At 65.3% G+C, this 56,038-nt stretch carries 52 protein-coding genes and 1 pseudogene (1 of these 53 cut by a window edge); 24 read left to right on the forward strand and 29 right to left on the reverse strand.

The features are described 5' to 3' along the window. The first annotated feature begins 72 nt into the window (after positions 1-72). Positions 73-1,185 (forward strand): ATP phosphoribosyltransferase regulatory subunit, encoded by a 1,113-nt coding sequence (locus FG95_RS09365; protein ID WP_037555484.1) that lies wholly within the window; start codon positions 73-75, stop codon positions 1,183-1,185. Here FG95_RS09365 and FG95_RS09370 read toward each other — a convergent pair. After that, positions 1,182-1,559 carry a DOPA 4,5-dioxygenase family protein gene (locus FG95_RS09370; RefSeq protein ID WP_037555485.1) on the reverse strand — a complete coding sequence of 126 codons (378 nt, stop codon included), beginning with the start codon at positions 1,557-1,559 and terminating at the stop codon, positions 1,182-1,184. The two genes, FG95_RS09365 and FG95_RS09370, sit on opposite strands and share 4 nt — an antisense overlap. 21 nt (positions 1,560-1,580) lie before the next feature. Continuing rightward, on the reverse strand, positions 1,581-2,525 hold the full coding sequence (locus tag FG95_RS09375) for an alpha/beta hydrolase (RefSeq protein ID WP_037555486.1): 945 nt from the start codon (positions 2,523-2,525) through the stop codon (positions 1,581-1,583). A 136-nt stretch (positions 2,526-2,661) separates the two neighbouring features. Here FG95_RS09375 and FG95_RS09380 point away from each other — a divergent pair, with 136 nt between their 5' ends. The 3 genes from FG95_RS09380 to FG95_RS09390 all read left to right on the forward strand — a co-directional run bounded on the left by FG95_RS09380 (position 2,662) and on the right by FG95_RS09390 (position 5,432). Then, on the forward strand, positions 2,662-3,951 hold the full coding sequence (locus tag FG95_RS09380) for an adenylosuccinate synthase (RefSeq protein ID WP_037555487.1): 1,290 nt from the start codon (positions 2,662-2,664) through the stop codon (positions 3,949-3,951). 94 nt (positions 3,952-4,045) lie between these two features. Next, on the forward strand, positions 4,046-4,786 hold the full coding sequence (locus tag FG95_RS09385) for a class I SAM-dependent methyltransferase (protein WP_052182256.1): 741 nt from the start codon (positions 4,046-4,048) through the stop codon (positions 4,784-4,786). 55 nt (positions 4,787-4,841) lie between these two features. Beyond that, a complete protein-coding gene (locus FG95_RS09390) occupies positions 4,842-5,432 on the forward strand; it encodes an NADPH-dependent FMN reductase (RefSeq protein ID WP_037555488.1) in 591 nt (196 codons plus the stop codon). Positions 5,433-5,439: 7 nt separating this feature from the next. Here the strand turns inward: FG95_RS09390 and FG95_RS09395 are convergent, their stop codons facing one another. The 3 genes from FG95_RS09395 to FG95_RS09405 form a co-directional block, all read right to left on the reverse strand. Next, the gene (locus tag FG95_RS09395) at positions 5,440-6,753 is read right to left on the reverse strand and encodes a spinster family MFS transporter (protein ID WP_037555490.1); all 1,314 of its coding nucleotides are present in this window, start codon (positions 6,751-6,753) and stop codon (positions 5,440-5,442) included. Positions 6,754-6,884: 131 nt separating this feature from the next. After that, positions 6,885-7,370 (reverse strand): DUF2721 domain-containing protein, encoded by a 486-nt coding sequence (locus FG95_RS09400; RefSeq protein WP_235211518.1) that lies wholly within the window; start codon positions 7,368-7,370, stop codon positions 6,885-6,887. Beyond that, the gene (locus FG95_RS09405) at positions 7,367-8,581 is read right to left on the reverse strand and encodes an LL-diaminopimelate aminotransferase (RefSeq protein WP_037555491.1); all 1,215 of its coding nucleotides are present in this window, start codon (positions 8,579-8,581) and stop codon (positions 7,367-7,369) included. Before FG95_RS09405 ends, FG95_RS09400 begins: the two co-directional genes overlap by 4 nt. A gap of 126 nt (positions 8,582-8,707) precedes the next feature. Between FG95_RS09405 and FG95_RS09410 the strand changes: the two genes are divergently transcribed. From FG95_RS09410 to clpS, 3 genes are all read left to right on the forward strand, one after another. Then, entirely contained in the window at positions 8,708-10,489 is a 1,782-nt protein-coding gene (locus FG95_RS09410; RefSeq protein ID WP_037555493.1) for a PHA/PHB synthase family protein, read from the forward strand. A 123-nt stretch (positions 10,490-10,612) separates the two neighbouring features. Beyond that, a complete protein-coding gene (locus FG95_RS09415) occupies positions 10,613-11,353 on the forward strand; it encodes a phasin family protein (RefSeq protein WP_052182258.1) in 741 nt (246 codons plus the stop codon). Positions 11,354-11,579: 226 nt separating this feature from the next. Beyond that, entirely contained in the window at positions 11,580-11,933 is a 354-nt protein-coding gene (gene clpS, locus FG95_RS09420) for an ATP-dependent Clp protease adapter ClpS (RefSeq protein WP_037555536.1), read from the forward strand. Here the strand turns inward: clpS and FG95_RS09425 are convergent, their stop codons facing one another. Next, positions 11,934-12,425, reverse strand: coding sequence for a winged helix-turn-helix transcriptional regulator (locus FG95_RS09425; protein ID WP_037555496.1), 492 nt, complete (start codon positions 12,423-12,425; stop codon positions 11,934-11,936). Positions 12,426-12,584: 159 nt separating this feature from the next. Here FG95_RS09425 and FG95_RS21300 point away from each other — a divergent pair. Next, a pseudogene (locus FG95_RS21300) lies at positions 12,585-13,308 on the forward strand (SDR family NAD(P)-dependent oxidoreductase). Beyond that, a complete protein-coding gene (locus FG95_RS09435) occupies positions 13,302-13,916 on the forward strand; it encodes a 2-hydroxychromene-2-carboxylate isomerase (RefSeq protein WP_037555498.1) in 615 nt (204 codons plus the stop codon). Before FG95_RS21300 ends, FG95_RS09435 begins: the two are co-directional and overlap by 7 nt. Here FG95_RS09435 and FG95_RS09440 read toward each other — a convergent pair. Next, on the reverse strand, positions 13,913-14,833 hold the full coding sequence (locus FG95_RS09440) for a DMT family transporter (RefSeq protein ID WP_037555499.1): 921 nt from the start codon (positions 14,831-14,833) through the stop codon (positions 13,913-13,915). The two genes, FG95_RS09435 and FG95_RS09440, sit on opposite strands and share 4 nt — an antisense overlap. 298 nt (positions 14,834-15,131) lie before the next feature. Further along, on the reverse strand, positions 15,132-16,148 hold the full coding sequence (locus FG95_RS19875) for a DUF3011 domain-containing protein (RefSeq protein ID WP_052182259.1): 1,017 nt from the start codon (positions 16,146-16,148) through the stop codon (positions 15,132-15,134). Between the two features lie 217 nt (positions 16,149-16,365). Between FG95_RS19875 and murA the strand changes: the two genes are divergently transcribed. Further along, a complete protein-coding gene (gene murA, locus FG95_RS09455) occupies positions 16,366-17,652 on the forward strand; it encodes a UDP-N-acetylglucosamine 1-carboxyvinyltransferase (protein WP_037555501.1) in 1,287 nt (428 codons plus the stop codon). Here the strand turns inward: murA and FG95_RS09460 are convergent. From FG95_RS09460 to FG95_RS09480, 5 genes are all read right to left on the reverse strand, one after another. Further along, the gene (locus FG95_RS09460; RefSeq protein WP_037555502.1) at positions 17,639-18,904 is read right to left on the reverse strand and encodes an alpha/beta hydrolase family protein; all 1,266 of its coding nucleotides are present in this window, start codon (positions 18,902-18,904) and stop codon (positions 17,639-17,641) included. The two genes, murA and FG95_RS09460, sit on opposite strands and share 14 nt — an antisense overlap. Before the next feature lie 26 nt (positions 18,905-18,930). Then, positions 18,931-19,899: a DMT family transporter gene (locus FG95_RS09465; RefSeq protein WP_037555503.1), complete on the reverse strand. Its 969-nt coding sequence runs from the start codon at positions 19,897-19,899 to the stop codon at positions 18,931-18,933. Next, on the reverse strand, positions 19,896-20,906 hold the full coding sequence (locus FG95_RS09470) for a threonine aldolase family protein (protein ID WP_037555504.1): 1,011 nt from the start codon (positions 20,904-20,906) through the stop codon (positions 19,896-19,898). The genes FG95_RS09465 and FG95_RS09470 overlap by 4 nt, the downstream gene beginning before the upstream one ends. A 66-nt stretch (positions 20,907-20,972) precedes the next feature. Further along, complete coding sequence (locus FG95_RS09475; RefSeq protein WP_037555505.1) at positions 20,973-21,452, reverse strand: hypothetical protein; 480 nt, start codon at positions 21,450-21,452, stop codon at positions 20,973-20,975. A gap of 42 nt (positions 21,453-21,494) precedes the next feature. Continuing rightward, on the reverse strand, positions 21,495-22,712 hold the full coding sequence (locus tag FG95_RS09480) for an argininosuccinate synthase (protein ID WP_037555506.1): 1,218 nt from the start codon (positions 22,710-22,712) through the stop codon (positions 21,495-21,497). A 113-nt stretch (positions 22,713-22,825) separates the two neighbouring features. On the opposite strand from FG95_RS09480, the gene FG95_RS09485 reads away from it, so the two are divergent. After that, complete coding sequence (locus FG95_RS09485; RefSeq protein WP_037555507.1) at positions 22,826-23,263, forward strand: DUF1801 domain-containing protein; 438 nt, start codon at positions 22,826-22,828, stop codon at positions 23,261-23,263. On the opposite strand, the gene FG95_RS09490 is transcribed toward FG95_RS09485, so the two are convergent. The 4 genes from FG95_RS09490 to FG95_RS09505 are packed head-to-tail and all read right to left on the reverse strand — an operon-like array spanning position 23,251 to position 27,894. Continuing rightward, positions 23,251-24,489 (reverse strand): SAM-dependent methyltransferase, encoded by a 1,239-nt coding sequence (locus FG95_RS09490; RefSeq protein ID WP_037555508.1) that lies wholly within the window; start codon positions 24,487-24,489, stop codon positions 23,251-23,253. The two genes, FG95_RS09485 and FG95_RS09490, sit on opposite strands and share 13 nt — an antisense overlap. Before the next feature lie 40 nt (positions 24,490-24,529). Continuing rightward, positions 24,530-25,309 carry a molybdopterin-dependent oxidoreductase gene (locus FG95_RS09495; RefSeq protein WP_081933088.1) on the reverse strand — a complete coding sequence of 260 codons (780 nt, stop codon included), beginning with the start codon at positions 25,307-25,309 and terminating at the stop codon, positions 24,530-24,532. Continuing rightward, on the reverse strand, positions 25,306-26,154 hold the full coding sequence (locus FG95_RS09500) for a cytochrome b/b6 domain-containing protein (protein ID WP_037555509.1): 849 nt from the start codon (positions 26,152-26,154) through the stop codon (positions 25,306-25,308). The genes FG95_RS09495 and FG95_RS09500 overlap by 4 nt, the downstream gene beginning before the upstream one ends. Before the next feature lie 30 nt (positions 26,155-26,184). After that, on the reverse strand, positions 26,185-27,894 hold the full coding sequence (locus tag FG95_RS09505; protein ID WP_037555510.1) for a class I adenylate-forming enzyme family protein: 1,710 nt from the start codon (positions 27,892-27,894) through the stop codon (positions 26,185-26,187). Between the two features lie 77 nt (positions 27,895-27,971). Between FG95_RS09505 and lgt the strand changes: the two genes are divergently transcribed. From lgt to FG95_RS09535, 6 genes are all read left to right on the forward strand, one after another. Continuing rightward, positions 27,972-28,847 (forward strand): prolipoprotein diacylglyceryl transferase, encoded by an 876-nt coding sequence (lgt, locus tag FG95_RS09510; protein ID WP_037555511.1) that lies wholly within the window; start codon positions 27,972-27,974, stop codon positions 28,845-28,847. Positions 28,848-28,899: 52 nt separating this feature from the next. Beyond that, positions 28,900-29,910, forward strand: coding sequence for a class I SAM-dependent methyltransferase (locus FG95_RS09515; protein WP_235211522.1), 1,011 nt, complete (start codon positions 28,900-28,902; stop codon positions 29,908-29,910). Next, positions 29,907-30,425 carry a GNAT family N-acetyltransferase gene (locus tag FG95_RS09520; RefSeq protein ID WP_037555513.1) on the forward strand — a complete coding sequence of 173 codons (519 nt, stop codon included), beginning with the start codon at positions 29,907-29,909 and terminating at the stop codon, positions 30,423-30,425. The genes FG95_RS09515 and FG95_RS09520 overlap by 4 nt, the downstream gene beginning before the upstream one ends. Continuing rightward, on the forward strand, positions 30,422-31,183 hold the full coding sequence (gene pgeF / locus FG95_RS09525) for a peptidoglycan editing factor PgeF (protein ID WP_052182260.1): 762 nt from the start codon (positions 30,422-30,424) through the stop codon (positions 31,181-31,183). The genes FG95_RS09520 and pgeF overlap by 4 nt, the downstream gene beginning before the upstream one ends. A gap of 119 nt (positions 31,184-31,302) precedes the next feature. Beyond that, positions 31,303-32,709, forward strand: a complete 1,407-nt coding sequence (locus tag FG95_RS09530; protein WP_037555514.1) for an SLC13 family permease — start codon at positions 31,303-31,305, stop codon at positions 32,707-32,709. Between the two features lie 67 nt (positions 32,710-32,776). After that, on the forward strand, positions 32,777-34,069 hold the full coding sequence (locus FG95_RS09535; RefSeq protein ID WP_037555515.1) for a cystathionine gamma-synthase family protein: 1,293 nt from the start codon (positions 32,777-32,779) through the stop codon (positions 34,067-34,069). Here FG95_RS09535 and FG95_RS09540 read toward each other — a convergent pair. Then, positions 34,066-34,791 (reverse strand): HAD family hydrolase, encoded by a 726-nt coding sequence (locus tag FG95_RS09540; protein ID WP_052182261.1) that lies wholly within the window; start codon positions 34,789-34,791, stop codon positions 34,066-34,068. The two genes, FG95_RS09535 and FG95_RS09540, sit on opposite strands and share 4 nt — an antisense overlap. Positions 34,792-34,893: 102 nt before the next feature. On the opposite strand from FG95_RS09540, the gene FG95_RS09545 reads away from it, so the two are divergent. From FG95_RS09545 to FG95_RS09570, 6 genes are all read left to right on the forward strand, one after another. Continuing rightward, positions 34,894-36,000 (forward strand): ABC transporter permease, encoded by a 1,107-nt coding sequence (locus tag FG95_RS09545; RefSeq protein WP_037555516.1) that lies wholly within the window; start codon positions 34,894-34,896, stop codon positions 35,998-36,000. After that, a complete protein-coding gene (locus FG95_RS09550; protein ID WP_037555517.1) occupies positions 36,000-36,854 on the forward strand; it encodes an ABC transporter ATP-binding protein in 855 nt (284 codons plus the stop codon). Before FG95_RS09545 ends, FG95_RS09550 begins: the two co-directional genes overlap by 1 nt. A 9-nt stretch (positions 36,855-36,863) precedes the next feature. Next, the gene (locus FG95_RS09555; RefSeq protein ID WP_037555518.1) at positions 36,864-37,805 is read left to right on the forward strand and encodes an MlaD family protein; all 942 of its coding nucleotides are present in this window, start codon (positions 36,864-36,866) and stop codon (positions 37,803-37,805) included. An 8-nt stretch (positions 37,806-37,813) separates the two neighbouring features. Next, positions 37,814-38,413, forward strand: a complete 600-nt coding sequence (locus FG95_RS09560) for an ABC-type transport auxiliary lipoprotein family protein (protein WP_052182262.1) — start codon at positions 37,814-37,816, stop codon at positions 38,411-38,413. Positions 38,414-38,515: 102 nt separating this feature from the next. Beyond that, the gene (locus tag FG95_RS09565; protein ID WP_235211520.1) at positions 38,516-39,430 is read left to right on the forward strand and encodes an alpha/beta fold hydrolase; all 915 of its coding nucleotides are present in this window, start codon (positions 38,516-38,518) and stop codon (positions 39,428-39,430) included. A gap of 136 nt (positions 39,431-39,566) precedes the next feature. After that, a complete protein-coding gene (locus tag FG95_RS09570; protein ID WP_037555519.1) occupies positions 39,567-39,887 on the forward strand; it encodes a DMT family transporter in 321 nt (106 codons plus the stop codon). An 8-nt stretch (positions 39,888-39,895) separates the two neighbouring features. On the opposite strand, the gene pepN is transcribed toward FG95_RS09570, so the two are convergent. After that, positions 39,896-42,496, reverse strand: a complete 2,601-nt coding sequence (gene pepN / locus FG95_RS09575) for an aminopeptidase N (protein ID WP_037555520.1) — start codon at positions 42,494-42,496, stop codon at positions 39,896-39,898. Positions 42,497-42,542: 46 nt separating this feature from the next. Between pepN and FG95_RS09580 the strand changes: the two genes are divergently transcribed. Next, a complete protein-coding gene (locus tag FG95_RS09580) occupies positions 42,543-43,337 on the forward strand; it encodes an epimerase (protein WP_037555522.1) in 795 nt (264 codons plus the stop codon). Positions 43,338-43,442: 105 nt separating this feature from the next. Here FG95_RS09580 and FG95_RS09585 read toward each other — a convergent pair whose 3' ends face one another. From FG95_RS09585 to FG95_RS09630, 10 genes are all read right to left on the reverse strand, one after another. Continuing rightward, positions 43,443-44,708, reverse strand: a complete 1,266-nt coding sequence (locus FG95_RS09585) for a DUF445 domain-containing protein (protein WP_081933092.1) — start codon at positions 44,706-44,708, stop codon at positions 43,443-43,445. Positions 44,709-44,778: 70 nt separating this feature from the next. Continuing rightward, positions 44,779-48,195, reverse strand: coding sequence for an efflux RND transporter permease subunit (locus FG95_RS09590; RefSeq protein ID WP_037555523.1), 3,417 nt, complete (start codon positions 48,193-48,195; stop codon positions 44,779-44,781). Positions 48,196-48,236: 41 nt separating this feature from the next. After that, a complete protein-coding gene (locus FG95_RS09595; protein WP_152567617.1) occupies positions 48,237-49,406 on the reverse strand; it encodes an efflux RND transporter periplasmic adaptor subunit in 1,170 nt (389 codons plus the stop codon). Positions 49,407-49,727: 321 nt separating this feature from the next. After that, positions 49,728-49,997 (reverse strand): GlsB/YeaQ/YmgE family stress response membrane protein, encoded by a 270-nt coding sequence (locus tag FG95_RS09600; RefSeq protein WP_037555525.1) that lies wholly within the window; start codon positions 49,995-49,997, stop codon positions 49,728-49,730. Between the two features lie 114 nt (positions 49,998-50,111). Beyond that, a complete protein-coding gene (locus FG95_RS09605; RefSeq protein ID WP_037555527.1) occupies positions 50,112-50,375 on the reverse strand; it encodes a GlsB/YeaQ/YmgE family stress response membrane protein in 264 nt (87 codons plus the stop codon). 1,121 nt (positions 50,376-51,496) lie between these two features. Beyond that, positions 51,497-52,579: a DUF2853 family protein gene (locus FG95_RS20195; RefSeq protein ID WP_081933090.1), complete on the reverse strand. Its 1,083-nt coding sequence runs from the start codon at positions 52,577-52,579 to the stop codon at positions 51,497-51,499. 118 nt (positions 52,580-52,697) lie between these two features. After that, entirely contained in the window at positions 52,698-53,687 is a 990-nt protein-coding gene (nadA, locus tag FG95_RS09615; protein ID WP_037555528.1) for a quinolinate synthase NadA, read from the reverse strand. Between the two features lie 66 nt (positions 53,688-53,753). Then, complete coding sequence (locus FG95_RS09620) at positions 53,754-54,467, reverse strand: hypothetical protein (protein ID WP_037555551.1); 714 nt, start codon at positions 54,465-54,467, stop codon at positions 53,754-53,756. A 66-nt stretch (positions 54,468-54,533) separates the two neighbouring features. Then, a complete protein-coding gene (locus FG95_RS09625; RefSeq protein ID WP_037555529.1) occupies positions 54,534-55,148 on the reverse strand; it encodes a DUF4230 domain-containing protein in 615 nt (204 codons plus the stop codon). After that, positions 55,145-56,038: the 3' portion of an MBL fold metallo-hydrolase gene (locus tag FG95_RS09630; protein ID WP_037555553.1), read on the reverse strand. The gene runs 27 nt beyond the window's last position; 894 of the gene's 921 nt are visible here — the last part of the coding sequence; its start codon lies beyond the right edge, outside the window; the stop codon is at positions 55,145-55,147. The genes FG95_RS09625 and FG95_RS09630 overlap by 4 nt, the downstream gene beginning before the upstream one ends.

Consider the following 56,038-nt stretch of genomic DNA (forward strand, 5'->3'; position numbering starts at 1 on the left):
CCCGCCCCCCTCCCGCAAGCGGGAGGGGAGAAATATTGAATCCCCTCCTCCACCCGCCTAAGGCCGCATTCGATGACCAAGGCCCCTGCCCTGCTGCCCGAAGGCCTCCGCGATCGCCTGCCCGCGCAGGCCGAGGCCGCCTCGCGCGTCACGCGCGCGCTCGTCGATGCGATGCGCGCGCACGGCTATGGCCGCGTATCGCCGCCGCTCGCGGAGTTTCGCGAAACGCTCGGCGGCGACGATGAGCGCTCAACCCGCGACCTGCTGCGTTTCACCGACCCGGTGTCGCAGCGCACGCTGGCGCTACGCCCCGACATTACGCGGCAGGTTGGCCGCATCGCGACTTCGCTCCTCGCCGGCGCGCCGCGCCCGCTGCGCCTTTGCTACGCGGGACAGGTCGTCAAACTGCGCGCCAGCCAGCTCCGCCCGGCGCGCGAGATGTTGCAGGTCGGCGCCGAGTTGATCGGCAGCGATAGCGTCGCCGCCGCACGCGAGATCGTGACGGTCGCGATCGACGCGCTCGACGCCGCAGGCATCGGCCCCGTCACGATCGATTTCACCCTGCCCGACGTCGTCGACCTGCTCGCGGGCGGGCCGCTTCCCGTCGAAGCCGATATCCAGCAACTGCGCGACGAACTCGACGCCAAGGACGCCGGCGCACTGACGCGGATCGGCGCAACCGCCTATCTGCCGCTGCTCCGCGCGACCGGCCCGTTCGATCAGGCGATTGCCGACCTCCGCGCCTTCGACACCACCGGCGTTCTCACCGCCCGCATCGACGCGCTCGAAGCGATCGCCGCGCCGATCCGCGACCGTGTCACGCTGACGCTCGATCCGACCGAGCGCCACGGTTTCGCCTATCAGAGCTGGTTCGGCTTCCAGATTTTTGTGCCCGGACAGGGCGACGCGGTCGGCCGCGGTGGCGGCTATTCGATTCCCGTCGGCGAGCAGGAAGAATCGGCGGTGGGCTTTTCGCTCTATCCCGATCCGCTGATCGACGCAGGGCTCGGCGCCGAAAACATGGCCGAGCGCCGCATTTTTCTGCCGCTCGGCCACGACCCGGCGCTCGCCGCAAGCCTGCGCGCCGACGACTGGCAGACGGTCGCCGCGCTGTCGGAGAGCGACGACGCCCGCGCGCTCGGCTGCGGTTTCATCCTTGGCCGCGACGGACCCGTGGAAGTTTAAAAGTCCGCCCCGCCGAAGCGCGCCATGCCCTGATTGAACCCCGGCGGGTCGAGCACGGTGACGTCGAGGTCGATCGGCTCGCCGATCCAGTGCGCAAGGCTGGTATGGTCGGCGAGGTCGTCGTCGGTCAGCGGATGGACCAGCGCGCGCAGCCCTGTCGGCTCGATCGCCGCGATAACGGCGTCCTGCGACCGCGCCAGAAAATGCACCTCATATTGCGCGATCGGATGCGGACCGACCGGACGGTCGGTCATCGCTCCCACGAACAGGATCGCCGGGTCGCGCCCGAAATCGTCGTGCAGCGCCGCCGCAGCGGGGCGCTCGGCGGGGTCATAATAGATATGGGCGTGATAGGGGGCGTCTGGGTTTGTCATCTCCCCTCCCTATCGCAGCGATCAGCGCGCGAACAGCCGTTTCAGCCAGACGTCGACCGCTGCGGTGGGCGCATAGGACGGATCGCCCAACCGCCGGTTGATTTCGGCATGCCCCTGCAACCCCTCGCCCGGAAAACTGCCGTGCTCGACGCGGCTGCCCCCGGTTTCAAGAACCGCGCCCAAGGCTTTGGCCTGCCGCACGCCATCGGGACGCTGCACATAGAGCAGCAGGAAGTCCGGCGCATTGGGCGCGGCCGCCTGCTGCGTCGGTGACAGGGCCATTTGCCGCGCGGGATCGGTCCCGAACGCCTGCACATAGGTCTTCTTCATGATCGGCGGACCATCTTTCATCTGCGCCGCCACATCATAGGCCGCCCCGTCGATCGGAATCACGCCCGATATGTCGGCAAAGGACAGGCCCGCGCCCTGCAGATAGCGTTCGTCGGTGCCGACCAGCGCGACGAGATGCGCGCCGGCGCTATGCCCCATCAGCACGATGCGCCGCCGGTCGATGCCGAGCATGTTCGCGCGATCGACCAGTGCCTTCACCGCCGCAGCGACATCGGCCGCCTGCTGCTCGACCGTCGCAGCGGGGACGAGCCGGTAGTCGATCGATGCGAAGGCATAGCCTTGCTGGGGAAAATGCTCGGCCTTGAAACGCCCCGTCGCATTGTCCTTGCTGCCGCGCTTCCACCCACCGCCGTGGACAAAGACGATCAGCGGCGCCGGCCCTTTCGTCCCCTTTGCGCGCCAGATATCGAGCCGTTGAAGGGCGGCGGTCCCATAGGAAATCGTCTCGCTGCCCGGCGCCTTCGGGCCTTCATCGGCGCCCATGCGCTCGGCAAGGCGTGCATCGATCCGGTCGCGCAGCCGTTCGCGGGCATCGGCGAAGGGGCCAGGCACCGAGACACTCGCAACCGCAAATGCGGCAACCGTTATATACCCGATCCATTTTTGCTTGTTCATCGTCGCTCTCCGCTATCCCGGCGCATGCGCTTCTCGCCCGGATTTGTCGCAAAAACTTGCCACCATCCCTTGCCTCTCCGGCCAAATCCGCTAAGGCCGCGCCGGGCCGAAAGGCGCCAATCAGCAGGACAGCATCATGGCAAATGTTACCGTCATCGGGTCGCAATGGGGCGACGAGGGCAAGGGCAAGATCGTCGACTGGCTCGCCAGCCGTGCCGATGCCGTGGTCCGCTTCCAAGGCGGTCACAACGCCGGCCATACGCTTGTCGTCGGCGAGCAGGTTTACAAGTTGTCGCTGCTGCCTTCGGGCATCGTGACGGGCACACTGTCGATCATCGGCAACGGCGTCGTGCTCGACCCGTGGGCACTGCGCGACGAGATCGCCAAGCTGCGCGGTCAGGGCGTCGAGATCAACGCCGAGAATTTCGCGATCGCCGACAATTGCGCGCTGATCCTGCCCTTCCACCGCGACCTCGATGCGCTGCGCGAGACCGCCGCGGGTGCGGGCAAGATCGGCACCACCGGCCGCGGCATCGGCCCCGCCTATGAGGACAAGGTCGGCCGCCGCGCGATCCGCGTGTGCGACCTTGCGCATCTCGACAAGCTCGAACCGCAGCTCGACCGCCTGACCGCGCACCACGACGCGCTCCGCGCCGGCTTCGGCGAGCCGCCCATCGACCGCGAGCGGTTGGTCGCCGACCTTCGCGAGATCGCCGACTATGTGCTCGAATATGCGCAGCCCGTCTGGAAGCGCCTGAAAAAGGTCCGCAAGGCCGGCGCACGCATCCTGTTCGAGGGCGCGCAGGGCGTGCTGCTCGACATCGACCATGGCACCTATCCCTTCGTCACCAGCTCGAACACGGTGAGCGGCACTGCGGCGTCGGGTTCGGGCCTCGGCCCCTCGGCGGTCGGCTTCGTGCTCGGCATCGCCAAGGCCTATACGACGCGCGTCGGCAGCGGCCCCTTCCCGACCGAGCTCGAGGACGAGATCGGCCAGCGGCTCGGCGAGCGCGGGCATGAATTCGGCACCGTCACCGGGCGCAAGCGCCGCTGCGGCTGGTTCGATGCTGTGCTCGTGCGCCAGAGCTGCGCGGTGTCGGGTGTCACCGGCGTCGCGCTCACCAAATTGGACGTGCTCGACGGTTTCGACACGATCCGCATCTGCACCGGTTATCGCCTCCGCGGCAAGATCCTCGACTATTTCCCGGCGCACTCGGCCGACCAGGCCGAGGTCGAGCCGATCTACGAGGAAATGGACGGCTGGCACGAATCGACCGCGGGCGCGCGCAGCTATGCCGATCTGCCCGCACAGGCGATCAAATATATCCAGCGCGTGCAGGAACTGATCGAAACCCCGATCGCGCTGGTGTCGACGAGCCCCGAACGCGAGGACACGATCCTGATTCGCGATCCGTTCAGCGACTGAGCCGAAAGCGCCGGTCGTCGCACGGACGCGGCGGCCGGACGCAATCGGGCCCGCCGTCACTGAACTGCCATCCGCCGTGCCTAGTTGGCTGTGGATGACCAGCCGCGAAACGACGCACCTCCTCGCGCGTCCCGATATCTACGACGCCCTGCCGCGCCCGGCGCGCGAGCGGCTGGAAGTCATCGCCTTCGGCGCCATCCAGTGGCCCTGGCTGCTGCGATCATTGTGGGGCGGACGAAAGGCCGAGAAAGCCGCGCTGCTACGCCGGCTCGACCTTCCCGACGATGCGCTGCCACATCTCGGCAGCTGGAAAGCCGACACGCGCTTTCTGACGCATATCGTCGACGCGATTGAGGCATTGCGCCCGGCGGTCGTGGTCGAGCTCGGCTGCGGGGCGAGCAGCCTTGTCATTGCGAAGGCGCTGTCGATGTTCGGCGGCGGGCGGCTCGTCAGTTACGACCAGCATCAGGAATTTGTCACCGCCACCGCGCACTGGCTTGCCGGTCAGGGGGTTTCCGCCGACCTTCGCCACGCGCCGCTCGGACCGCCGCCCGGCGACTGGCCGGGCCTGTGGTATCAACTCGCCGACCTGCCGGCGGACATCGGCCTGCTCGTGATCGACGGCCCGCCATGGGCCTTGCATCCGCTGGTACGCGGGGCGGCCGAATCGCTGTTCCCCCGCCTTGCCGACGGAGCGACGATCCTGCTCGATGACGCCGCCCGGCCGGGCGAGCGTCTCGTCGCGCGGCGCTGGCAGAAGAGATGGCCGCAGATCGATTTCGCGTTCGACCGGTCGGGCACGAAGGGCACGCTCATCGGCCGCGTTCCGGGCTGACATCGGGCAACTGGACGCGTATGTCGGTGACAGCCATTCCTTTCAAGGTGACCCCATGCCGCGCCATATCCTCGTTTTCTACGGCAGCTATCGCCGCGACCGGCAGGGTATCAAGCTCGCGCGCTGGCTCGTCGATGCCATCGATGCGCGCGGCGACAGCGCCGAACTGATCGACGCGAAAGCGGTCGACCTCCCGATGCTCGACCGCATGTACAAGGAATATCCGAAGGGCGAGGCGCCTGCGGCGATGGAGGAACTTGCGGGGAAGATCCGCGCCGCCGACGGTTTCCTGTTCGTCACCGGCGAATATAATTGGGGGCCGCAGCCGGGGCTCAAGAATCTGACCGATCATTTTCTCGAGGAATGGTTCTGGCGCCCCGCCGCGATCGCCTGTTATTCGGCGGGCCCATGGTCGGGGGTGCGCGCGATGATGGGCTGGCGCGACACGCTCGGTGAGATGGGAATGGCGGTCACCTCGTCGATCCTGCCGGTCGGGCGGATCGGCGGCGCGTTCGACGCCGAGGGCAATCCGACGGGCGACGACGGCGCGCGGCTTCAAAAGAGCTTCCCGCGCTTCGCCGACGACCTCAATTGGTGGATAGACGCCGCCAAGGCGCAGCGCGCGAAGGTCGATCCGCCCTACTAAGCCTGCTCTAGCCAGACTTGAGTTCGCGGCCGAGCCGCAGGCTGGCGCGCCAGAAGAAGAAGGCGGGGATGAGGCCGAGCCACGCCGCGCCATAAAGAACGTAGCGCACACTTTCTTCGCCATAAGCGGGCGCGAGCGCGTCCGACAGCACGCCGAAGAGGAACGGGCCAAAGCCCAGCCCGATCAGATTCTGACCGAACAGCATGATCGACGCCGCGACCGCGCGCGCCTGCGGCCGCACCAGTCCCTGTACGCAGGCATACGCAGGACCATAATAGGCCGAATTGAGGATGGTCGGGACGATAAGCAGCGCTACTGCGACGCGCCAGTCGTCCATTTGATAGCCGAGAAAGAGGATCGGGGCGCCGACGGCCATGCCATAAGCAGGCAAGGTCAGGATATGTCGCTTGTCGCGCTTGCCGAAAATGTCGGCGCATTTGCCGCCGAGCCAGGTGCCGAATACCCCTGCCAGCCCCAACACCACTGCCATCGAGAGTCCCGCTTCGGTCGTCGACAGGCCGTGGCTGCGGATGAAGAAGCTGATCGTCCACAGCGCCTTGCCATAGCCGAGAAAGGCGGTGACGGACGCCGCGATCAATATGTAGAGAAACGCGCGCGACGAAAAGATTTCGCGCATCGCCTGGCGCGCGGGAAGCTGTGCGGGCGCAGCGGTCGCCGTCGTTTCGACGGGCCGGTGATGCCGCGGTTCGCGCATCACGAACAGCACTACCAGCGCGAGGAGCATACCGGGCGCCCCGACGAGCATCAGCGCGATGCGCCAGCCGTATAGATCGTTGACGATACCGCCGAGAATCAGTCCGAGCAACGAGCCGATCGGCACGCCGAGCCCGTAAAAGGCGATCGCCGACGAGCGTTTTTCGGGCACCACACTATCCGAAATCAGCGAATGCGCGGCGGGCGTGCACCCAGCCTCCCCCACGCCGACACCGATGCGCGCGAGGAGCAATTGCACGAAATTCTGCGCGAGCCCGCACACCGCGGTCATCGCCGACCAGATGGCGAGCGCGAGGGCGATCAGCCGGACGCGGTTCGTCCCCTCCCGGTCGGCATAGCGCGCGATCGGGATGCCGAGCAGCGCATAAAAAACGGCGAAGGCCGGGCCTGCAAGCAGGCCAAGCTGGGTATCCGAAAGGCCGAGGTCGGCCTTGATCGGTTCGGCGAGGATGTTGACGATCTGCCGGTCGAGGAAATTGAAGATATAGACGATCAGCAGGATCCACAGCATCGTCCGCGTCTGCGCGGAAACGCTGGTGGCTGACGGCGAAGCGATACCCGGGGCCGGAGCGGCTTTGTCAGTCATCTATCTCTCCCGCCGCCATCGGAGCAGACCGGAGGGACCGGTGTCAACGCCCTTGCGGTGCGCCGGGAAGGCCGTTCGCAATTGCCGTTACGGCGCCCGCCGCGCGGCGCATGGAAAAATTTTTCGGCCGGTCAGTGTCGGTCGCGCCGCCGCTTCCGATCCCTGCCCTCCAGCTCGAGCAATTCCATCGGGACATGGATCGCACGCACCGCGAGACGGACCTCGACGAGAAAAAGGATCAGCGAGACGAGCAGCAACAGCATCGCTGCCGCAAAGGCCCATGACGCCGCGACTCCAAGATTGATTCCGGTAAAGGCCTGGGTGAACAGCAAAGCGACGAGCAGGCAGACGACGATGCCGCACGCCACGGCAGAGAGGATCGAATTGTTGATGATCCCCATCCGCCGGTCGGCGATGCGCAGTTCGGCGACGATGCGTTCATGCTCGACGCCTTCGGTGTCGGCCCAGCGTTCCATCAGGTTGCGCGAGCGATCGACGACGCGCGCCAGCCGCCCCGCGATGACGTTGAGCAGGCTGCCGGTCGCGACCAGCAGGAACACCGGCGTGACCGACAGTTGGATCGTCTGCGCAATCGCGCCGGCGTCGAGGTCCATCATCCCCCGGCTGCGACCGACGGCGTGTTGACCCCGTGCATGGCGAGGAATTTGCGGATGTTGCGCGCCGCCTGCCGGATGCGCTGTTCATTCTCGACCATCGCGATGCGAACATAACCCTCGCCGTCCTCGCCATAGCCGACGCCCGGCGCGACCGCGACCTTGGCATGGGTCAGAAGCTGCTTCGAGAATTCGAGGCTGCCCATTTCCTTGAGCGCGGGCGGCAGCGGCGCCCAGGCGAACATCGACGCGGGCGGGCTCGGAATGTCCCAGCCGGCGCGCGCGAAGCTTTCGACCATCACGTCGCGGCGCTTCTGGTAAAGCTCGCGGTTTTTGGCGACGATGTCCTGCGGACCATTAAGCGCGGCGCAGGCCGCGGCCTGGATCGGGGTGAAGGCGCCGTAATCGAGATAGGATTTGACCCGTGTCATCGCGGCGATCAGCTTTTTGTTGCCGACCGCAAAACCCATGCGCCAGCCCGCCATCGAATAGGTTTTCGACATCGAGGTGAACTCGATCGCGACATCCTTCGCGCCCGGTACCTGCAGGATCGAAGGCGTCGGATTGCCGTCGTAATAAAGCTCGGAATAGGCGAGGTCGGACAGGATCCACACCTTATTCTCCTTCGCCCAGGCGACGAGCCGCTCATAGAAGGCGAGGTCGACCGCTTCGGCGGTCGGGTTCGACGGATAGTTGACCACCAGGATCGACGGGCGCGGTACGGTGAAGGCCATCGCGCGGTCGAGCGCGCGCCAGTAATTCTCGTCGGGCGTCGTCGGAACGCTGCGGATCGTCGCGCCGGCGATGATGAAGCCGAAGGTGTGAATCGGATAGCTGGGGTTCGGCGCGAGCACGACGTCGCCGGGGCCGGTGATTGCGGTCGCGAGGCTCGCAAGCCCCTCCTTCGACCCCATCGTCACGACGACTTCACTTTCGGGATCGAGCTCGACGTTGAAGCGGCGCCCGTAATAATTGGCCTGCGCGCGGCGGAGGCCCGGAATGCCCTTCGACTGCGAATAGCCGTGCGCGTCGGGCTTCATCGCGACTTCGCACAGCTTTTCGATCACATGCGCGGGCGGCGGCAGGTCGGGGTTGCCCATACCCAGGTCGATGATGTCCTCTCCCGCGGCGCGGGCGGCCGCACGCATCGCATTCACTTCAGCGATGACGTAGGGCGGCAGGCGCTTGATGCGATAGAATTCATCTTCGGACATGGGAAACTAGAACAACTCCTTTGCGTTACGGGAAGGTCAGAACCTGATTGACGCGCGCGGCAATCTCGCCAGCCGCATCGCGGCTTGTTATAGGCATTATATCCGCACTGACCAGCAGGAACGAGCATGAACGATACGGGTAAGGACGACACGACCGAGACGCCGAATCCCTTCATGCCATCACCCGATGACCTGCAGCATTGGGCCAGTGTCATGGGCCGCGCGCAGCAGATGATGCTCGAATATGCGCTGGGTCAGGCCAACCAGGGCAACAGCGCCGCGGCGGGTATGTTCGACCCCGCGAGCTGGCTGCAAAATCCGACCACCCAGCTGTGGGCCGAACAATCGTCGAAGCTGTGGGAACAGGGCGTGGCCTTCTGGACTTCGCTCGCGACGATCCAGCCGTCGTTCGCGCCGGACGCCGATGCGCCGAAAGACAAGCGTTTCGCCGATCCCGACTGGACCGCCAACCCGGTCTTCGCGCTGATCCGCCAAACCTACGGCCTGCTCGCCGAACAATTGCTCACGACCACCCGCACCATGCAGGGGCTCGACGAGCATGCGCGCGCGAAGATGGAATTCGCCGCGAAGAATATGACCGACGCGCTGTCGCCCTCGAACCTTGCGATCACCAATCCCGAAGTGATCAGACGCGCGGTCGAGACGCGCGGCGAAAGCCTGCTCAAGGGGTTGAAGAATATGCTCGCCGACCTGTCGCGCGGGCAACTCTCCCACGTCGACCCCGACGCGTTCGAAGTCGGGGTGAATATCGCGACCACGCCGGGCAAGGTGGTCCACGAAACCGATCTCTATCAGCTGATCCAGTACAGCCCGACGACGAAGGAGGTTTTCACCGTCCCGCTCGTCATCTTCCCGCCGTGGATCAACCGCTTCTACATTCTCGACCTCAATCCCGCGAAAAGCTTCGTAGCTTGGGCGGTCGAACAAGGCCTTTCGGTCTTCATGGTATCGTGGAAGTCGGCCGACGCTTCGATGAGCGAGGTCGTGTGGGACGATTATATCGCGGCGCAGGTCGATGCCATCGATACGGTGCGCGAGCTTCTCGACGTGCCGCACGTCCACACGATCGGCTATTGCGTCGCGGGCACCACGCTCGCCGCGACGCTGGCGATGCTGGCGATGCTCGCTGCGCGCGGCGAGGCCGACAAGGTCCGGTCGGTGACCTTCTTTACTGCGCAGGTCGATTTCGAACTGGCGGGCGACCTCAAAATGTTCGTCGATGAAAGCTATCTGACCCTCCTCCAGCAGCTGTCAGCGGGGGGGTTCCTCGACGGGCGCTATATGGCGGCGACCTTCAACAGTCTGCGCGGCCGCGATCTTATCTGGAATTATGTCGTGAGCAATTATCTGCTCGGCAACGACTATCCGCCTTTCGACCTTCTCTACTGGAACGGCGACGTCACCAACCTGCCCGCGAAGTGGCACCGGCAATATCTGGTCGACCTCTATCGCGACAATCGTTTGGTGATCCCGAACAGCCTGGAGGTGATGGGCACGCCGATCGACCTCAAGAAGATCGAGACCCCCGCCTATATCCAGGCGGGCCGCGAGGATCATATCGCGCCGCTCGCGAGCGTCTGGCGGCTGATGGACCATCTCTCGGGGGCCAAGACCTTCGTGCTCGCGGGTTCGGGCCACATCGCCGGCGTGGTCAACCCGCCCGCGGCGGGCAAATATCAATATTGGACCGGCGACAACGGGGCCGCGTCGCTCGACGATTTTGTTGCGAGCGCGTCCGAGACCAAGGGCAGTTGGTGGCCGCACTGGATCGGCTGGATCGCGCAGCAGGATGATGAAAAAAGCGCCGCCAAGGGCGCGCGCATCCCCGGTAAAGGCAAGAAAAAGCCGATCGAGGACGCCCCCGGCCGCTACGTCAAACAGCGGTAATATCTGGCGAATATATCGGCGCTCTGGCCGACGGTGCAGCATTTTTGTGCGCTGCACAAATTTTTTCTTGAAATCGCCGATCCACTCCTATATTGTGCAGTGCAACATAAAGGAGTTGTCCCGATGGCTACCAAGATGGATAGTGCCGAAAAGGCTTTCGAAGCCGCGACGCTGGAAACCGCCGCCAAGCCGGTGGCCGCTCCTACCGCTCCCGCCGAAGCTGCATCCGCGGCGAAAGCGGCGGCGCCCGTGAAAACCAAGACTGTCGCGGCGAAGGCCAAGCCGGTCCAAAAGAAAGCCGCAAAGCCGGCAGCCAAGAAGGTCGCCCCCAAGAAGGCGGCTGCGAAGACCATTGCCCCCAAGCCCGCGAAAGCCGCGCCGAAGCCGGCCGCTCTCGCCACCAAAGGACTGAAGACCATGAACGACACCGTCAAGAAGTTCGCCGAAGAAGCGAAGACCCGCGCCGAAACCCTGACCGCCGACTTCAACGAGAAGGCGAAGGAAGCCATGGCCAAGTCGAGCAAGCTCGCCGAAGAAGCCGTCGAATTCAACAAGGCGAACATCGAAGCCCTCGTCGAATCGGGCAAGATCGCTGCCAAGGGCATCGAAACGCTCGGCCAGGAAGGCGTCACCTTCGCTCGCAAGAGCTTCGAAGACACGACCGCCGCGCTGAAGGGCTATACCGCCGTCAAGACCCCGGCCGACTTCTTCAAGCTCTATGCCGAGAACAGCAAGAAGGCGTTCGACGCCGCTGTCGCGCAGACCTCGAAGACCAGCGAACTCGTCGTCAAGCTGACGAACGACAGCTTCGCGCCGATCTCGAACCGCGTTTCGGTCATCACTTCGAAGATGAAGGCCGCCTAAGCGCCCTCTCTTCCATCGTTGGCGCGGGCGACTCCCCTCCCTCTCCCCGCCTGCGCCGACACCCCAAGGCCGCTCGCTTCCCCGGAAGCGGGCGGTTCTTGTTTTGGTTCTGCCCGCTGGCGAACAAGAGGTTAAAATCCGCGACCGCGCCCCTTGCGCTTCGGCCGCGGCTTGCGATATTCCTGCGATGATGTTTCCAGTTTCGACCATCCAGCCGGTCCGCGCCATGGCGGAGTCAAAGAATGTCCGCGCCATGGCGGACAAGGACGACGGCTCGCCCGGCAGCCCCGGCGTTGGTATCGCGACGCGCACCCGCGCCAAGGCGAAAAAGCCCTCGATGTACAAGGTGCTGCTGCTCAACGACGATTACACGCCGATGGAATTCGTCGTGATGGTGCTCCAGCGTTTCTTCAACATGGATATCGAGCAGGCGACGCAGGTGATGCTGCACGTCCACCAGCAGGGCGTCGGCGTGTGCGGCGTGTTCAGCTACGAAGTCGCCGAGACCAAGGTAAACCAGGTGATGGACGCCGCGAGGCAGAACCAGCATCCGCTGCAATGCACGCTGGAAAAGGCCTGATCAGCCCGATTTTGCGGCCTGTTCGGCTTTGAGCGCCAGCGACGGCTCCCCTTTCAGATCGCCATAGCGCAGCGGCTCGCCGCACCCCGGACAGACGGTCGATGTGCCGACGTCGGCACCGCAAGCGCGATGGGTATAGCGCATGGCCGGCCCTCCCCCCGTCTCACCCTCTTCATAGGCCCAGCGTTCGGCCCAGTTGCGCATCGCGTAGAGGACGTCGAACAGATCCTTGCCCTTCGCGGTCAGGCGATATTCGTAGCGCGGCGGCCGCTCTCGATAGGCGCGGCGTTCGATCACCCCTTGCTCGACCAGCAGCTTGAGCCGCGCCGATACGATCTGCGGACCGAGCCCGGTGTTCGCCGCGATCTCCTCGAACCGCCGCCGCCCGAAGAACAGGTCGCGCAGGATCAGGAGCACCGCGCGGTCGCCGAGCAATTCGGCCGAGCGGCCGACGGGGCAGAACGTATCCGACAAATCCGCGCGTTTGGGCATTGTTCCAGCACTTCCCCTTCCTCGTCATTCCCGCGAATGCGGGAACCCAGTTCCGGCGCTGGTTCGCTGGGTTCCCGCGTTCGCGGGAATGACGATTAAATTTAATCCTTGTTACTATGATTATCATAGTTACGATGTGGCGCAACAGGAGAGTCGCTGATGCCCAACCCCGCAGCCGTCATCATCGGAGCCGGAGACGCCACCGGCGGCGCGATCGCCCGCGCCTTTGCCGCCGCGGGCCTCACCGCCTGCGTCAACCGCCGCGAACGCAACGCCGAGCAGCTGGAAGCCCTCGCGCAGCAGATCCGCGACGACGGGCATCAGGCGCGCGCCTTCCCCGCCGACGCGCGCGTGGAAGAAGCGATGATTGCGCTGTTCGATCAGGTCGAGGCCGAGGTCGGCCCGGTCGAGGTCGCGGTGTTCAACATCGGCGCGAATGTGAATTTCCCGATCGTCGACACGACGGTGCGCGTCTACACCAAGGTCTGGGAAATGGCATGCCTCGGCGGCTTCCTGATGGGCGGCGAGGCGCATGGCGCCGCGGGGCCGCGGTACGATCATCTTCACCGGCGCGACCGCGTCCCTGCGCGGCGGATCGGGTTTCTCCGCCTTTTCGGGTGCCAAGGGCGCGCTCCGCATGCTTGCGCAGTCGATGGCGCGCGAACTCGGCCCGCAGGGCATCCACGTTGCGCACACGATCATCGACGGCGCGATCGACACCGAATTCATCAAAGGGCGCCATCCCGATTTCGACAACGCGAAAGCACGGGATCTGATCCTCAATCCCGCAGCCATCGCCGCCAATTATGTGATGCTCCACAGGCAGCCCAAAAGCGCTTGGACGCACGAACTCGATCTTCGCCCCTGGGGAGAAAAATGGTGACCAAAACGCTCGAACTCATCTTCGACTTCGGCAGCCCCAACGCCTATCTCTCGATGAAGGCGCTTCCCGACCTGCTCGACCGCACGGGCGCCGATCTCGTCATCGCCCCCTGTCTTTTGGGCGGCATCTTCAAGGCGACGGGCAACAAGGCGCCGATGATCCAATATGCCGACGCGCCCGCGAAGCTCGCATATGAGAATCTCGAAATGCGCCGCTTCATCGCGAAGCACGGCCTCGTCAGATTCCGCATCAATCCGCATTTTCCCGTCAACACGCTGACCGTCATGCGCGGCGCGATCGTCGCCGAGGACGAAGGCAATCTTGACGATTATGTCGACGCGGTTAACCGCGCGATGTGGGAGGAAGGCCTCAAGATGGACGATCCGGAGGTGATCGCACCCTTCCTCTCGGCGAACGGCTTCGACGGCCCCGCCCTCCTCGCGCGCACGCAGGAGCCCGCGATCAAGGCAAGGCTGGCCGCCAACACCGAAGCCGCGGTCGCGCGCGGCGTGTTCGGCATCCCGACCTTTTTCGTCGGCGGCGAGATGTTCTTCGGCAAGGACCGGCTGGCGCAGGTCGAGGAAGCACTCGGCCAGATCGAGGCTTAGGCCTGCGCCGCGGGCGGCGGGCGCCCGGCGACGAGGATTCCGGCGACGATCAGCGCCAGCCCGGCGACATGGAACAGGTGCAGCGCCTCGCCGAGGAACAGCATCGCGAGTCCCGCGCCAATCAGCGGCATGACATTCATATATTGCCCCGTCGCCGCCGAGCCGATCAGTTCGACCCCGCGATTGAAGAAGAGATAGGCGAGAAAGGACGGGAAGATCGAGACATAGGCGATCGCGAGCGCACTCCCCGCCGCCGGAACGATCAGCCGCCCCGACCAGAGTTCGTGCGCGTAGACAGGCGCGATCACCGCGATGCCGACGACCATCGATGCCGCGAGAAAGCTTAGCGGATGCACCACAGGGCGGCGGCGGAGCAGCACCGAGTAGAGCGCCCAGATCAGCACCGCCACGCTGATGATCGCGTCCCCGATATTGAGCCGGAGGCCCCATAGCATCGCAGGATCGCCGCGCGCGATGATCGCGAGCACGCCGGCGAGCGAGATCAGCACTCCCGCAACCTGCCGCAGGCTGGTGCGATCGCCCATCACCAGCGCTCCGGCGATCAGCACAAGCGCGGGCTGGGCCGACTGGATCAGCATCGAATTGAGCGCGGTGGTGCTCTGCAAGCCCGTGTAAAGCAGGATGTTGAACGAACCGATCGCGAGCGCGCCGAGCAGCGCGACGATCGGCCAGTTCGCGCGCAGCACCGGCCAGTCGCGCCGCAAATGCGGCCAGGCGAGCGGCAGCAGCAGCAAGAGCGCGAAGGTCCAGCGCCAGAAAGACAGGGCGGCGGGCGGCACGAGGTCGCGCGCCGCGCGTCCGACGATCGAATTGCCCGCCCAGAACAGCGCGGTGACCGTCAGCAGTGGATAAGCCCGTTTCCAAAGCGCCGCGAACGGGCCACCGTCGTTCATCATTCCGTTCCGCTCACGCCACGCCGGCTCTCTCATTCACGGCTTGGCCGAAAGATGCAATCGGGAGGAGGATATAAGCGACTGCCTTCCGACCGGAATACGACATTCTTTCCATTGTCATCCCGGCGAGGGCCGGGATCTCGCCGGTGCGATAAACCGTTAGGGTGAGATCGTGTTTCAGAGTCACGTGCCTCTGAACACCCTTCGCCGGGATGACGGAACTGAAATGTCCGCTCACCACTCCAAAACCGCCGGCAACCGACGCGTTCGCGCCGACGCGTCTCCAGACGAAGGATTCCCCTTAACTGAAGTCGAGCTGGATGATCTGCGTCGGCGTCGCGCGGCAATACATTTCGATTTGCTTGGCGCCATCGGGATAGGTTGCGGTCATCGCCGCACGGATGCGCCATCCGCCGTTGCCCTGCTCGAGGTGGACGAGCCGGTCGTACGACAGCCGCGTGCCGCCGGTCACCCCGATCTGGCGCGCCGCATCGTTCATGCAGTTTTGCACCGAAGGCCGCGCCGCGCTCGGCAGCGCTGAAAGATTGGCGCTCAATGTCGCCGGAGGCCCCGCCGGATAGGTCGGCGTTGGCGTGCCGTCCTGCACCGGCTCGCCGGCTTCGGCCTTTTTCTTCTTGCTCTGGCTCGCGAGCAGGGCAAGCAGCCCGCCCGCGACGACGATGCCGCCGATGATCAGCCCGGTGCTCGGCCCCTTATCCTTGTCCTTTTCGGGCGGCCGGAGGTTGCGATAGCCATAGCCGAAGTCGGCGCGGCATCCGTTGTTCACCCAGACATAGCTCGAGGTATAGCCCCATTGCCGCCCGGCGTTGCAGCGCCCGCCGATCCGGCGCACCAGTTCGACGCGGTCGTTCGTCGCGACATTGCACTGCTGATAGCGGTTGCTGCGCGACTCGCAGCGGATCGTCCCCGCATAATCGTCGACCGGCTGCGGCAACGGCACCGGATTGCCGCCATTATTGGCATAGCCATAGCGGAACTCGGCGCGGCACCCGCCCGACACCCAGATCTGCGTCGCGGTAAAGCCCCAGTCGCGCCCTTTCGAACAGCGCCCGCCGATGACGCGCATCAATTCGACGCGATTGTTCGTGCGGACGTTACAGCGCTGAAGCCGGTTGTTCCGCGATTCGCAGCGGATGGTTCCGGCATAGCCATCGCCATAGCCGGGGCGCGGCGGCTGGATCTGCGGGCCGCCGGGTGGCGGATAGGGCAAGGTCGTGGCCTGCGGCATCGCGGGCACAGCAAGTTGGCTGGCAATCAAGGTGGCCGTAATCACGACCGTGACGACATTATTCCGCATGACCTTCTCCCCTGTGAAAAGTCGTTTTACGTAAACGCTGCGATTGTCGAGGCCCGATATGGGCAAGAATAGTTTCACATTTTCGATGGGAAAGCCACGACGAAAGCTATTCGCTCATACGGCAACTTAACCATCCTTGGCGGCGCCCACCGCCGGCCGCCATCGCCGGCATGGCCAGTCCGCTTGCGCGGCCCGGCGCATGCGCTAAAGACAGCCGATGGATCAGATCGTCATTCGCGGCGGCCAGCGACTCAAGGGCCGTATCCCCATCTCCGGTGCCAAGAATGCGGCGCTCACCCTGCTGCCCTGCGCGCTGCTCACCGACGAGCCGCTGACGCTTCGCAACCTGCCGCGGCTCGCCGACGTCGACGGATTCGGCCACCTCTTGAACCAGCTCGGCTGCTCGACGACGATCGAGGGATCGCGACCCGAAGATTTCGGCCGCGTGATGACCGCGCGCACGACCACCCTCACCTCGACCGTTGCGCCCTATGACATCGTGCGCAAGATGCGCGCGTCGATCCTCGTGCTCGGACCGCTGCTCGCGCGCGCGGGCGAGGCGACCGTGTCGCTTCCCGGCGGCTGCGCGATCGGCAACCGCCCGATCGACCTCCACCTGAAAGCCCTCGAGGCCTTCGGCGCCGAGATCGAACTTGCGTCGGGCTATGTGAAGGCGAGCGCGCCCGGTGGCGGACGCCTCCCCGGCGGCAAGTTCACCTTCCCCGTCGTCTCGGTCGGCGCGACCGAAAACGCCGTCATGGCGGCGGTGCTCGCCAAAGGCAGCTGCGTGCTCGAAAATGCGGCGCGCGAGCCCGAGATCGTCGACCTGTGCAACTGCCTCGTCGCGATGGGCGCGCATATCGACGGCATCGGCACCGAAACGCTGACGATCGAGGGTGTCGACCGGCTGCACGGCGCAACCTATCGCGTCATGGCCGACCGCATCGAGGCGGGCAGCTATGCCTGCGCCGCGGTCATCACCGAGGGCGATGTCGAGCTGGTCGGCGCCAAGGTCGATGAAATGGACGCGACGCTCGCCGCGCTGCGCGAAGCCGGCGCGACGGTCGAGCCGACCAAGGCCGGCATCCGTGTCGCCATGTCGGGCCGCGCCGAACCCGTCACGCTCTCGACGGCGCCCTACCCGGGCTTCGCAACCGACATGCAGGCCCAGTTCATGGCGATGGCGACGCTCGGCAAGGGCGCGTCGCTGTTCACCGAGACGATCTTCGAAAACCGCTATATGCACGTCCCCGAACTGGCGCGCATGGGTTGCGACATTCAGGTCAAGGGCCGGACCGCGATCGTCCGCGGGGTCGACCATCTGGTCGGCGCGCCGGTGATGGCGACCGACCTGCGCGCATCGATGAGCCTGATCATCGCGGGCCTTGCTGCCGAGGGGCAAACCGAGGTCAACCGCGTCTATCACCTCGACCGCGGTTACGAGCGGCTCGAAGAGAAGCTCCAGGCCGTCGGCGCCGACATCGAGCGGATCAGCGCAGGGTAAGTCTCTCCGCGCGGCCATATTTGCCGCTTGCGCTGCCCTTGATCCAGTCGCCGAGCAATTTGAGATAGCCGTCGGTGATGCGCGTTATACGGCGCGAGCCGTCGGCGGCAGTCGTGAACTCGAACATGCCGTGATCAGTGCGGGGAAAGAGGTAGACGTCGAAGGGCTTGCCTTCTCTCGCAAGCCCGAGCAGCGCGCCGCGCGTCGTTTCGATCGGCGCCTCGCGGTCTTCGCCCGCAAGCACCCACAGCAAAGGCGTATCGAGTTTCCGTAGCGCCGCAACCGCGTCATAGTCCCAGATCAGTTCGAGGTTGTCGAAGCGCGCCCGCCCGATCCGCTTCAGCTCCTCGTTCGGCATGCGCGCAATCGCCCCGCTATACTCGCCCTCGATCTTCGCCGCCCATGGTTGGTCCGCCATCTCGCGTCGCACGGCATCGAGCGCTTCGTAGCCGGTGTCGAAATCCGACAGCAGCAACCCCGCGGTAGCCTGCGACAAGCGGTTGACCAGCGCCTCGGCATCCTTGCCCAGCCCCACCGCGCGCACTTCGGAGACCATCTGCTCGCGATCTTCCTCGATCGGCGAGGCGACGAGGCCGAAGCCGACGGTCACATAGTCGGCCTTGGTCAATGTCGCCGCGAGCGGGGCCACCCAGCCGCCCTGGCTGCCGCCGAAAAAGCCCGCGCGACCGAACCGGCCCGCCGCCATCTCCCGCGCCTTTTCGAGCGCATGCGCCGCATCGGCAGCGAGCAGTTCGAAATTCTGCGTATATTCGCCATCGGAACCGCCCGTCCCGCGCTTGTCGTAGACGAATACCGAAATCCGCTGCGCCGCCATCGCATAGCCATAGATGCCGCCGATCGGCGACGAGCGTTCGGACCCGTGCACCATCACGACGAGCGGACGCGTGGGGTCCGCGCCCGGCGGCTCGATGAGCATGCCCGTCATCTTCGTGCCGACGCTGTCGAAACTCGCCGGCGTCTCGCGGAACGCGACCGGTTGCCAAGCCGCGCCTTTCACATTCACCTGACCGGCATCGCAAGCCAGTGGCGCATCCGGGTCCGACGTCGCGCCACGCCGCCCATCGCGGAACAGATAGCGCAGCCCTGGCGCCGGGATCGACGGGAGCTTCGCAAGTACCACGAAATCGCCATCGGGGGCCGCATAGGTGCCGGGCTGGCAAGCGGCTTGCGCGAAAGCCGGTGCGCCCGGAAGCGCGGCGAGGAGCAACAACGTGCTGGCAAACATCTTCATATCACCGTATTATTACGGCAATACAGTTATGGCAACCGGTCTTCTTGCTGCACCGGCATCGACACCGTGTTTCCGCTGACCGACGGCCGCTCGGGCCGCTTCGCGACCGCGATCACCAGCCCGATCAAAGCGACGATGCCGCCGGTGATCGACAGCGCCGCCCAATGATAATTTTCGAATACGGTCGAAAAACCCATCGCGATGATCGGGATCAGCACGCTCGACCAGGCCGCCTGCCCCGGCCCAACCGCGCGTATGACGTTGAAATAGAGCGGAAAGGTCACCGCGCTCGCGATGATGCCGAGATAGAGCACGCCGCCAAGATAGACGGGCGTGGACTCGATTACCGGCGGGCCCGTGGTGATCCACGCATAGCTGCCGTCGGCGAGTGCGCCGAACAGCATCGCCCAGGCGATCATCACCACCATCGACTGCGCGCGCGCGAAGGCTGTCCCCTGCATGACATTGGCGGTGGAGGCGCTCATCACGCCCGCTAGCGTCAGCGCGGTGCCGAGCAGCACTTCGCCTGCCCCGACGGTTGCGGCGCGATATTCGTGGAGGATCATCAGTCCGACCCCGACGATTGCGATCCCCGCCCCTGCCAGGAAGCGTCCTTCGAGCGGCGTCTTCAGAAAGGCGCGCCCGAGCAAGGTGTTGGGCACGATCAGCAACGCGAAGAGCACCGCGACAAGGCCCGAGGCTATGTGCTGTTCGGCGCGATAGACGAAGTTGAAGTTCAGTGCGAACTGCGCGGCACCGAGCACTGCGGCAAAGGCCATCGCGCGGGGGCCGATCCATATCGGCTCGCGCCGCATCGCGGCAAAGACGAACATCGCGATCGCCGCAACGGCGAAACGATAGGTCACCGACCAGCTCGGCGGAACGACGCCGAGCTGTCCCTTGATGACGATCCACGTCGACCCCCAGATCAGCGTGACCAGCGCAAAGGGCAGTAGGACGCGCGGGCTGAGCAGCGTCGGCTGCTCGCCGCTCATAGCGCGCCGATCGCCGCCGCCAGCGGCGCGACGGCTTCGGCGTCCTGATCCCAGCTGACGACGAGGCGCGCCGCGCCTTCGCCCCAGTCGTAGAAGTCGAACCCGGCCCCGCGCAGTTTCGCTGCCTCTTCGGCGGTCATCCGCACAAACAGCTCGTTCGCCTCGACCGGATACATCAGCCGGCTGCCGCACGCCGCCGCCAGCTTCGCCGCGCCGGCATTGGCGGCGCGCGCGTTGGCCAGCCACAGATCGTCCTTCAGCATCGCGCGAATCTGCGCCGCGACGAAGCGCCCCTTGCTGAGCAGATGCCCGCCGCGCTTCTTGAGCTCGCGCACTCCGGCGCCGCCGCTGCCGCCGAAAAAGACGATCGCTTCAGCCATCATCGCGCCATTTTTGGTGAAGCCGAACGACAGCGCATCGACTCCGGCGCGCCATGTGACGTCGGCGGGCGCGCAGCCGAGAAAGGCGACGGCATTGGCGAAGCGCGCGCCGTCCATGTGGAGCTTCAGCCCCTTGCCCTTCGCGATCGCGCTGATCTCTCCGATCTCGTCGGCGCGCCAGGCCAGCCCATATTCGGTCGCGTTGGTGATGCTGACCGCCGCCGGTTGGACCTGATGCACGTCCTGCCGGATTCCCGCGATCCGCGCTTTCAGCGCGGCGGCGTCGATCTTCGCGCCGCGCCCCGGTAGCGGCATCAGCTTCGCGCCGCCCGAATAGAAGGTCGGCGCGCCGCATTCGTCGACCTCGATATGCGCTTCCTCGTAGCAGAGAATGCCCTGCCACGGCCGCACGAAATGCGCGAGGATGATGCTGTTCGCCGCGGTCCCCGTCGGGATCCACACGACCTCGCAATCCGTCTCGAAAAGCTCCGAAAAAGCCGCGTCGAGCGACTGACTGAGCGCGTCGCCGTCATAGGCCGTATCGACCCGATTCGCGGTGGCCATCGCTTCCATCACTACCGGATGGACGGTTGCGGCATTGTCGGAGAAAAATCGGGTCGCGGTCATGTCTCGCGCCTTAGCGCAGGTGCGCGCCGCTTGCTAACCCCTCATTTTCGCGGCGCTTCGTTGGCGTCAAATGCCGAGCGAATCCGCGCAGTCGAAAGCCGAAGCGAGCTTTTCGCGGAAGCCCGAAACGTCCGATCCCACATCGACGAGCACGGCATCACCTATCGCGCCCGCATCGAGCCGCTCGTGGAGCGCGATGGACAGCGAATCCTCGGTGAACAAGTCGCCGACGAAGCGATTATGCGCCACGAAACCCAGCCGCTCCGGCGTCGATTCGATCACCACTGCGCGCCACGCGGGGCCATAGCTCGCCTTTGCCCACAGCTGCGTCCCGACGGGAAGCGCGCGCGTCGGCTTGCCCGTCACCACCGCGACGTTGATCATCGTACGATCGGCATCGTTGAAGGCCTGCCGGATCTCGATCGAACCCCCGCCGAATCGCGCGGTGCAATCGCCCGCGGCGCGCTCCACATAGCCGAGGTCGGCATAGGAGGCATCGTTGAACGCAGGCGTCAGGCTGGCGGCCGCCAGCAAAAGGGAGAACATGGACCAAGGCTCCTGTCGCAGCCGGGCCCGTTCCCGGCCGCCTTATTGACCCTGTTTCGCGAGCAGTTTCAAGCGCAAGGCGTTGAGTTTGATGAAGCCCGCCGCATCCTTCTGGTCATAGGCGCCGGCATCGTCCTCGAAGGTCACATGGCGTTCGCTGTAGAGGCTGAACGGCGACTTGCGGCCGACGACGCTCGCATTGCCCTTGTAGAGCTTGAGGCGGACGGTGCCGGTGACGTTCGTCTGGCTGTGGTCGATCGCGGCCTGCAGCATCTCGCGCTCGGGCGCGAACCAGAAGCCGTTGTAGATGAGTTCGGCATATTTCGGCATCAGCTCGTCCTTGAGGTGCGCAGCGCCGCGGTCGAGCGTGATGCTTTCAATTCCGCGATGCGCGCGCGCATAGATTTCGCCGCCGGGCGTCTCGTACATGCCGCGCGACTTCATGCCGACGAAGCGGTTCTCGACGAGATCGAGGCGGCCGATGCCATGCTTGCGGCCAAGGTCGTTCAATGCCGCGAGCAGCGTCGCGGGCGACATCGCCTGACCGTTCAGCGCGGCGCCGTCACCCTTCTCGAAATCGATCGTGATATATTCAGGCGTGTCGGGCGCGTCCTCGGGATTGACCGTGCGCGAATAGACATAGTCGGGCGTCTCTTCCCACGGATCCTCGAGCACCTTGCCTTCGGACGAGGTGTGGAGGAGATTCGCGTCGGTCGAGAAGGGGCTTTCGCCGCGCTTGTCCTTGGGCACCGGGATCTGGTTCTTCTCGGCGAAGTCGATCAGCGCGGTGCGGCTGGTCAGATCCCATTCGCGCCACGGCGCGATCACCTTGATGTCGGGGTTGAGCGCATAGGCGCTGAGTTCGAACCGCACCTGATCATTGCCCTTGCCCGTCGCGCCGTGCGCGACCGCATCGGCGCCGGTTTCCTTCGCGATCTCGACGAGGCGCTTCGAAATCAGCGGGCGCGCGATCGAGGTACCGAGCAGATAATCGCCTTCATAGCGAGCGTTGGCGCGCATCATCGGGAAGACGAAATCGCGGACGAATTCCTCGCGCAGATCGTCGATATAGATGTGCTCGGGCTTGATCCCCATCAGTTCGGCCTTGGCACGCGCGGGTTCGAGTTCCTCGCCCTGCCCGAGGTCGGCGGTGAAGGTCACCACCTCGCAGCCATAGGTGACCTGCAGCCACTTCAGGATGACGCTGGTATCGAGGCCGCCCGAATAGGCGAGGACGACGCGCTTGAAGGACTCGGACATGATGCACCTTTGGCGAGGGAAGACGCGGGCGCGGCTAGCAGTCCGCCGTCCAAGGTGCAACCGGCTTGGCGCCCCGTCGCGCGCAAGCTATCGTCACGCCCGGGAGAAGCGCCATGGCCAAAGCCGAAATCAAGACCAGGGCGACCGAGGTTTCGGTCGCCGATTTCATCGCCGCGGTGCCCGACGCGAGGCGCCGCGAGGAAGCGGCCATCGTCGATGCGATCCACCGCCGCGTCACCGGCCTGCCGCCCAGGATGTGGGGTCCGTCGATCATCGGCTATGGCAGCTACGACTATGTCTATGACAGCGGCCATTCGGGGACGATGTGCCGCGCCGGCTTCTCACCCCGCAAGGCCGCGATGACGCTCTATCTGATGGGCCATTATTGCGACCGCCAGCCCGAAGCCGACGCGCTGTTCGCAAAGCTCGGCAAGCACAAGACGGGCAAATCCTGCCTCTACATCAACAAGCTCGCCGATGTGGATTTGGCGGTTCTCGAACAGCTCGTGGCGCTGAGCTGGGATGTCATGAACGAACGCTATCCGGCATAGCCTCGCTCCGCCTCGCCCATATAATCGCGGGTCAGCGGTAGCGCGTGGCGGCTGCGCGCGAACTGGATCTGGTAATTGCCCATCCCGCCGCTCTCGAACGCCGATGTCGCGCCGGCGAGATAGAAGCACCACATGCGAAAGAAGCGAACGCCCATCATCCGGACGATCTCGTCTTCATGCGCGAGCGTCCGCGCATACCATTGGCGCAGGGTCAGCGCGTAATGGAGCCGTAGCGTCTCGATGTCGGTCGCGATCAGCCGGCTCTTTTCGCTCGCCGCCAGCGTCTCGCTCAATGCCGGAATATAACCGCCGGGGAAGATATATTTGCGCGTGAAGGCGTCGGTCGATCCCGGCCCTCCGAAGCGCCCGATCGTGTGGAGCAGCATCACCCCGTCGGCGGTCATCAAATTGGCCGCGGCGCGAAAGAAAGTCTCGAAATTGAGTGCGCCGACATGCTCGAACATGCCGACCGACACGATGCGGTCGAACCCGCCCTCCTCGCGCGCGGCGAGGTCGCGATAGTCGATCAATTCAAACGTCACCCGGTCGGCGACGCCGGCCGCCGCCGCGCGCTGGCGCGCGAGCGCGAGTTGCTCTTCCGATAGCGTGATCCCGAGCACATCGACCCGTTCGAGCTTGGCGAGCGTGATCGCCATCCCGCCCCAGCCGCAGCCGATATCGAGCACCCGCTGCCCCGGCGCGAGCGCAAGCTTGGCGGCGATATGCGCCTTTTTCGCGGCCTGCGCCTCTTCCAGCGTCATGTCCGGCCGCGACCAATAGGCGCAGCTATATTGCATGTCCTCGTCGAGGAAGAGGCGGTAGAGATTGTTGCCGATGTCGTAATGATGCTTGACGTTCGCGCGCGAGCGGCGCTGGCGGTTTATCGAGCCAATCCGCGTTTTTACCCATTCGGCGCGCCGGCCCAGCCACGTCTTGTCGTGCAGCTTCGCGCCGCGGTCCCACGGCGTGTTCGAGCGAACGAGCGCGACGAACTCCATGATGTCGCCCTCCACCAGTTCCATCTCGCCATCCATGAACGCTTCGGCCGCGCCGAGGCGCGGATCGAGGAGGATGCGGCGCATCCCCCTCCGGCTGGTGAAGCGGATCGTGACGTTGGAAAAGCCCTCGGCCGGCTGGCCATATTCCTCGCGCGCGCCATCGGGCATGACGACGGTCAGCCGTCCGTGACGAATGATCCGGGAGAGAAACGGACTCAGAATCGACATATGTTATGCGCCGAATATTTGCACCGCGAGGGGGTCCAGGTCAAATTCCGGCATACCATTCATAATCGACGCGGTCCTCCCAATAACCGCCCTTGCCCGCGCCGATAGCATCGAGACTCGCGACCGCTTCGATCGCGTTGACATATTTGGCGTGCTTGTAACCCAACTGGCGCTCGATGCGCAGGCGCAGCGGGGCGCCGTTGGCGATCGGCAGCACGGCATCATTGAGCGCCCAGGCAAGGATCGTCTGCGGATGGCGCGCGTCGATCATGTCGCAGCTTTCATAATAGAGCGCGTCGCCAATCCGATCGGCACAGCGGAATACGATATAGCGCGCGCCGTCCCGCACGCCCGCCGCATCGAGAATCCGGTGAAGCTGCACACCCGTCCACTGCCCGATCGCGCTCCACCCCTCGACGCAGTCGTGGCGCGTGATCTGCGTGCGCTGCGGCATCGCGCGAATGTCGGCCATCGACAGCGACAGCGGGCGCGCGACGAGGCCCGAGACCTTGACGCGCCAGTCCACGAAAGCGTTCGCGGCATGTGCGGCATAAACCGCCCCGGCGGGGAGGCGCGTGCCGTTCGGCCGGAAAAAGGGCGACAGGTCGGCGCGGCCGAATTCGCGCGCGAGCGCGTCGCGGTCGATCAGCGCGCGCTGGCTCGCGCGGTTCATCTCCTCGCCCATCGCCAGGATCTTGCGCACGGCGGGCGCGTCGTTGATCGCGTCGCAGCCCGCGAGCAGCGGCAGCGTCCCCGCCGCGGCGACCATTCCGCCGGCGCGGGCGATCAACTGGCGGCGCGGGAGGATGATGTCGCTCATGCGCGCCCGTCCTTCGCCGGCGGCAGGCGGAACCAGCCGGTGACCATCGAGCGAAGCTCGTTGACCGGCCCTGCGAGCAGCACCATCGCAATGTGGACGATAAAAAAGGCTACGAGCGCCCAGGCGGTGATGAAGTGGATCGAGCGCGCCGACTGGCGCCCGCCGAAGATATCGAGCAACCACGGCCACGCCGCGTTCATACCGGGCGACATGGTGAGCCCCGTCGCGATCATCAGCGGCAGCGCGATGAAGATGACGCCGATATAGCTGAGCTTTTGCAGGATGCCGTAGCGCGCCGCGGCTTCGCCTTTCGGAAAACGAAGCCGCGCATGCTCCTTCACATCGTGCCAGATATGGCGCGGCGACCATTCGGCGCGGCGGACGTGCAGGTCCTTGCGCAGATGTCCGCCGAGAAGCGTCCAGAGCATATAGAGCGCGAGCCCGACCGAGAGTAGCCACGCGAATAGCAGGTGCCAGCGCCGCCCGTCGGCGAGGCTGTAGCTCGTCGGGATCGTCGCCCAGCCCGGAAAAGCCCAGGTCTTTGTCGTCCCTTGCGCGTCGGTCCATCGGCCGAGCACGCCCGTCGTGTCGATCTTCCAGTCGCCGACCCGCAAATATCCCGCGTCGGCGGTCGAGCCGATCACCAGCCAGGCCCGATCGAAATTGGCGCCATATTCGCCCCAATAGAGGCGCGGGTGCGCATTGAAGATCATCAGCCCGCTCATCAGAAGGACGAGCAGGGTGACCGCATTGACCCAATGCCAGATGCGCGTCGGCAGCCGGTGGCGATAGACGCGCACCGGCTCCGGCTTTTCGGGAGCGACGGGAGTTTCAGCCTTGGCCATGGTCCCGGTTCGCTCCTGTCCTTCAATCGGTTACGCGACGACCTCCGCCGCATATTCGCCGCGATAATGGTTGCGCAAGCTCACCTTGTCGATCTTTTCGCTGCCGAGCTTGGGTAGCGCGTCGTTCGACATCCAGATCTTGCACGGCACCTTGTACGGCGCGAGGCGCGCGCTGAGAAAGGCGACCAGATCGTCGGCGGTCACGCTGCTGCCCGGCTTCATCCACACCACCGCGCCGACACATTCGCCGAGCCGCTCGTCGGGAAGCCCGAACACCGCGCATTCGTTCGCCTCGGGATGCTCGTAAATCGCCGCCTCGACTTCCTGACAGCTGATATTCTCGCCGCCGCGAATGATGATGTCTTTCTTGCGATCGACGATGAACAGATAGCCGTCCTCGTCGAGATAGCCGAGGTCGCCCGAACGGAAATAGCCATTGTCGAAGAAGGCCGCCTTCGTCGCCGCCTCATTGTTCCAATAGCCCTCGAAATTGGCGACCGACCGGATGCAGACCTCGCCCACGCCCCCCTGCGGCACCGGTTCGCCATTGTCGTCGAGGATCGCAAGATCGACGAGCGGCTTCGACGCCGGTCCCGTCGACAGCGGCTTGTCGACATAATTCTCGTTGATGATGCCGCAGCCGACCGCATTGGTTTCGGTCAGGCCGTAACCGAGCAGCGGTTTCGCTTCACCCATCTCCGACGCAAGACGCCGCACATGTTCGGGCGGACGCGGCGCGCCGCCGCCGGCGTAGCTCTTGCACGTCGACAAATCGTAGTTCTTGCGGTTCGGGCTGACGAGAATCTCATAGCTCATCAGCGGAACGCCGACGAAATAATTGACCTTCTCGTCCTGGATGAGCCGCATCGCCTCGTCCGCATTCCACTTGGGCATCAGAACGAGCTTGCGCCCGATCGCGATGCTCTGAAGGAACACCGGAATTTCCGCGGTGACGTGAAACAGCGGGGTGCAGATCAGCGTCGCGGGCTGGATGTCCGACATCAGCCCGTCCTGCGTGAGCAGATGGACGATGCTCGCGGTTTGCGTCACATAGTTGAAGATCGCCTGCACCACCGCATGATGGCGCGAATAGGCGCCCTTCGACTGGCCGGTCGAACCGGAGGTGAAGAGGATCGTCGCCAGATCGTCGCCGGTGAGAGCGGGCAATGCCGTCCCGGCGCCGCCCGCGCTCGTGATCGGGGCGATCGCTTCGTCGATCGGCTTTGAAAGATCGAGCGTGATGACCTTTGCGCCATGGCTGACGCCCGGCTCCGCAAGCCGCGCCGCGCGCTGGACGTCGGCGATGACCAGCTTCGCTTCGGCATCCTCGATGCCCGCGGCGAGCTCACCGCCCTGCCACCAGCCGTTGAGCAGCGTCGCGCAGCCGCCCGCCATCAACACGCCGAGGTAGGAGACGCACCAGGCATTGGCGTTGCGCATCGCGATGCCGACGCGGTCGCCCCGCTCGACGCCATGCCCTTCGACGAGCGCCGCGGCGACCTTGCGCGCGGCGGCATAGACCTGTTTGAAGCTCAGTCGTTCGTCGCCCTCGACCAGAAAGGTCGCGTCGCCATGCTGCGCACAAAAAAAGGCGACATAGTCGGCCAGATTCGTCGGCGCATTGGCGATGACGGGCAGCTCGCGGCCAAAGCGTTCGACGGATCCGACCTGGATCGGCCCGCCCGGACCGGTGATCAGATTATAGGCGGCTTCCAGGCGCAAATCGAGCGCAGATGGCATCGTGTATCTCTCCTCTTGGTCTCGCTCGCCTTACCCCTTATGGGGAGGCCTCTCCTGGGGAAGGACAGCGCGACGATATGTTTCTTTTTGCAACCTTAGCCGAAGCAACGCAATATCTTAACTTTCAGGATTTGATGGGACCGAACAGCGAGATCGCGTTCAGCGTCTTCGGCCTCCCCATCCGCTGGTATGCGCTCGCTTATCTCGCCGGTATTTTCGTCGGTTACTGGTATCTGTTGAAGCTGATCGCGCAGCCCGGCGCGCCGATGGCGCGGCGCCATGCCGATGACATGATCTTCTATGCGATGCTCGGGATCATCCTCGGCGGCCGGCTCGGCTATGTGCTCTTCTACAACCTCGGCAACTATATCCAGAAGCCCCTCGAAATCTTCAAATTGTGGGACGGCGGCATGTCGCTCCACGGCGGCGTGATCGGCGTGCTGGTCGCGATCTGGTATGTGACGAAGAGGGAAAAGCTCAGCTTCCTGCGCTTTTGCGACTATATCGCCTGCGTCGTCCCCTTCGGCCTCTTCTTCGGCCGCCTCGCCAATTTCGTGAACGGCGAGCTGTGGGGCCGCGCGACGACCGTGCCGTGGGCGATCATCTTTCCGGGCAGCGGCACGATGGACCCGCGCCACCCAAGCCAGCTTTACGAAGCGGGCCTCGAAGGGATCGTGATGATGGCCGTCCTCGCTTTCTTCTTCTGGCGCACCGATGCGCGCTACAAGCCCGGCTTTCTGTTCGGCATGGCGGCGATCATCTATGGCCTCAGCCGTTTCGCGGTCGAGTTCGTGCGCGAGCCCGACGTCCAGCTCGGCACCTTGTCGTGGGGGCTGACGATGGGGCAGACGCTGACCATCCCGATGCTTCTCGCCGGCGCATGGCTCGTCGCGACCGCGAAGGGGCGCCGCCAGCGCGTCGAACCGGTCGCCGGACTCGACAGCGTTGCGTGACGGGCCGCCGAACCCCGAGCAGCTGATCGGCGACATCGCGGCGGCGCGAGCAATGACCGTTGCCGACTATATGGCGGCCGCAAACGCGCATTATTATGCGACGCGCGACCCGCTCGGCGCCGCGGGCGATTTCACGACGGCGCCCGAAATCAGCCAGATGTTCGGCGAGATGGTCGGTATCTGGATCGCCGACCTGTGGTCGCGCGCGGGCAGCCCGGCGTTTCGCTATGCCGAACTCGGCCCCGGGCGCGGCACGCTTGCCGCCGATGCGCTGCGCGCGATGGCACGTTTCGGCTGCACGCCGCAGGGCGTCCATCTCGTCGAGACGAGCCCGGCGCTGCGCGCCGCGCAGTCGGCGCGCCTGCCGGCGGCGACGCACCACGGCGGCATCGCCGACCTGCCGGGCGAAGACGCGATCGTCATCGTCGCCAATGAATTTTTCGACGCGCTGCCAGTGCATCAATATGTCCGCGCCGTCGACGGCTGGCGCGAGCGCATGGTCGAGAGGGTCGACGGCAAATTTACGGCGGTGCCCGGTGCCGCCCCTGCCGACGATCATATCCCGGTGGCGCTGCGCGGCCGTGGCGAAGGGGATATCGTCGAAACCGCCCCCGCATCGGCCGCGATCATGCAGGGCTGCGCCTTTCGGCTCGCGCGTCACGGCGGCGCGATGCTGGTGATCGACTATGGCTATCGGGGGCCCGCCGCAGGCGACACGCTGCAGGCGGTGAAGGCGCATCGATTCGCCGATCCCTTTTCCGACCCCGGCGAGGTCGACCTCACCGCCCATGTCGATTTCACGCCGCTCGCGCACGCGGCGCGGCGCGGCGGAGTCGTGGTGACCGGCCCCGTCGGCCAGGGCGCATGGCTGCAGGCGATGGGCATCGACGCGCGGTTGCACGCGCTCGCGAGTGCGGCACCCGACCGCGCCGAAGAACTGAAGGCGCAGCGCGACCGGCTCGTCGAGCCGCAAGCGATGGGCGAATTGTTCAAGGTCATGGCCGCCACCGCCCCCGGCTGGCCGCGACCCCAAGGGTTCGGGGCGATCGAGGAACCGGCATGACGACCATCACCCTGGCCCGCGACGAGGACGTCGGCGAGCTGACCCTGTTCGCGAGCACGGCCTTCACCCACACCTTCGGGCATATCTACGACCCCGCCGATCTTGCGGCCTTCCTCGCCGGCTGGAACCCGCCCGAACGCATCCGCGACCAGATCGCCGATCCCGGCTGGGCGATTGCCCTGGCCCATGACGACGCTGGCGCGATCGCCGGCTTCATAAAAATGGGCCCGATCGATTTCGACCTTCCCGAAGGCCAGCCGGGCGAAGATGCGACCGAACTCCACCAGCTCTATGTCGGAGAAGCCGCAAAGGGCACCGGCATCGCCGTGGCGCTGATGGACTGGGGCATCGAATGGGCCCGCGCGCGCGCGTCGATCCTCTATCTTTCGGTCTTCACGGAAAATCCGCGCGCGCAGGCCTTTTACCGTCGCTACGGTTTCGTCGACGTCGGCCGCAACGCCTTTCGCGTCGGCAATCATGTCGACGAGGACCGCATCTTCCGGCTCGACCTGTGACCGCGCCTTTCGTTACCGCACCCACGCTGGACGGCATCGCGCACGGTTTCTTCGGCCGCCGCGGCGGCGTGTCCGCTGGCGAGCTCGCCTCGCTCAACTGCGGACTCGGGTCGGGCGACGATCCGGCGCTGATCGCCGAAAACCGGCAACGCGTCGCCGATGCCGCGCTGCCCGATGCGACGCTCACCGGCCTCTATCAGGTCCATGGCAATCGCTGCGTGATCGTCGATGAGAGCAACGATCTCGCCGCACGCCCCGAAGCCGACGCTCATGTCACGCGTACCTCCGGCATCCTGCTCGGCATATTGACCGCGGACTGCGTCCCCGTCCTCTTCGCCGACCGCGACGCCGGCGTCGTCGGCGCGGCGCACGCGGGTTGGAAAGGCGCGCTCGCCGGAATCACCGACGCGACGCTGGACGCGATGGAAGGCCTCGGTGCTCGCCGCACCCATATCGCCGCCGCGATCGGCCCCTGCATCGGCCGCGCCTCCTACGAGGTCGACGATGGCTTCGTGCAGCGCTTCGTCGGCGACGATCCCGCGAACGAACGCTTCTTCGCCGCGGGCAAGCCCGGCCACGCGATGTTCGACATCGCCGCCTATGTCGCTGCGCGGCTCGCCGCGGCGGGCGTCACGCGAATTGCCATCGGCGGGCAGGACACCTATGCCTTGCCCCAGGATTATTTCAGCTATCGTCGCGCGTGCCACAAAGGCGAAAACAGCTATGGCCGTCAATTGTCGGTGATCGGACTGAGGTAGCACACACTCACCCCGTCATCCCGGCGGAGGCCGGGAGCTCGTGGTCGCAACATGACGCACCGGCGAGATCCCGGCCTTCGCCGGGATGACGGGGTGACAGGGACGGAAGAGGGGGAAGGATGACGCGCACGCGCTGGTTGGGCTTGATCGGCGGCTTCGTCGTCTTCTGCATCATGCTTCTGCTCCCGGCCCCCGCCGGAATGGAAATGACCGCTTGGCGCGTCGCGGCGCTGACCGTGCTGATGGCGATCTGGTGGATGACCGAGGCGCTGCCGCTCACCGTCACCGCGCTCCTCCCCTTCCTCACCGTGCCCGCCTTCGGCGTGATGGACGCCAATGCCATCGCGAAGGAATATTATTCGCCGATCCTGTTCCTGATCCTCGGCGGCGCCTTCCTCGCGCTCGCGATCGAGCGCGTCGGGCTGCACCAGCGCCTCGCGCTCGCGCTGCTCAAGCGCGCTTCGCCGACGGCATCGGGCCTGCTCTTCGCCTTCATGGCGGCGACCGCACTGCTCAGCATGTTCATCTCGAACACCTCGACGACGCTCATCATGATCCCGATCGCGCTCGCGGTCGTGCGCGCGGGCGGGGTGCAGGACGGCGAGACCGACGGCTTTGCGGGCGCGGTGATGATGGGCATCGCCTTTGCCGCCTCGCTCGGCGGACTCGGAACGCTTGTCGGCAGCCCGACCAACGCGATCGCCGCGGGGCTGATCGAAAAGGCGCTCGACCTGCGCATCTCCTTCCTCGACTGGGCAATCTATGGCGTGCCGATCGTTTTGCTGTCGGTCCCGATCGCGATGTGGACCCTCACGCGCGTCCAGCGGCTCGCCGAGCATCCCTTCGACGGCACCGCCGCGGCGACCGCGCTCGGCAATCAGGCGATCTGGTCGACCGCCGAGCGCCGCGTCGTCCCGATCTTCCTTCTCGTCCTTATCGCATGGATCGCGCAGCCCTGGCTCGAACCGATGCTGCCCGACGGCGCGCTCACCGACGGCACGATCGCCGTCGCGGGCAGCCTGCTGCTCTTCATTCTTCCCGACGGCACCGGCCGCCCGCTCCTCCTGTGGAAAGAGGCCGACCGCGCGCCGTGGGGCGTCATCATGATGTTCGGCGGCGGCCTCGCGCTCGCCGCCGCGATCACCGCGAGCGGCCTTGCCGCCTGGCTCGGCGCGGTGCTCGCGCCGCTCGGCAGCGTGCCGACGATCCTGCTCGCCGCGACGATCGTCGCGCTGACCATCCTGATCACCGAATTCGCGAGCAATGTCGCGACCGCGAGCGGGATCATGCCCGTGCTAGCGGCGCTGATCGCCGCGACGGGGGTCGACCCCATATTGCTCGCGCTTCCCGTTGCGATGGCCGCGAGCTGGGGCTTCATGCTGCCGTCGGGAACCGGCCCCAATGCACTCGCCTGGGCGACGGGGCATATCGCGCTGCCGCGCATATTGAAGGCGGGGCTTGCGCTCGACATCATCGGCGTTCCGTTGCTGATCGGGGTGATCTGGGCCATCGCCATGATCGGGTGACCCGCGCAATATAGTTTCAAACGAAACTTGGCGCGCTATAAGGGCCGCCCGATTCAAGGAGCATCCCATGGCCATGCGCGGCAAACCCAAGACGAACAGCAAGAAGATCGGCGACAAGGACCTCAGCCCCGCAACGCTGATGATGGGACTCGGCTACGACCCGGTGCTGTCCGAAGGTTCGCTGAAGCCGCCGATCTTCCTGACCTCGACCTTCGCCTTCGAAAGCGCGGCGGCGGGCAAGCGCTTTTTCGAGCATATCACCGGCAAGCGCGAAGGGCCCGCCGACGGCCTCGTCTATTCGCGTTTCAACGGCCCGAACCAGGAAATCCTCGAGGATCGCCTCGCGGTCTGGGACGGCGCCGACGACAGCCTCGTCTTTTCGAGCGGCATGTCGGCGATCGCCACCCTGCTCCTCGCGCTCGTCGGCCAGAATGACGTGATCGTCCATTCGGGCCCGCTCTATGCCGCGACCGAAACGCTGATCGCGCGTATCCTGTCGCGCTTCGGCGTCAGCTTCGTCGACTTCCCGGCCGGCGCGACGCGCGAGGAAATCGACGCGATCCTCGCCCGGGCCAAGACGCTGGCCGACGAAAAGGGCGGCAAGGTCGCGCTCGTCTATCTCGAAAGCCCGGCGAACCCGACCAACGCGCTCGTCGATGTCGAAGCCGTCCGCGCGGCGCGCGACGCCGCCTTCCCCGGCGAGGCGAAACCCGCGATCGCGATCGACAATACTTTCCTCGGCCCGCTGTGGCAAAAGCCGCTGAAACAAGGGGCCGAACTCGTCGTCTACAGCCTCACCAAATATGCCGGCGGCCACTCGGACCTCGTCGCCGGCGGCGTATCGGGCGATCAGGCGCTGATCAACGCGATCCGCCCGATGCGCAACACGATCGGCACGATCTGCGATCCCAACACCGCATGGATGCTGCTGCGCAGCCTCGAAACGCTCGAACTCAGAATGAGCCGCGCGGGCGAGAACGCGCTGAAGGTCTGCACCTTCCTCCGCGACCATCCCAAGGTCGAAGGGCTGGGCTATCTGGGCTTCATCACCGATCCGCGTCAGAAAGACATCTACGACCGCCACTGCACCGGCGCCGGATCGACCTTCTCGCTCTTCATCGAGGGCGGCGAGGCCGAAAGCTTCCGCTTCCTCGACGCGCTCAAGATCGCGAAGCTCGCGGTCAGCCTCGGCGGCACCGAGACACTCGCGAGCCATCCTGCGGCGATGACCCACCTGTCGGTCCCCGACGAGCGCAAGAAAGCGCTGGGCATCACCGACAATCTCGTGCGCGTGTCGATCGGGATCGAGGATGCCGACGACCTGATCACCGACTTCGCGCAGGCGCTCGACGCGGTCTAAAGACCGCGCCGCGCGCGCCAGTCGACCACCTGCCAGCCCATTTTCGGCGCGAGCAGTTTGAGCCTACGCGACGGCGTCGTGGCGACCGCCTCGTCGGCAAAATACAGCATTGGGTGGTCCGAGACATGATCCGAATAGGCGCGCACATGCGCCGCCTCGCGCGTGATGTCATTCGCGGCGAGCCAGTCGGAAATGCGGGCGAATTTTGCATCGCCATAGCAATTTTCGCCGGCAAGGCGCGCGTGGATGTGGTCGGCGCCGTCGGGCTCGTCGAGCCGCGTCGCGAGCACGTCGTCGATCCCCAGCCGCCGCGCGATCGCGTCGACATAGAGATGGAAGGACGCCGTCGCGAGCAGCAGCCGGTATCCCGCCTCGCGGTCGGCGGCGATCTGGTCGAGCGCCGCGGGGTGTAATCCCCTCGCCACCACCTTGTCGGCATAGCTTTCGGCAAGCGGCGCGATCTCGGCGCGGCGAAAACGCTTTCCCACCAGCAGCCGGAGGTTGATCGCCTTCAGCCGCGACCGGTCGATCAGGCGCAGCGACCAGGCCGCGCCCGCCAGGCCGACGAGTGGCAGGAGCAAGAGCCGCCATTGCTGCCGCCGCCGCGCAACATGGATGAGGAACCCGCTGTAAGTCCCTGAACGCGTTATCGTCCGGTCCATGTCGTACACGGCGACGCGGTGGGCATAATCGGGAATGGCGGTGACAAGCGGATCGTCCATCCCCGTTCCTTAGTCGGGCGACTTGGCACCGCCAAGACATCGTAAGCTACACCATGGATTTGCTTGCCGTTATGGGTCAAATAATACAATGTCGCCCGTACGATGGTGGCCAGGGCGGATTTCGAACATAGCGATGGAGCTGACGGCGCCGAAGTCCGCTTCACAGGCCGACTGACGCTCGCCCGTCTGGGCGACGTGCCCGCGCGGCTCGACGCGCTCGGTGCGATCGCGACGCTGGACCTGTCGGCGATCGACCGGATCGATACGGTCGGCGCGTGGATCGTGACGCGCACCGCCAAGGAACATGGGTCTCAGGTCGTCGGCGCGAGCGCCGAGGTAAAGCGCCTGCTCGACGCCCTCGCCAGCGACAAGAGCGAATATCGCGTCCACCGCGACCGCCGCCCGGCGTGGATGCGGATGCTCGAACAGGTCGGCACCGCGAGCGTCGCGATCTGGCACGAACTGCTCGGCATCATCGGCTTTTTCGGCGCGATGATCGTCGCCCTTTTCAATCAGATTCGCGCGCGCCGCCGTCTGCGCTGGAACGCGATCGTCACGCGCTTCCAGACCGTCGGCGTCGACGCGCTGCCGATCATCGGCCTGATGAGTTTCCTGATCGGCATCGTCATCGCGCAGCAGGGCGCGGTACAGCTCGAACAATTCGGGCTCGAGGTGTTCACGATCAATCTCGTCGGCCGCGCCTCGATCCGCGAACTCGGCCTGTTGATGACCGCGATCATGGTCGCCGGCCGCTCGGGCTCGGCCTTTGCCGCACAGATCGGCACAATGAAGCTGACCGAAGAGGTCGATGCGATGCGCACCATCGGGGTCTCGCCGATGGAAGCGATCGTGCTGCCGCGCGTCGCGGCGTCGACGATCACCATGCCCTTGCTCGGCTTTTACGCCAGCCTCTGCGCGATCGCGGGCGGCGGCCTTTTCTGCTGGGTCGGGCTCGACATCCCGCCGCTCACCTATATCCAGCGTCTGCGCGAAATCATCCCGATGACCGATTTCTGGATCATGCTGATCAAGGCGCCGGTGTTCGGCGTCCTGATCGGCGTTACCGGATGCTATGAAGGTATGCAGGTGCGCCAGAACGCCGAAGAGGTCGGGCAGCGGACGACCTCCGCAGTTGTCGCCGCGATCTTCCTCGTCATCGTCCTCGACGCGATGTTCGCCGTCTTCTTCTCGTCGCTGGGATGGAATTGATGGCCGAAGAGACCGATATCGAAATCCGCGAGGAGCTGGCCGCCGCCGACGCCGTGCGGCCCGAGAAGTTCGAGCGCGCCATCTGTATCCGCGGGCTCAAGAACCAGTTCGGCGACGCGGTGATCCACGACGGGCTCGATCTCGACGTGCGCTCGGGCGAGATTCTCGGCGTCGTCGGCGGATCGGGCACCGGCAAGTCGGTGCTGATGCGCTCGATCATCGGGCTGCAAACGCCGGCCGCGGGCGAAATCGAAGTCTATGGCAAGACGCTCGACACGATCGCCGACGAAGAGGAATCGCGCGACCTGCGGCGGCGCTGGGGCGTGATGTTCCAGGGCGGTGCGCTGTTTTCGACGCTGAGCGTCGCGGAAAATATCCAGGTTCCCCTGCGCGAATATTATCCGCGGCTCGACAAGAATCTGCTCGACGAAATCGCCGCCTACAAGGTCGAGATGGTCGGCCTGCCGCCCGATGCCGGACCCAAATATCCAGCCGAGCTGTCGGGCGGGATGGTCAAGCGCGCGGGGCTCGCGCGCGCGCTCGCGCTCGACCCGGCGCTGCTCTTCCTCGACGAGCCGACCGCCGGCCTCGACCCGATCGGTGCCGCCAAGTTCGACGAGCTGATCCGCGAACTCGCCGATACGATGGGCCTCACCGTCTTCCTCATCACGCACGATCTCGACACGCTTTACGCCACTTGCGACCGCGTGGCGGTGCTCGCGGAAAAGAAGGTGATCGCGGTGGGGACCATTCCCGAACTGCTTGCCACCGAACATCCGTGGATACAGGATTATTTCAACGGGCCGCGCGGCCGTGCTGCAGCGGGCGGGAACCAAACCGCGCGCGCGCGATAGGAACAGCTGATGGAAACACGCTCGAACAACGTCCTCGTCGGCGCCTTCGTCCTCCTTTTCACTGCGGCGCTCGCGGTGTTCGTCGTCTGGCTCGCCAATGACAGCGGCGGCACGAAACGCGAATATGACATATTTTTCAAACAGTCGGTCGACGGGCTGAACAAGGGCGCGCAGGTGCAATTCTCCGGCGTGCCGTCGGGACAGGTGCGCGAGATCGCGCTCTGGCCCGACGATCCGCAGTTCGTCCGCGTCCGCATCGAGGTGAACGAAGGGGTGCCGGTGCTCCAGGGTACGACCGCCGCGCTTGAAGGCGTCGGCTTTACGGGCGTGTCGCAGATCTCGCTCGACGGCGCGGTCAAGGGCGCGCCGCCAATCACCGACAAGGGCCCCGCCGGCAAGCCGGTGATCCCGACGCGCGTCGGCGGGCTCGGCGAACTGCTCAACACCGCGCCGCAACTGCTCCAGCGCCTGTCGACGCTCAGCGAGCGTCTCGCGGAACTCGCGAACGACAAGAATCAGGAAAGCTTCGCCAATATATTGAACAATATCGAAGCGACCACCGCGACGCTCGCGCGCAACGGCCCCGCACTCGAACGCGCGCTCGCCGACACGCGCATCGCGGTCCAGCAGGCGGGCCAGGCGGCCGAACAGATCGGCAGCCTCGCCGCCGCGACGCAGGGGACGATCGACCGCAACGTCGACCCGGCGATGCGCAACCTGCGCGACACGCTTGCGTCGGCGAACGAATCGATGAAGACGCTCGAAGGGGCGATCGCCGATGCGCGGCCCGGTCTCAAGACGTTCAGCGAAACGACGATCCCCGAAACCAACGCGCTGATCCGCGACCTGCGCCGCACTTCCGCTTCGCTGTCGAGCCTGACCGACAAACTCGACCAGCAGGGCGCCGGCGCGCTGCTCGGCGGCAGCAAGCTGCCCGATTACAAGGAATGAGGATGCCCATGATGCGTAGATTTCGCGCCCCGCTCATTGCCGCTGTCGCGGCCGCGACGCTGTCGGGCTGCATCGGGCTCGGCGGCAAGACGCCCCCCTTCCTGCTGACGCTCGATCCCGAGGCCGAGCCGCAGGCGGGCGCCGCGCGCACCGCTGCCGAGGCGGCGACGCTGACCATCCTGATCCCGACCGCACCCCAGAAGCTGCGCACGACGCGCATCCCGGTGCAACAGGATGATGCGAGCGTGACCTATGTGAAGGATGCGCAATGGGTCGAGGCGCCGTCGCGCCTGTTCCAGCGGCTGGTGTCCGAAACCGTCGCCGCGCGCACCTCGCGCGTCGTGCTCGACGAGGGACAATATCTGACCGCGCCGGGCGAACAGCTCGCGGGACAGCTCATGGAATTCGGCGTCGATGCGCGTTCGAACGAGGTGGTCGTCGCCTATCAGGCGATGCTCGTCGCCGCGGGCGGCAAGACGGTCACCCAGCGCCGCTTCGAGGCGCGCGAGCCGATCAGCGGCAAGGTCGAGGCGAAGGCCGTCGGCGAAGCGCTGACCCGCGCCGCGAACAAGGTCGCGGTCGATGTCGCGGGATGGCTCGGCGGATAGAAATCCTTCCGTCCGCCGTATCTGTTTCGATTACCCCTGAGGTAATCGCTTAGCCGCCGGCATCGCCCTATCGTCGCTCCATCACATCGACAGGAGGGACGGATGCAGAGACGCGAAATCATGACATTGGCAGGCATAGCCGCGGCGGGCGCCTTTTTGGCGCCGACGCGCGCCCTTGCCGCAGCCCCGGACGCAAAACGGCCCGCCGAGAGCTTCGTCGCCGCAAAGGATGGAACGTCGTTGTTCGTCCGCGACTGGGGTGCGGGCCAGCCCGTATTGTTCCTCTCGGGGTGGGCGCTGCCGTCCGATTTCTGGGGTTATCAGATGCTCGCGCTCGCGCGCAAAGGCCGTCGCGCGATCGCCTATGACCGGCGCGGGCACGGCCGCTCGGCCGACCCGGGGCGCGGCTATGACCATGACACGCTCGCCGACGATCTGGCGGCGGTGATCGACGGGCTCAAGCTCGACGGCGTAACCATCGTAGCGCATTCGATGGGCGGCACCGAGGTCGCGCGCTATTTCGCCCGGCACGGCGGCCGCGGCGTCGCGCGCATCGTGCTCGTCGGCACCATCACCCCTTGCCTGGTGAAGCGTCCCGACAATCCCGATGGCATCGATCCGGCCACACTTGCAGCGGGCGCCGACCTGCTTGCGCGCGACTTCCCCGCGTGGATCGCCGCCAACACCAAACCCTTCTTCACCCCCGAGACCTCGCCCGCGATGGTGGCATGGGGCCAGAATATGATGATGTCGACCTCGCTGCTCGGCGCAGCCCAGCTCGCGCGAGCGAATTTCACCACCGACTTTCGCGCCGATGTACGAAAGATCAACGTCCCGACGCTTGTCGTCCACGGCGACCGCGACGCCTCGGCGCCGCTCGCGTTGACCGCAACGGCAACCGTCGCGCTCCTCCCAAATGCGACGCTCAGCATCTACGAGGGCGCGCCACACGGCTTGCCGCTGACGCATGTCGAACGGTTGAACGCCGAGCTCCTCGCCTGGCTGGCCAAGGGCTGAGCATGCACCGCTTGCCTTTGCCGCACGGCGCGCCTAGAGGCGCGGCCACGGCAGGTTGCTGCCGCTGCGTGCAGCCTCTTTCGGGTTTCCGGCTGCGCCCGTCCTTTCGAGCCCGCAGACTTGAAAGGACCATGCCATGGCGTGGGTCATCCTCGCGATCGCCGTTGTCACCGAAATCATCTGGGCGCTCAGCCTGAAATGGGCGGCGACGATCGGCAGCTGGCAAGCTTCGATCGTTCCCGTTTCGCTGAGTTTCCTCAACATGGCGCTGCTCGCGTTTGCGATGCGCGGTATTTCAGCCGGGACTGCCTATGCGATCTGGACCGGACTCGGCGCGATCGGCGTCGTTATCGGCGGGATCATCCTGTTCGGCGAGAAGGTGAGCGCCGTACAGCTTGGCTTCATGGCGCTGATCGTCATCGGCGTCGCGGGGACGAAGCTCTTCGCCCCCGCCTAACCGCATGATCAGCCAGCGAGACTCTTCGACGCCTGCTCTGTCACGTCGCGCGACAGGCCGGGCTGCGCGAGGATGCGCTCGAGCTCGGCGCGCATCAGCGCCTGCCGACCCTCGTCGAACCGTTTCCAGCGGCCGAGCGGCGGGATCATCCTGGCCGCGGTCTGCGGGTTCTTCGGATCGAGCGCGATGACGAGGTCGGCGATCAGCCGGTAGCCCGTCCCGTCGGCCTGATGGAACGCCGCCTGATTGCCCGTCAGCGCGCCATAGAGTGAACGCACGCGATTGGGATTCCCCAGCGTGAAATCGGGATGCTGCGCGAGTTCCTTCACCGCATCGACGGTATCAGGGCGCAGCGACCAGGCCTGCACCTGGAACCATTTGTCGAGCACGAGCGGATTGTCGCGATAACGCTGATAGAAGATGTCGAGCGCCGCTACCCGCTCTTCGCTGTCGCCATGCGCGAGCGTCGCGAGCGCCGCCTGCCGCTCGGTCATTCCGTCGGCGCCGGAGAAGATGCGAAAAGCCAGCGCCGACGCATCGCCGAGACCTGCCGCGGCGAGATAGGCGAGCGCCACGCCGCGCAGGCGGCGGCCGCCCTTCGCGTCGCGCGACAGGTCGGTCGCCGCGGGCGCATCACCGACGAGGACGGACCGCCATTCGGCTTCGAGCGCGGCACCGATCGCAGCCTGCAACGCCAGCCGTTCGCGGCGGATCGCATCGGGGTCGACCGTCACCATCTGGTCGCCGATAAAGGCTTCGCTGGGAAGCAGCACCGCCTCGGCGACGAAGGCGGGGTCGTCGGCGCGGCCCGCCAGCGTCTGCGCCACGGCTTCGATCACCGCGCCGCTGGCGCCGCCCTTGCCCGACACCGCGGCGACGAGCGTATCGAGCATCAGTTGCTGCAACGCCTCGTAGCGCGCGAACGGATCGTCGTCGTGCGCGGCGAGCCATGCGAGCTCGCCGTCTTCACGCGCGAAATCGACGATCACCGGCGCCGAAAAACCGCGGTTGATCGAAAGCATCGGCCGGCTGCGATAGCGCCCCAGCGACACCGTCATTTCAGCGCGGTCGAGCAGCACGAGCTGCTCCGCCTCTTCCCCGTGGCCGCCGCCCGGATCATGAACCTTGATACGCAGCGGGATCAGCATCGGCGCCTTGTCGGGCTGCCCCGGCGTCGGCGGCACGGCCTGGGCCAGATGGAGCGTATAATCGCCGCTCGCCGCGTCGGTTTCGATCCGCGCGGTGATCCGCGGCGTACCCGCCTGCCCGTACCACAGGCGAAATTGGGCTAGATCGACCTTTGCGCCATCCTCGATCGCGCGGACGAAATCCTCGCACGTCGCCGCCTCGCCGTCGTGGCGCTCGAAATAGAGGTCGGTGCCCTTGCGGAAGCGTTCGGCGCCGACCATCGTGTGCATCATCCGGATAATCTCGGCGCCCTTGTTATAGACGGTGGCGGTGTAGAAGTTGCTGATTTCCTGATAGCTATCGGGACGGATCGGATGCGCGAGCGGCCCCGCATCCTCGGGGAATTGCGCCGCGCGGAGCAGACGGACGTCCTCAATCCGCTTGACCGGCGGCGATCCCATGTCGGCCGAGAAATTCTGGTCGCGAAAGACGGTGAAGCCTTCCTTCAGCGACAATTGGAACCAGTCGCGGCAGGTGACGCGGTTGCCCGACCAATTGTGGAAATATTCGTGCGCGACGACGCCTTCGACCCCGTCATAATCGAGGTCGGTCGCGGTGTCGGGGTCGGCCAGAATATAGCGCGTGTTGAAGATGTTGAGCCCCTTATTCTCCATCGCCCCCATATTGAAATCGCCGACTGCGACGATGTTGAACAGGTCGAGGTCATATTCGCGGCCATAGACCTCCTCGTCCCATTTCATGCTGTTCTTGAGCGCCTCCATCGCGTGGCCGGTGCGATCGAGGTCGCCCTCACGCACCCAGATGCCGAGTTCGACCCTCCGCCCCGACATCGTCGTGAAGCTGTCCTTGTTGACGACGAGATCGCCCGCGACGAGCGCGAAGAGATAGGAGGGCTTCGGCCACGGATCTTCCCACAATGCCCAGTGCGTACTGCCTTCACCCTCTCCCCGCTCGATGCAATTACCGTTCGACAGCAGGATCGGGAACGCCGCCTTGTCGCCTTCCATCCGCACCTTGTAGCGGCTCAGCACGTCGGGCCGGTCGGGATGGAAGGTGATGCGGCGAAAACCCTCGGCCTCGCATTGCGTGCAAAGCATGCCGTTCGAGGCATAGAGGCCCATCAACTGGGTGTTCGCCGCCGGGTTGATCAATGTCTCGATTTCAACGGTCGCCGCGATCCGCTCGCCCAGATCGACGATCAGGTCACTGCCGTCCATGTGCCAGTCGTTCCAGCTCTCGCCGTCGACGCGCACCGCGGCGGGGGTCAGCCCGTCACCGCGCAGCACGAGCGGCGCGGGCACATCGGCATGACGCACGACCGACAGCACCGCGGCGACCTTCGTTTCGTCGAGCCCCAGCGCGAAATCGAGCGCGATGTCCGGAACCTGCCATTCGGGCGGGCGATAATCGCCGCGATGGATGGTGACGGGGACGGCGGGCGTGGAAGAGAGGTCGGTCATCCAATCGATCTAGGCAGGACGCCGCCGACGCGCAATAAGGCGCGCGATGGCACAGATGCTGATTTTCGGAATGGGTTATGCCGCGAGCCATCTTGCCGGACGGCTGCGCGCGCGCGGGTGGGAGGTCGAGGGAACGACGCGCGACGGGCGCGCGGGCGGCATCGCCTTCGACGACGAGCGCGCGGTGCACAAGGCATTGCGCGGCGCGACGCATATCCTCTCGTCGGTTCCGCCGGCCGAAGGTCGCGACCCGGTGCTCGCGCGCTATGGCGAGGCCATCGCGCTCGCTCCGGCCGCCTGGACGGGCTATCTTTCCTCGACCGGCGTCTATGGCGATACGCGCGGCGCGTGGGTCGACGAGAGCGCCCCGGTCAAGGGCCGCCGCGCCGATCGAAACGCCGCGGATGCGGCTTGGTCAACGCTGCGCAGCGAGGTGAGCGTCTTTCGCCTCCCCGGCATCTACGGTCCCGGCCGTTCGATCCTCGATCGCATCCGCGAGGGGCGAGCGCACCGCATCGACCTGCCCGATCAGGTTTTCAGCCGCATCCATATCGACGATATCGCAGGCGGCGTGATCGCCTCATTCCGGGGCCCGGCGGGAATCTACAACCTCGCCGATGACGAACCCTGTCCCCAGAACCGGCTCGTCGAATGGGGCTGCGCGATGCTGGGCGCGCCATTGCCGCAACTGCAGTCGCTCGAAGAAGCCGGCCTGTCGCCCGCCGCGCGTGCCTTCTATGCCGAGAACCGCCGCGTCGCGAACGGCAAAGCGAAACGCTTGCTTGGCTGGACGCCGCGCTACCCAACGTTTCGTGAGGGTCTGGCGGCCTGCCTCCCCTAACCCGTTCGCCCTGAGCTTGTCGAAGCGCCGTTCTTCCCTTCAGCATCGCAAGAAGAAGGACGGTGCTTCGACAAACTCAGCACAAACGGGATTGGCCGATCCATCTCAAATCAAAACATCGACCGTATGGATCAGCACGCCCACCAATCCGCCGACGAGCGTGCCGTTGATGCGGATATATTGGAGGTCGTCGCCGACCGCATTTTCCAGCCGGTCGGTGATCGTCTTGGCATCCCAGCCGCGAATCGTGTCGGACACCAGCTTGAGCGCGGTTTCGCCATAGCTGTCGACGATACCGACGACAGCGCGGCGTGCATAGCGATTGAGCGTGCGCTTGATGCCCGCATCCTCACCTAGCATCGCGCCGAATTGCGTGACGAGTTCGCCGATCCGGCCCGCAAGCATCGTGTCAGGGTTGCGCGCCGCCTTGAGCAGCGCGCTTCGCCCCTGCTCCCACAGGCCATCGAGCCAGCGTTTTACCGCCTTGTTCTCGAGCAATTCGTCGCGGACCTTGGCGACCTTCGCCTTCACCTCGGGGTCGTGCTGGAGGTCGAGCGCCATCTTGGCGAGCCCTTCCTCGACGCGGATACGCAGCGGGTGCGTCTCGTCGACCGCCATTTCGCTCAGCAGTTTCGACAGGCCGGCGACGATGCGGTTCGAGATGCTCTCGTCGAGCCCAGTGAAGCGCACGATCGCGTTGCTATTGTCGTGGACCATCTGGTGAATCAGATGCTCGTTAAGTTCGAGCGTCTTCGATCCCCATTTGACCATCGCATCCAATAGGGGTTGATGCCGCCCCTCGGCGAGCGCGGCCTGCAACGCCTGTCCCAGCAGTGGCGCGACGTCGAGTTCGCGCAGGCGATCGGCGATCGCCGATTTGACCATGCCGCCGAGCCTTTGCTGGTCGAGCGCACCGAGCCCGTCGGCGATGATCCGTGACGCGCCGAGGCGCAGCCGCCCGCCGCCCTCGCCCGGCTCGGACAGGAATTTGCCGACCGCACCCGCGACGTCGACCGTCTGCATCTTGCGCGCGATCAGGCGCGGCAGCAGGAAATTGGTGAGCAGGAAGCGCGCGAGCGTATCGCCGATGCGGTTCTTGTTGCGCGGGATGATCGCCGTATGCGGGATCGGCAGACCCATCGGATGGCGGAACAATGCCGTGACCGCGAACCAGTCGGCGAGCCCCCCGACCATCGCCGCTTCGGCAAAGGCGCGGACGAAGCCGACCGCGGGATGTACATCCTGAAAATATTTCGCGCCGATGAAGACGAGCGCCATCACGATCAGCATGCCGGTCGCGACGACGCGGATATTGGAGCCTTTCGCCGCGATGGCGACGCCCATCGGCCGGCTGGAAGCGATGTCGGTCATGCGAACCAAATGGCGAAACAGGGCAAAGGTTGCAACCGGCGCGGTCGGTCGCCGCGCCGGTTGCCGTTCATCACTCCGCCGGATCTGGCGCGGGCGCCGCATGCGGCCGCGTGTCGTCGCCCGGCTTGTAGGTTAGCAGGTTAGTCGAGAAGAAGCGGCCCAGGCGCTTTTCGATGCTGTCGGCCAGGCTGAAACCGGCCGGCACGATCAACAGCGTCAGCAGCGTCGACAGGATCAGCCCGCCGATCACGACCACGCCCATCGGCGCGCGCCACGCGCCGTCACCCGACAGCGATATCGCCGTGGGGATCATGCCCGCGACCATCGCGACCGTGGTCATCACGATCGGCTGCGCACGCTTGCGGCCGGCATCCATCAACGCCGCGGTCTTGCCGATGCCCTTGTCCATTTCCTCGATCGCGAAATCGACGAGCAGGATCGAGTTCTTCGCGACGATGCCGAGCAGCATCAGCAGCCCGATGAACACCGGCATCGACACTTCCATGCCCGTGATCAGCAGGCCGAGCAGGCCGCCCAGCGGCGCCAGCAGCAGCGACGACATATTGACCAGCGGCGACAGGAAACGGCGGTAGAGCAGCACCAGCGTTGCGAACACCAGCATCAAGCCCGACACGACCGCGATCATGAAGTTCTGCAGCATCTCGGCCTGCCATTTGGCATCGCCCTGGATGACCTTGCGAATTCCCTGCGGCATGTTCTTGATCGACGGCAGCGCGTCGATCTTTTTCTGCGCATCGCCCGTCACCAGCCCCGGCGCGAGGTCGGCGCCGATCACGATGCGCCGCGTCTGGTTGTAGCGGCGCAGCTCGGTCGGCCCGGCACCGAAGCCGATCTCGGCGACCGCCTTCAGCGGAACCGTCGTCCCGCGCGACGTCGGAACCGGTAGATTCTCGATCGTCGCAAGGCTGCGGCGCGAATCTTCGGACAGGAGCACGCGGATCGGGATCTGACGATCGGACAGCGAGAATTTCGCCGCATTCTGGTCGATGTCGCCGAGCGTCGCGATGCGGATCGTCTGGCTGAGCGCCGCGGTCGTCACGCCGAGTTCGGCGGCGAGGTCCATGCGCGGGTTGACGATGATTTCGGGGCGCGGAATATCACCCTCGACCCGAACCGCCCGCAATTCCTTGAGCTTGCTCATCTCATCGACGATCTTGCGCGCATGGCGTTCGAGCGCCACCGGATCGTCGCCGCCGACGATGAAAGTGATGTCGCGGCCCGAAAAACCGCCCGACTGACTCTGGAACGACACGCGCGCGTCGGGGATCGCCGCCATCTTGGGCTGCAGGCCGCGTTCCCATTCGACGCTGGTGACCGGCCGATCCTTCTTCAGCGTCAGGAACGCATTCCCGCCGCCGACATTGACGTCGTAAAAGGCATTCTCGACCACCGGGTCGTCGCGCAGGATGGCGTTGATCTGGTCCGCGATCGTCTCGCTCTGTGAAAGCGTCGAGCCGGGCGGCAATTCATAGCGGATCTGGCTGTAATCGCTGTTCGTGGTCGGCTGGAACTGCTGCGGCAGGATCATGAACAGCCCGATGCTCGACGCAAAGGCGAGGATGCCGATGCCCACGATCCACACGCGATGGTCGAACAGCCGCGCATAGGCGCGCTGAAGCATGAATTTTGCCCAGTTGGTGAAGGCGAAACGCCGCATACCCGCGGCATAGGCCAGCGCCCCGCCCAAGATCATCAGCAGGCTCGTCAGCAGGAAAGCCATGATCGCCGACAGCGGCGTCATCAGCAGGAAATGCAGCGCCGGATTGGGCGCATCCTGACCCGCGGGCACCGGCTGGAAATATTGGAACGTCAGTGCCAGCACGGCGACGCCCGCAACAATGAACGGCACCAGGAAAAAGATCAGCCGGGTCGGGAACGCCTCGTACCGTGCCTTCACGACCTTTTGCTTCGCGCTGTCGAGCGTGAAACCGAGCACCCGTTCGTAACGGTCGATCCACGGCCCTTCGGCATGGCTCTGTTCGCCCTGCGCCGACAGGAAATAGGCCGCGATCATCGGCGTGATCATGCGCGCAACAGCAAGGCTCATCAGCACCGCGAAGACGACGGTCATGCCGAACTGGATAAAGAACTGCCCCGACACGCCGGGCATCAACGCAACGGGCAGGAACACCGCGACGATCGACATCGTCGTCGCGACGACCGCAAGGCCGATCTCGTCGGCGGCATCGATCGAAGCCTGATAAGCCGTCTTGCCCATGCGCATGTGCCGGACGATATTCTCGATCTCCACGATCGCGTCGTCGACGAGCACCCCCGCGACCAAACTCAGCGCGAGCAGCGACAGGCCGTTCAGAGAAAAGCCCATCATCTCCATGAACCAGAAGGTCGGGATCGCCGACAACGGGATCGCGAGCGCACTGATCAGCGTCGCGCGCCAGTCGCGCAGGAACAGGAAGACCACGACAACCGCAAGCACCGCGCCTTCGATCATCGCAGCCATCGAGCTGCGATATTGCTCCTTGGTATATTCGGTGCGCGTGAACAGGATCTTGAAATCGACCTTGGGATTGTTCTTCTTGATCTCTTCGAGCTTCTTCATCGTCTCGTCGTGGATCGTGACGTCCGACGCGCCCTTCGCCTTCTCGATCGAGAAACTGAGCACCTGGCGTCCCGCGATTTTCGCAAGGTTGCGCTGCTCGGCATAACCATCGGTGACCTTGGCGACATCGGCGAGGCGGATCGTGCGGCCATCGCCGATCGAAATGCGCGTTTCGCCCAGCTGATACGCGCTGCCCGCATTCCCGAGCACGCGCACCGCCTGTTCGGAGCCCGCAATCTCGGTGCGCCCGCCCGCGGCGTTGACATTGACCTGCCGCAGCTGCTGGTTCACCTGGCTCGCGGTCAGGCCATAACTCTGCATGCGCGCGGGATCGAGGATCACGCGAATCTCGCGATCGACACCGCCCGAGCGGCGGACCTGGCTCATTCCCGGAATCGAGAGCAGTTCCTTCGCGACCGTATTGTCGACGAACCACGACAGCTGCTCCAGCGTCATGTCGGTCGCCTCGACCGCGAAATAGGTGATCGGGCCGCCGGCGATATCGACGCGCACGACTTGCGGCTCGAGGATGCCGTCGGGCAGGTCGCTGCGGATCTGCTGCACGGCCTGGTTGACATCATTATAGGCGCGGTCGATCGGTGTACCGATGGCAAATTGCACCATCGTTCGGCTGCTGCCCTCGCTGACGTAGGACGACATTTCGTCGACGCCGCTCACGCCGCGAACCGCCGCCTCGACGCGCTGGGTGACCTGCGTCTCGAGCTCGGTCGGCGCCGCGCCGGGCTGGCTGACGATCACCTGCACCGCGGGAAATTCGACGTCAGGATTGTCGTTGACGTCCATCCGGTTGAAGCTGACGAGCCCCGCGAGCAACAGCAGCACGAACAGGACGATCGGCGGCACCGGATTGCGAATGCACCAAGCGGAAATGTTGCGGAAACTCATGACTCAGACGCCCTTGTGCGAATGCGATACCGATGACCGGATTATTGCGACGACTTCTGCAGTACCGGCTTCACCTTGTCGCCGACGTTGAGGAAGGCGCCGGCGAGCGTCACGACCCGTTCGTTGCCCGTGATACCCGACGCGATCGATACGCCGGCATCGCTGACCGCGCCGACTTTGACCGGCTTGCGCTCGATCTTGTCGTCTTTGCCGACGATCAGCACGAAATTGCCTTCGGCACCGCTCTGTACGGCGCTTTCGGGGAGCAGCGGCGCTTCCGCCGTGCCCGACACGAGCCGCGCGTCGGCGAATCCTCCCGGACGCAGCACCGATGAATAGGGAACCGCGATGCGAACCATGCCCTGGCGCGTATCCATATTGACGACCGGCGATACCTGCCACACCTGCCCGGCAATCTGAACGTCGGTGCCGACCGGCGTGACGGTCGCGCGTGTGCCCACCTTGACGCGCGCGAGGTCGGCCTCGGCCATCTGCGCGAGCATTTCCATCTCGCCGCCACGCGCCATGCGGAAAAGCACCCCACTGCCCGCGCCGACGATCTGGCCCAGTTCGACCTGCCGCGTCAGCACAAGCCCGGCGGCGGGCGCGACGATGTTGAGCCGGTCGTTGCGCGCTGTCGCTTCGGCATATTGCGCTTGCGCGACGCGCACGCGCGCATTGGCGGCGTCGCGGGTCGCACGCTTGCGATCCATATCGGCCTTCGAGATGAAGCCGCGGCCCACCAGCGCCTGCGCGCGCTCGAGTTCGGCTTGCGCCAGCTCGGCGTCGGCCTGCGCTACGCGGATCGACGCCGCGAGGCTCGCCGCCTGCTGCGTCTGCACCGAACGGTCAATCACCGCCAGCGTCTGCCCGGCGCCGACCCACTGGCCGGGCTCGACGAGGACGCGAACGACCTCCCCGCCCTCGCCCGCGACGCCCACGGGCATTTCGCGGCGCGCCGCGATCGTGCCGTTGGCGGCAATCGCCGCCTCTACCGACACACGGCCCGGAATGACCACAGTGACGTTCGGAACCGCCGCGGAACCCGCCGCTCCCTCGGCATCGGCCGCGCCCTTACTGCTGGTGAAGGCGTAATAGGCCGCGCCGAGCGCGAGCGCGATCAGCACCAGCGCGACGATCAGCCGCATCCGCTTGCGCCGGCTGTCGTCGGCGTCCTCATAAAAGCTTTGCGTGCCCGCCAGGCTGTCCATCGAATCCACTTTCCGCTCGTAGTTCACGCCCAAAACCCTCCCTGCCATGCGCGGCATCGTGACGCGGAAGGCGCGGATGCGCCTGCCCTCCCCGATCCCGCACAACAGGATCAATCCTCTGCGAGGTGTATTACCTAATTAAATCACCACTGGCAAGAGGCGAAACTTCGCCATCCCCCCTGCGCCCCGGATCGCGCGCCATAGACGCTTTGTCACGCGAATTCCAGTGGTTGCGGGCATAGAAAAGGGCGACCCGCCTTGCGGCGGCCGCCCTTTTTCTTTGCGCCGGCCCCGCCGGGACCGGCTATCGTCGTTCGGCGGTCAGCGTACGCGACCGCGGCGCACGAGGTTGACGATCCCGAGCAGAATCACGGCGCCGATAAAAGCGGTAAGCAAGGTCATCGGATCGAAGGCGTCGCCGCGCAGATGGCCGCCGCCGAGGAAGCTGCCGAACAGGAAGCGGCCGAGGATCGACCCGATGCAGCCGACGATGATGTTGAGGAAAATGCCCTGCTGGGCGTCGGTACGCATCACGATGCTGGCAAGCCAGCCGATGATACCGCCCATGATGATTGCAATAATCCAAGTCATAAGATCACCCCTACGATCGTGTTGGCGCCTGACCCTGCAGGCCCCTCATTGGTAACCCAAATATCTGAAATCGCCTAGCGGAATGGCGGCGACACAACGCGGCCGCCATGCCGATCAGCGAACGCTGCCGCGCCGGATCAGGTTGATGATCCCCAGGAGCACCACCGCACCGATAAAGGCCCAGAGCAAGCCGACCGGACTGAAGGTGTCGAGGCTGGCGCCCATGCCGAAAAAGCTGCCGAGAAAATTGCCGAGGAACGCGCCGACGATACCGACGACGACGTTCAGGATGATGCCCTGCTGCGCATCGGTACGCATGACGATGCTTGCCAGCCAGCCGATGATGCCGCCGACGATCAATGTGATGATCAAACCCATGATTTTCCCTTCCCTGAACCGGCCGGGCATGCGCCGACGGCCGGCGATTATCGGAACGTCCGGTCGTGCCCGGACATCGCTTCAGCGATATCGGGATAATGCGGTCGGGGACCGAAAGGTTCCCGGCCGGCCCGTCCGGGCGCGGCCGGGAAAAGGGGGATCGATTCCTGATCAGGAACGTCTCCGGGTCGCAACATGACAGTAAGCAGCCGCATTTGACGCTGGTGTGACGAAAGCCACAGTCGCGAAAATAATCTCGGGTGGAGCGCGCCTAGAGCCAATTGCGCGAAATCTGAATCATCCGCGTCCCCGAGTGAAGACGAGGGGGGGCTCGTTCGAGCGAAGCGAGAACCAGCGCCCTCTGCCTCGACTTCGCTCGCATAGCCCCCCTCGTCTTCACTCGGGGACGCGGATCAGATGACGCGCGCTGCGGTACCCATTCAGCCCGCGCAAACGAAATGGGGGCCGGCATCGCTGCCAACCCCCACTATCCGGTTTTGCCCTGCTGGCTCCGTTTCGCTTCATCCCGGTCCGCTTCTCTTGCGATCAGCGGCCCGCAAAACGATGCGTCGCGGCGCACGCCGGAGCAATCCGGCGACGGTTTGGTCGGCCCCCTTTCGGGGGCCGGCCGCACCTGGAAAGCCCTTCATCATCTCTTCTTGCGTCCGCCGAAGCGGTCGCTGTCCAAGCGATGGACTGCATTTCCCGTACCCGATCGGGTTCGTATCAACTCGTGGGAATCGCTACGTTCCGTGATCGGGCTATCGATCGATTTCCTCGTCGGTCCGTTCGTTCTCTTCCGGCTAGTCTTGCAACTACCCTTGATGTCCCGATGGTCCGACGTATCTGTCGTCCGATGATTTGAAGCTGACATGAAGCGTTCGGGCCGCCAACAAAAAATGCTAGAAAAGGCGCCAGAAACACCCCGTGCTTGTGGATAAGTCCGGCATTAGCAACAAGCGGATTCGTTGCAGCAATTTTGCAACAAGGTTGCAGCATTTTTAGAGCCTGTCGCGGCATCGACTCGGTTCGCGGGCAACGGCACGACTCGCGACTCGCGCCAGATAAAAAGAGGGCGGACCCCGGCTGGGCCAGCCCCTCATGTCTGTCCGGGCGACAAATCAGCCCTTCACGGTCACCTCGACACGGCGCGCCGCCGAATTGTCCGCGCCGGAGGTGGTCGTCTCGGCCGGCTTTTCAAGCACGACCCTTTCGGCGGCGAAGCCGAGCTTCTCGAGCGCCGCCTTTACGCTCTGCGCACGGTTCTTCGACAGTTCGGCGTTGGCGGCCGCGTTGCCTGTCGGATCGTTATAGCCCGACACGGCCAGCATTGCGGCGGGGTTGGCGTCGAGATAGGTTTTTACCGCCGCTGCCGCGGTGGACAGATCGTTCGACACCTCGGACTTCCCGGTATCGAAATAGACCGTCAGCATCGGCTTGCCTTCGCGATCCGCGGCGACAACGCCCGCGCCTTCCGGAATGGCGGCGGTGGTGGTCGGTGTCGCTTCGCTGTCGGCGGGTGCAACCGTTTCGCTGACAGCAGCTTCGTCGGTCGCCGGCGCCACCGCGGCTTCCTGTTTCGAACAATAACGCAGTCCGAAGAAAAGCAGCGCTGCCAGGACCAGTGCGAGCAGGAGCCAGCCGAGCCAGCCCATGCCGCCACCGGCTTTGTCGTCGCCGCCGCCACTCGAATAGGCGGCTTGGGGAGTCGTCGAGGGCGGCGGCGGTGGCGTCGCGGGTGCAACGGGTGCGGCCGTCGCGGAAGGTGGGGGGACGGCCGCAGCGAGCGGCGCCACCGGCGCGGCTTCCTCCTCGTCCTTGTCCGCGCCGCCCGTCGTACCTGCAGCAGCCAGTCCGGCAGCCGCGCCGGCAGCACCCGCGACGCCGCCGAAGACGCTCAGCAGGCCGAAATGCTGCGCGAGGAGATAATAGACGGTGACGCGGTTCTTCGTCCGGTCTTCCTTCATCCGCTCGCCGACACCGGCGATCGCGGCATCGAGCGTCGCATCGTCGTCGGTCAACCCGAGCTTCTTCTTAAGGAAATTCTCGCGAACGCGGTCGGTTTCTTTTTTGTCGCTGAAGGAAACCAGCGAGGAATCGCGGTTCCGAAGCGCGATCCCCAGATATTTGACGATCGTCGACACCACCGTCTTGTCGGCGTCCGCGACATATTTCCTGACATCCGCCAGCCAATCTTCTGCCATGCGATTATCCTCCTGCCAGACGCAAGGGTTCGCCGTCAGACGCTCGCACGGGGGGCGAGACTCGCGTCTTAGGAGCCGGAACTTATATCATTTTTCAGGAATGCAATAATGCAGCGGGCTAGCGCTTGCCGAGGTCGCCCTTGCCTACCGTTCCCGATGCCATTTCGAGCATCCGGTCGAGGCTCTTGCGCGCGGCGAGGCGAAGATCCTCGTCCATCTCGATCCGCGGCTTGAGGTCGCGCAGCGCGAGGTAGAGCTTTTCCATCGTGTTGAGCGCCATATAGGGGCAGATATTGCAGTTGCAGTTGCCGTCGGCGCCCGGCGCGCCGATGAAATTCTTCTCGGGCAGCGCGAGCTCCATCTGGTGGATGATGTGCGGCTCGGTCGCGACGATCAGCGTGTCGCCGGGAAAGCTCTTCGCGAACTGCAGGATGCCGCTGGTCGACCCGACATAATCGGCGTGATCGACGATATGCGGCGGGCATTCGGGGTGCGCGGCGACGGGGGCGCCCGGATGCTGCGCCTTCAGTTTCAGCAGCTCGGTCTCGCTGAACGCCTCGTGGACGATGCACACCCCCGGCCACAGCAGCATATCGCGCCCGAACTTGCGGTTGAGATAGCCGCCGAGGTGGCGGTCGGGGCCAAAAATGATCTTCTGGCTTTCCGGAATCTGGCTGATGATCGTCTCGGCGCTCGACGAGGTGACGATGATGTCGCTCAAGGCCTTCACCGCCGCCGAGCAGTTGATATAGGTCAGCGCGATGTGATCGGGATGCGCTTCGCGGAAGCGTTTGAACTGTTCGGGCGGGCAGCTGTCCTCAAGGCTGCATCCCGCGTCCATGTCGGGCAGGACCACGATCTTTTCTGGGCTCAATATCTTCGCGGTCTCGGCCATGAACTTGACGCCGCAAAAGGCGATGACATCGGCGTCGGTTTCGGCCGCCTTGCGGGACAGCTCGAGCGAGTCGCCGACGAAATCGGCGAGATCCTGAATCTCGGGCTTCTGATAATAATGCGCGAGGATGACGGCATTGCGTTCCTTGCGGAGGCGTTCGATTTCGGCGCGCAGGTCGAGGCCCGAGAGATTCTCGCGGATGGGAGCAGTCATGGCGTTTCCTTATATGGCTTAGCCTTGGTGCCCCCCTACACCGCGACCCGCGGCAGGGCAATTCGGCTATGAGCCAGCCAGACGCTCCGCGAGTGCGATGACGGGAGGCGTCATCGACAGCAGCGATATGGCGATGCGCGTTGCGATGACAACCGCGCCGATCGCCCATGTCGCCGGATGCACCGCGCCGCGCGTCCGGCGGTCATAGGCTGCAACGATCGCGACGACCGCGATCTGGCACAGCGCGACGGTGGGCTCCGCCCATGGTCCCATAATCGGTATCGGAAGGAGCCGCCCCAGCGCGGGTTCGAGGATCACGATCGTCGCGCCGATCATCAGCCGCCGGTGCCAGTCGGTCGCACGCCGCCGCCGGAGCGCCCACGCGACCATCGCGCCGAAAACCAGCGACTCGGTCACGGTCAGCGCGAGGAAATAGGGCGGCGTGAAAAAGGGCGGGAAACGGTTCAGGACGAGTGACGCGACGCCGGTGAAGATGCCGAGGCAGGTGATGAAGATCGCGAGCAGCCCGCCGATCCGCCCGAGTTGCCGGTGCCGCGCCAGATTGTCGCGCGAAACGAATGTCGGCTGCGCGATCAGCAACGCCAGCCACGCCAGCATCGCCACGCCGTGGATATGCACCCAAAAGGGCGCCGCGACCGGATCGACGAAGCCTCGCAGCGCGAATTGCAGAAAACCGAAGACGATGAAGATCGCGAGGCCGATCGCCATGCGATGCCAGAAAAGCTCGACGCGCGCGGCGCCGCCTGCCGTTGTAGCCATGCCCATTCCCCCTGCCCGATCCGACAGAAGAATAGCGTAGCGGCAAAAGCGCGAAAAGCCCGGTTTTTACCCAGCCGATGCGTTGGCGAAGCGCGCGGTCACCTTCGCGTCGATGCCCGCGGCCTTCAGCGGCATCGCGAAGCTCTGCTCGACCGCGGCGCGCGCAGCGCCCTGCGCGAGGCGCATCGGCGTCGCGCCCTTTGCCTGCTTGATCAGCTCTTCCTGCGCGCGCTTGCGATTGGCGGCGTCGAGCGTCTGTTCGGCGTCGGTCAGCGTCAGCAGGATTTCACCGTCGCGAAACTCGCTGATCGCATCGATATCGATCTCCGGCCCCGCCAGCCGCAGCGGCGGCAGCGTGACGGTCAGCGCATTGGTCGCCGCATCCCAGTCGAGGTCCGACTGTTTCAGCTTACCGAGGTCGAGTTCGTAGCGGACGGTGCCCGGCATGATCAGTGTCTTCTTCGCGCTCAGCCCGAGCCGGCTCTGCGTTGAGGTCACCACCGCGACATAGCGCGCGGTGAAGGGCACCAGCACATTCTGTTCCTGCAATCCCTGGAGGCTCGCAGCGACGACGGTTTCGGGATCATAGCCGCGCTGCCAGTCCTGCCAGGCGCGCCAGCCGAAGAACAGCGCGAGCGCGAGGATCGCGACCAGAGCGGCGCGGAACGGGCCTTTGCTCACGCCACCAGCCTCCAGCTTTCGGCATCGCGCGCGACGCGGCCTCGATTTTCAAGATCGATCAGATGCGCGAGCACCGATCGGCCGGCGGCCCCGGTCAGCCGCGGGTCGAGCCCCTTGTACATATGTTTGACCATCTCGGGGATGACGCTTGTGCCCTTTTCGAGTTCCCGCAATATCTGCCGCTCGCGCTGCTTGCGATGGCCGAGCATCCCGCGCACCAGTTGCCGCGGCCTGGTCACCGCGGGACCGTGTGCGGGGTAATAGACGCAGTCGCTGCGATCATAGAGTTTCGACAGGCTCGCCATATAGGCCGCCATGTCGCCGTCGGGCGGACTGACCACGCTGGTCGACCAGGCCATCACATGATCGCCGGTGAACAGCGCCCCCGTTTCGACGAGCGCGAAACAGAGGTGGTTCGAGGTGTGCCCCGGTGTCGCGACCGCCTCGATCGTCCAGCCGTCGCCCGAAATCCGCTCGCCGTCGGTCAGGATGCGGTCGGGCGCATAATCGGCGTCGAAGGCCGAATCGGCGCGCGGGCCATCGTCGTTGAGCGCCAGCGGCGCGCAGCCGATGATCGGCGCGCCGGTCGCTTCCTTGAGCGGCGCGGCGGCAGGCGAATGGTCGCGGTGGGTGTGCGTGCAGAGGATCGCCGCGACGCGCTGGCCTTCCACCGCGCGCAGGATGGCATCGACATGCCCCGCGCCGTTGATGTCGGCGGGATCGCCGATGCTCAGCCCCGCCCCGGTCGGACCCGGATCGATCACCGCCACATCGCTGCCCGCGCCGACGATCCACGTCTGGGTGCCGGTGAAGGTATAGGGTGAGGGGTTCGGCGCGAGCACGCGGCGCACCAGCGGCTCATGCTGTTCGCACTCGCCGGCGCGGATGCT

The sequence above is a fragment of the Sphingopyxis sp. LC363 genome, assembly GCF_000756385.1.
In the GTDB taxonomy this organism is placed as follows: Bacteria; Pseudomonadota; Alphaproteobacteria; order Sphingomonadales; family Sphingomonadaceae; genus Sphingopyxis.

What these genes read in the sequence shown, in the direction of transcription:
- FG95_RS09365 (WP_037555484.1), top strand. Translation starts at nt 73, where the DNA reads ATGACCAAGGCCCCTGCCCTGCTGCCCGAAGGCCTCCGCGATCGCCTG.
- FG95_RS09370 (WP_037555485.1), bottom strand. Translation starts at nt 1,559, where the DNA reads ATGACAAACCCAGACGCCCCCTATCACGCCCATATCTATTATGACCCC.
- FG95_RS09375 (WP_037555486.1), bottom strand. Translation starts at nt 2,525, where the DNA reads ATGAACAAGCAAAAATGGATCGGGTATATAACGGTTGCCGCATTTGCG.
- FG95_RS09380 (WP_037555487.1), top strand. Translation starts at nt 2,662, where the DNA reads ATGGCAAATGTTACCGTCATCGGGTCGCAATGGGGCGACGAGGGCAAG.
- FG95_RS09385 (WP_052182256.1), top strand. Translation starts at nt 4,046, where the DNA reads ATGACCAGCCGCGAAACGACGCACCTCCTCGCGCGTCCCGATATCTAC.
- FG95_RS09390 (WP_037555488.1), top strand. Translation starts at nt 4,842, where the DNA reads ATGCCGCGCCATATCCTCGTTTTCTACGGCAGCTATCGCCGCGACCGG.
- FG95_RS09395 (WP_037555490.1), bottom strand. Translation starts at nt 6,753, where the DNA reads ATGACTGACAAAGCCGCTCCGGCCCCGGGTATCGCTTCGCCGTCAGCC.
- FG95_RS09400 (WP_235211518.1), bottom strand. Translation starts at nt 7,370, where the DNA reads ATGATGGACCTCGACGCCGGCGCGATTGCGCAGACGATCCAACTGTCG.
- FG95_RS09405 (WP_037555491.1), bottom strand. Translation starts at nt 8,581, where the DNA reads ATGTCCGAAGATGAATTCTATCGCATCAAGCGCCTGCCGCCCTACGTC.
- FG95_RS09410 (WP_037555493.1), top strand. Translation starts at nt 8,708, where the DNA reads ATGAACGATACGGGTAAGGACGACACGACCGAGACGCCGAATCCCTTC.
- FG95_RS09415 (WP_052182258.1), top strand. Translation starts at nt 10,613, where the DNA reads ATGGCTACCAAGATGGATAGTGCCGAAAAGGCTTTCGAAGCCGCGACG.
- clpS (WP_037555536.1), top strand. Translation starts at nt 11,580, where the DNA reads ATGGCGGAGTCAAAGAATGTCCGCGCCATGGCGGACAAGGACGACGGC.
- FG95_RS09425 (WP_037555496.1), bottom strand. Translation starts at nt 12,425, where the DNA reads ATGCCCAAACGCGCGGATTTGTCGGATACGTTCTGCCCCGTCGGCCGC.
- FG95_RS09435 (WP_037555498.1), top strand. Translation starts at nt 13,302, where the DNA reads ATGGTGACCAAAACGCTCGAACTCATCTTCGACTTCGGCAGCCCCAAC.
- FG95_RS09440 (WP_037555499.1), bottom strand. Translation starts at nt 14,833, where the DNA reads ATGATGAACGACGGTGGCCCGTTCGCGGCGCTTTGGAAACGGGCTTAT.
- FG95_RS19875 (WP_052182259.1), bottom strand. Translation starts at nt 16,148, where the DNA reads ATGCGGAATAATGTCGTCACGGTCGTGATTACGGCCACCTTGATTGCC.
- murA (WP_037555501.1), top strand. Translation starts at nt 16,366, where the DNA reads ATGGATCAGATCGTCATTCGCGGCGGCCAGCGACTCAAGGGCCGTATC.
- FG95_RS09460 (WP_037555502.1), bottom strand. Translation starts at nt 18,904, where the DNA reads ATGAAGATGTTTGCCAGCACGTTGTTGCTCCTCGCCGCGCTTCCGGGC.
- FG95_RS09465 (WP_037555503.1), bottom strand. Translation starts at nt 19,899, where the DNA reads ATGAGCGGCGAGCAGCCGACGCTGCTCAGCCCGCGCGTCCTACTGCCC.
- FG95_RS09470 (WP_037555504.1), bottom strand. Translation starts at nt 20,906, where the DNA reads ATGACCGCGACCCGATTTTTCTCCGACAATGCCGCAACCGTCCATCCG.
- FG95_RS09475 (WP_037555505.1), bottom strand. Translation starts at nt 21,452, where the DNA reads ATGTTCTCCCTTTTGCTGGCGGCCGCCAGCCTGACGCCTGCGTTCAAC.
- FG95_RS09480 (WP_037555506.1), bottom strand. Translation starts at nt 22,712, where the DNA reads ATGTCCGAGTCCTTCAAGCGCGTCGTCCTCGCCTATTCGGGCGGCCTC.
- FG95_RS09485 (WP_037555507.1), top strand. Translation starts at nt 22,826, where the DNA reads ATGGCCAAAGCCGAAATCAAGACCAGGGCGACCGAGGTTTCGGTCGCC.
- FG95_RS09490 (WP_037555508.1), bottom strand. Translation starts at nt 24,489, where the DNA reads ATGTCGATTCTGAGTCCGTTTCTCTCCCGGATCATTCGTCACGGACGG.
- FG95_RS09495 (WP_081933088.1), bottom strand. Translation starts at nt 25,309, where the DNA reads ATGAGCGACATCATCCTCCCGCGCCGCCAGTTGATCGCCCGCGCCGGC.
- FG95_RS09500 (WP_037555509.1), bottom strand. Translation starts at nt 26,154, where the DNA reads ATGGCCAAGGCTGAAACTCCCGTCGCTCCCGAAAAGCCGGAGCCGGTG.
- FG95_RS09505 (WP_037555510.1), bottom strand. Translation starts at nt 27,894, where the DNA reads ATGCCATCTGCGCTCGATTTGCGCCTGGAAGCCGCCTATAATCTGATC.
- lgt (WP_037555511.1), top strand. Translation starts at nt 27,972, where the DNA reads ATGTTTCTTTTTGCAACCTTAGCCGAAGCAACGCAATATCTTAACTTT.
- FG95_RS09515 (WP_235211522.1), top strand. Translation starts at nt 28,900, where the DNA reads ATGACCGTTGCCGACTATATGGCGGCCGCAAACGCGCATTATTATGCG.
- FG95_RS09520 (WP_037555513.1), top strand. Translation starts at nt 29,907, where the DNA reads ATGACGACCATCACCCTGGCCCGCGACGAGGACGTCGGCGAGCTGACC.
- FG95_RS09530 (WP_037555514.1), top strand. Translation starts at nt 31,303, where the DNA reads ATGACGCGCACGCGCTGGTTGGGCTTGATCGGCGGCTTCGTCGTCTTC.
- FG95_RS09535 (WP_037555515.1), top strand. Translation starts at nt 32,777, where the DNA reads ATGGCCATGCGCGGCAAACCCAAGACGAACAGCAAGAAGATCGGCGAC.
- FG95_RS09540 (WP_052182261.1), bottom strand. Translation starts at nt 34,791, where the DNA reads ATGGACGATCCGCTTGTCACCGCCATTCCCGATTATGCCCACCGCGTC.
- FG95_RS09545 (WP_037555516.1), top strand. Translation starts at nt 34,894, where the DNA reads ATGGTGGCCAGGGCGGATTTCGAACATAGCGATGGAGCTGACGGCGCC.
- FG95_RS09550 (WP_037555517.1), top strand. Translation starts at nt 36,000, where the DNA reads ATGGCCGAAGAGACCGATATCGAAATCCGCGAGGAGCTGGCCGCCGCC.
- FG95_RS09555 (WP_037555518.1), top strand. Translation starts at nt 36,864, where the DNA reads ATGGAAACACGCTCGAACAACGTCCTCGTCGGCGCCTTCGTCCTCCTT.
- FG95_RS09560 (WP_052182262.1), top strand. Translation starts at nt 37,814, where the DNA reads ATGATGCGTAGATTTCGCGCCCCGCTCATTGCCGCTGTCGCGGCCGCG.
- FG95_RS09565 (WP_235211520.1), top strand. Translation starts at nt 38,516, where the DNA reads ATGCAGAGACGCGAAATCATGACATTGGCAGGCATAGCCGCGGCGGGC.
- FG95_RS09570 (WP_037555519.1), top strand. Translation starts at nt 39,567, where the DNA reads ATGGCGTGGGTCATCCTCGCGATCGCCGTTGTCACCGAAATCATCTGG.
- pepN (WP_037555520.1), bottom strand. Translation starts at nt 42,496, where the DNA reads ATGACCGACCTCTCTTCCACGCCCGCCGTCCCCGTCACCATCCATCGC.
- FG95_RS09580 (WP_037555522.1), top strand. Translation starts at nt 42,543, where the DNA reads ATGGCACAGATGCTGATTTTCGGAATGGGTTATGCCGCGAGCCATCTT.
- FG95_RS09585 (WP_081933092.1), bottom strand. Translation starts at nt 44,708, where the DNA reads ATGACCGACATCGCTTCCAGCCGGCCGATGGGCGTCGCCATCGCGGCG.
- FG95_RS09590 (WP_037555523.1), bottom strand. Translation starts at nt 48,195, where the DNA reads ATGAGTTTCCGCAACATTTCCGCTTGGTGCATTCGCAATCCGGTGCCG.
- FG95_RS09595 (WP_152567617.1), bottom strand. Translation starts at nt 49,406, where the DNA reads ATGGACAGCCTGGCGGGCACGCAAAGCTTTTATGAGGACGCCGACGAC.
- FG95_RS09600 (WP_037555525.1), bottom strand. Translation starts at nt 49,997, where the DNA reads ATGACTTGGATTATTGCAATCATCATGGGCGGTATCATCGGCTGGCTT.
- FG95_RS09605 (WP_037555527.1), bottom strand. Translation starts at nt 50,375, where the DNA reads ATGGGTTTGATCATCACATTGATCGTCGGCGGCATCATCGGCTGGCTG.
- FG95_RS20195 (WP_081933090.1), bottom strand. Translation starts at nt 52,579, where the DNA reads ATGGCAGAAGATTGGCTGGCGGATGTCAGGAAATATGTCGCGGACGCC.
- nadA (WP_037555528.1), bottom strand. Translation starts at nt 53,687, where the DNA reads ATGACTGCTCCCATCCGCGAGAATCTCTCGGGCCTCGACCTGCGCGCC.
- FG95_RS09620 (WP_037555551.1), bottom strand. Translation starts at nt 54,467, where the DNA reads ATGGCTACAACGGCAGGCGGCGCCGCGCGCGTCGAGCTTTTCTGGCAT.